Here is a 57671-nt window from a genome sequence, read left to right as displayed (position 1 = left end):
ACAAACATCATGAACGACAGCTTAACTGTAGTTTTCATCTTTAAATCCTTCATGACAGGTAAGGTACGCATTGATAGTACCATCTGATAATACCTTTAAAATACCTTTGCGGTCTAAATTTGACCGCCTTAACATTATTTCTTCCTGAATCGAGCCAGCAGAAGTTGCTGAAAAGTGCGCTAAAGATGGAAAAAATACGCAGTCGGTACCAGGCTTAATGCTGCCCGCAAAAAGGCGGGTCAGGACAATCCACATTCCGGTTTCAAATCGGAAATTACGGGAGCATAGCTATGACTGATATTGCGCAGTTGCTTGGCAAAGACGCCGACAACCTTTTACAGCATCGTTGTATGACCATTCCTTCTGATCAACTTTACCTGCCTGGACATGATTACGTCGACCGTGTGATGGTGGATAACAATCGGCCGCCTGCCGTGCTGCGTAACATGCAGACGCTGTATAACACGGGTCGACTGGCCGGGACAGGGTATCTGTCGATTCTACCGGTGGACCAGGGGGTAGAGCACTCCGCTGGCGCATCGTTTGCGGCTAACCCGCTGTACTTTGATCCGAAGAATATTGTGGAGCTGGCTATCGAAGCAGGGTGTAACTGCGTGGCATCGACCTATGGCGTGCTGGCTTCTGTCTCCCGTCGCTACGCGCACCGCATTCCGTTCCTCGTTAAAATTAACCACAACGAAACGCTGAGTTATCCGAATACGTTCGACCAGACGCTGTATGCCAGCGTAGAGCAGGCGTTCAATATGGGCGCGGTTGCGGTAGGGGCAACCATCTATTTCGGTTCTGAGGAGTCTCGCCGCCAGATTGAGGAGATTTCGGCCGCGTTTGAGCGCGCCCATGAGCTGGGTATGGTTACCGTGTTGTGGGCGTATCTGCGTAACTCCGCGTTTAAAAAAGATGGCGTGGATTACCATGTTTCTGCCGATCTTACCGGACAGGCTAACCATCTGGCTGCCACTATCGGAGCGGATATCGTTAAGCAGAAAATGGCGGAAAATAACGGTGGGTATAAAGCGGTTAATTTTGGCTACACCGACGATCGCGTCTACACCAAGTTGACCAGCGAGAATCCAATTGACCTGGTACGTTATCAACTGGCGAACTGTTATATGGGGCGCGCCGGGTTAATTAACTCCGGCGGCGCGGCTGGCGGCGAAACCGATCTCAGTGATGCGGTACGTACGGCGGTGATTAACAAACGAGCAGGCGGCATGGGGCTGATTCTTGGACGCAAAGCATTCAAGAAAACCATGGCCGACGGCGTTAAGCTGATTAACGCCGTGCAGGATGTTTATCTGGACAGCAAAGTTACCATCGCCTGATTACAGCCGGGGTGTCGTTGTGTTAGCGCAACAGTGGACAACCCGGCGGCAGTCTGCAACGTAACGCCTCAGGCAGGATTTCAATATGAAACTCCTGTCCGCTGAGCGGTTCGCCGTCAAGATTAAAGGTAATTTCGTGTGGGGCGCGGATATCAAACCACGATGATGCGCCCTCGATGATGTTAGGGTTGTCTTCGGATTGCGTTAACGCCGAAAGCAGCCCTGGCAACAGTTCTTCGCCGGTAAAAATGCGCAGTTGCAACAGACCATCGTTGATCAGCGCCGTTGGGCAAAGCTGTTGCCCGCCACCAGCCTGACGACCATTACCGATACCAATCACCAGCGCCTTACCCTGCCAGTGAAAATCTTCCCCACGAATATCGCAGACGTCGGGTTTGAGCGTATCCATGCGCATTAATCCGTGGATAAAGTATGATACGCCACCCAACGCAGCTTTGAGTTTTTCCGGCGTTTCGGTAGTGATACGTGTGCCGAAGCCGCCGGTCGCCATGTTGATAAAACAGGTTTTATCATTGACCTGCACCATATCGATCGCTGTCGCATTTGCGGCGATAGCCAGCTTTAACGCCTTATCAAGGTCGTCGGGTATCCCCACGCTGGTGGCAAAATCATTTGCCGTTCCCAACGGTAAAATACCCAGCGCCGGAATATTGTCGCCCTGCGACTGGATCAGCGCCGTCGAAACTTCGTTGATGGTGCCGTCGCCGCCGCCGGCAATCACCGTTTCAACGCCTAGCTGACGAGCTTCATCAACGTAGCGTTGGGCATCGCCTTTTTCCCAGGTCACGCGAACATGGATTTCCACGCCTTCATCGCGAAGCTTCGCAATGGCATCACGCAGGGGGAGATTATCAGCACTTTTTCCATTGAGGATCAGTAAACTGGCAGGGAACGCTATCATCCGTTTGCCTCACTTTTTTTCGTTTTAACAAGTGTATGCCAGGAAAGTGTTTATGGCGTAAGAACTGACTGAAAGCGCAGGCGAAGAGATAAAAAAAGCCGCAGAGCGCGGCTTTTCAGATTGGGCAGACGTTACTGCGGGAACCACTGATCGCTGATTTTCTGGTACGTGCCGTCAGCTTTGATTGCCGCCAGCGCGCTGTTCAGTTTTTCCAGCAGGGCTTTGTTATCCGGGCGAACCGCGATGCCAAGGCCAGTACCGAAGTATTGCGGGTCGGTTACTTTGTCAGTGGCTACGCCTAACTGCGGGTTGGTTTTCAGCCACTCGTTAACCACAGCAGTATCGCCAAATACGCCATCAATACGGCCATTTTTCAGGTCGATAATCGCATTCTGATAGCTATCGTAGGCCACGGTTTTCACCTCAGGATGTTTATCCTGCAGGTATTTCTGATGGGTGGTGCCGTTTTCCATACCGATGCGCTTACCTTTCAGGTCGGCAAAGGTTTTATAGGTGTCTTTTTTCGCAATCACCAGCGCGGAGTTGGCATAGTAAGGCTGAGTAAATGCAACCTGCTTGCTACGCTCAGGTGTGATATCCATTCCGGAAATAACCGCATCATATTTCTTGAATTTCAGCGCGGGGATCAGGCTATCGAAAGCGTGATTGGTGAAAGTACATTCTGCCTGCATTTGTTTGCACAGCGCCGTTGCCAGGTCGATGTCAAAACCGACAATCTTATTGCTGGCGTCCAGTGATTCAAATGGCGGATACGTGGCTGATACACCGAAACTAATTTTATCAGCAGCTGAGGCGCCAGCGGCGAAAGTAGCAAGTAATGCGGCCAGTACTAACTTTTTCATGGTGGAACTCCCGTCTGTCAATCTTATGATTATTTACCGTGTCTGCGGCGTGGATTAACAATGCCATTTAATGAATTTATATGCAATAAAAATGATTAGATATTTTTAATGACATAAAAAAAGACGGACAATTTAGGTTGTTGTCCGTCTTTATTATTTTAATTTATGCATATTTGCCGGATGGTGGTGCTAGCACCTTATCCGGCCTACAAAAGGTGCATGAACCGTAGGCCTGATAAGCGTAGCGCCATCAGGCATATGCTTAATTCCGATGTTCAAACGCCAGCGCTTTACGCTCTATTAAGCGCATCATCAGCGTCAGCAAGCCGTTGACGATCAGGTAAATCACACCCGCAGCACCGAATACCATAACGTCATAAGTACGGCCGTACAGCAGCTGGCTATAACCCATGACTTCCATCAGGGTGATGGTGTAAGCCAGTGAGGTACTTTTAAATACCAGCACCACTTCGTTGGAATATGAGGAGAGGGCGCGTTTAAAGGCGTACGGCAACAGAATAGCCAGCGTATCCTTTTTGCTCATCCCCAATGCACCGCAGGACTGCCACTGGCCTTCCGGGATTGCACGGATAGCGCCGTAGAACAGTTGCGTGGTGTAGGCCGCACTGTTTAACGACAGCGCAATTAAGGCGCATAACCAGGGTTCAGAGAGCAGATGCCACAGTACCGGATATTCTTGCAATGCCGGAAACTGTCCTGGTCCGTAGTAGATCAGGAAGATTTGCACCAGCAGCGGTGTACCGGTGAACAGCGTGATATAAGCGCGAACCAGCCACACCAGTACCGGCGTTTTCAGCGTCAGGATGACGGTGAAGATCAGCGCCAGTACCAGAGCAACCACGATGGAGGCGACCGTCAGCGTCAGGCTGGTATGCAGCCCTTTCAACAATTCAGGTAAATACTCAAGCATCATCCTGGTCTCCGCTCAAAACGTGTCGCGCGCAGGTCAATGCGTTTGAGAATGTACTGACTCACCAGCGTAATCACCAGGTAAATAGCGGCCGCCACAATGTACCAGGTAAACGGCTCCTGGGTACGGGTAGCGATGCTCTTGGTTTGCAACATCAGATCGTTCACGCTGATAAGGCTGACCAGCGCGGTATCTTTCAGCAATACCAGCCACTGGTTACCCAGTCCCGGTAAGGCATGACGCCACATCTGCGGCATCACCAGACGAAAGAAGATCGCGGCTTTAGACAAACCTAACGCCTGACCTGACTCCCATTGCCCGAGTGGCACGGCCTTCAGCGCGCCACGCAGCGTTTGCGACGCGTAAGCGGCATACAGCAATGACAGTGCAATGACACCGCACAGGAACGGGCTGACGTCGAAGTTTTCGATCTGCATCTGAACCGGGATTTGTACAAACCCGAGATTGATCGTAAAGCCATCGGCCAGCGTCAGCAGCAGTTGTGAGGAGCCGAAATAGATAAACAGAACCACCAGAATTTCTGGCAGACCGCGCAGGATGGTGACCAGGGCCGAGCCCGCCCATGCCACCGGGCGCCATTTTACTGACTCCCAGACGGCAAAAAACATGGCGAGCGCAAGGCCAATGATCAGCGCACAAACGGCAAGGCCGACGGTCATCCCGGCGGCGCTTGCTAAAGGAAAAAATTCATTCATCAAATATTACTTCTGGAACCATTTGTTGTAGATGGTCTCGTAAGTCCCATCTTTCTTCACTTTTTCCAGCGCAGCGTTAAATTTCTGCTGCAGCTCGGTATTGCCCTGGCGCACAGCGATGCCCAGACCAGTACCGAAGTAATCTTTATCCGTGACTTTGTCGCCAACCGCGGCCAGTTTTGGATTGTCTTTCAGCCACTCTGTTACTACTGCGGTATCACCAAAGACGCCGTCAATACGACCGTTTTGCAGATCGAGTTTGGCATTCTGATAGCTGTCATACGGCACGGTAGTCACTTCCGGATGTTTATCCATGATGAATTTCTGGTGCGTCGTCCCGTTTTGAACGCCGACTTTTTTGCCTTTCAGCTGATCAATGCTGGTGTATTTACCCTGTTGGCCAACAAACAGCGCAGAGTTGTCGTAGTAAGGGGTGGTGAACAGAACCTGTTTTTCACGCTCAGGCGTGATGTCCATACCGGCCATCACCGCGTCAAAACGACGGAATTTCAGGCTCGGGATCAGGCTGTCGAAGGCCTGATTGGTGAAGGTACAGGTAGCGTCAATCTCTTTACACAGCGCATTCGCCAGATCAACGTCAAACCCTACGATCTTGTTGTTAGCATCGATCGATTCAAACGGAGGATAAGACGCTTCGGTGGCGAAACGAATGGTTTGGGCTGCGGTAGCGGAAAGGCTAAAACCTGCGATTAGCGCGGCAATCAGAACTTTTTTCATTGTATTGTCCCGAATCTTAGTGAGAAAGATAGTTTTTAAACGCTTCGGTTTGCGGGTTGGCAAAGCAGCTCGCATCCCCAAACTCGACGATATGACCGTTTTCCATGTACACCACGCGACTGGCCGTTTTACGAGCAACTTCCACTTCGTGGGTGACGATCACCTGAGTAATATTGGTTTCCGCCAGCTCACGAATGATGCTGACGATTTGGGCGGTGATTTCCGGGTCAAGCGCTGCGGTAGGCTCATCAAACAGCAGCACCTGTGGTTCCATCATCAACGCGCGGGCAATGGCCACACGCTGCTGCTGGCCGCCGGACAGATGCAGTGGATAGCGATCGCTGTACGGCTTCAGACGCAGTCGTTCCAGCAGTTTCTCGGCACGCGCCATCGCTTGCTCTTTTGTCAGACCTAGTACGCGGCAGGGCGCTTCAATCAGGTTCTGCACCACCGTGAGATGCGGCCAAAGATTATATTGCTGGAAGACCATGCCCACGTTTTGACGCAGATCCCGAATGGCTTTATCTGACGGGGTTTTCGTGAAGTCGAAACGGTTACCCGCAATAGAGAGCGTGCCCGAGCGCGGCATCTCAAGCAGGTTGAGTACGCGCAGTAGCGAGCTTTTCCCGGCTCCACTTGGGCCAAGTAACACCAGTGTTTCACCCTGAGGGCAATCCAGCGTGATATCGAACAGCGCCTGATGTGCGCCGTAGAAGCAGTTAATGCCGTTTAATTGAATACTCATTGACACTCGATACTGGCAGTCTGATAGCTATTGAAGCCGCAGATACTACCTTTGACAGAATAGTTATGCAATATTTATGCGTTAAAAGTTAAATGCAAACCGCATTCTTCTCTAAACATAGCACAAAATAGCGGGGCCACCAGTGGGCAAGAATAATTGTCGGCATTCTATGCAGAATGCCAGACAATTAATGGGGGTTATGATTTGGGCGAGTAAATGGCGCGATTAACGGTTTTCGACAGACTGGCGCAACGTCCCGGCTGGCGCGTGTACGCTGCCGCCCAGATAGCGTACATCATCAACGACCCAGCACTGGCCTTCGCGGATCATCAGCACTTCATCACGCCAGCTCTGGTCACCCTGTTTCAGCTCTACGCGTAGCGGAATGTTGCGTGCATCACTATTCGGAATAGTCGATGCGCTGGCGACGCTGGCACTGTCCGGTAACGTAGCCCGACTGGAGAACGGATCGCTGTTAAACAGGTCGCGGTGTGCATTATCGCGGCTGGCGTCGGTCAGCAGTTTAGCCAGGTTGTCGCTAAGGTATGGACGAAGTGGGGTAAGATCATTGTTTCGATGCTGAATACGGTAATCATAGAATTGTTGAGCCACGCTGTCTGGCCCGCCTTCTACGCATGAACCGCTACGCGTGCCGTTATCTTTATAGACCGGCGTCACGGTCGTACAGGCGCTGAGAAGTAGTGCAAATGGAACCAGCAGAGAGAGTTTCGAGTAGCGCATAATGATTTCCTTATTAGCTTTCTACTATTAGTGTTCTACGTTGATAGAATATATCCTTTCAATGATAGTGGATCGGTTCGATAATGCTTTTGAGATCGTGCTCTTAGCGCAAAAAGGAGATTAACCATGCAGTTTTCGACTACCCCTACGCTGGAAGGGCAGAGCATCGTGGAATACTGCGGTGTTGTGACTGGCGAAGCCATTTTAGGTGCGAATATTTTCCGCGATTTTTTCGCTGGCATTCGCGATATTGTCGGCGGTCGCTCCGGCGCGTATGAAAAAGAGCTGCGTAAAGCGCGTGAAATTGCTTTCCAGGAGCTGGGCGAACAGGCCAAAGCGCTGGGTGCTGATGCGGTGGTCGGTATTGATATTGATTACGAAACCGTGGGCAAAGACGGCAGTATGCTGATGGTGAGCGTCAGCGGTACCGCGGTGAAAACTCGCCGATGAAGCGTCTGTTGTGTCTGCTGGCATTTACGCTGTTGCTGGTGGGATGTGCTGGCGAAAAAGGGATTGTCGACAAAGACGGGTATCAGTTAGATACCCGCCGTCAGGCACAGGCTGCTTATCCACGCATTAAAGTGCTGGTTATCCATTACACGGCCGATGATTTTGACTCTTCTCTGGCTACGCTGACCGATAAAAACGTCAGCTCGCACTATTTGATCCCGGCTGTGCCGCCGCTCTACCACGGCAAACCGCGTATCTGGCAACTGGTGCCGGAAAAAGATCTGGCCTGGCATGCGGGGATTAGCTTCTGGCGTGGCGCTACGCGTATTAACGATACCTCAATTGGCATTGAGCTGGAAAACCGCGGCTGGCAAAAATCGGCAGGGATAAAATATTTTGCGCCGTTTGAGCCCGCGCAGATTCAGGCGCTGATCCCATTGGCGAAAGATATTATCGCCCGCTACGACATAAAACCGCAGAACGTGGTAGCCCATGCGGACATCGCGCCGCAACGTAAGGACGATCCTGGACCGCTTTTCCCATGGAAAGTGCTGGCCGAACAGGGAATTGGCGCGTGGCCGGACACTCAGCGCGTAGCGTTTTATCTTGCCGGGCGAGCGCCTCATACGCCGGTAGCAACCGAATCTTTACTCGATCTGCTGTCGCGTTACGGCTATGAGATAAAATCTGATATGACGCCGCGCGAACAGCAGCGGGTGATTATGGCCTTCCAGATGCACTTCCGCCCGACGCTGTGGAACGGCGTGGCGGATGCAGAAACTCAGGCGATTGCCGAAGCGTTACTGGAAAAATACGGGCAGGGTTAACGCAGAATACCAATGCCTGATGGTGCTTCGCTTATCAGGCCTACGGCTAATTTAGGCTGGATTTTGTAGGCCGGATAAGGCGCTTGCGCCGCCATCCGGCAATGGTTAACGCGGCAGCTTACCGTGGTCGCGCAGCCAGGCCGCGGTACGTTCAATCCCTGCATCCAGCGTCACAATGGGCTGATAACCCAACTCTTCCTGAGCGCGGGTAGTATCCAGCGTAAAATCAAAATTTAGCTTCGAGACGCCGTAATGCGTCAGCTTTGGCTCTTTTGCCGATTTATTGCCTAAACGCTCCATGCTGCGGGCAATCATGTCCAGCATCGGGTAAGGAACGGAGCGGATCCGACAATCAATATTCAGCTCGTCGATGAGCTTCTGCACAATGCTGCGCAGAGTGCGATGCTCGCCGTTGGTAATGTTGTACGCGCGACCTGACGGCAGCTTATCGCAGGCTTGCTGACTTGCCAGCCACATCGCGTGCACTGCATTTTCGTAGTAGGTCATATCTACCAGCGCACTTCCGCCGTGCGGCAACAGGATGCTGCCATAGTGGTACATCATATGGGCCAGGCGCGGGATAAAGACCTTATCGTGTGGTCCGAACAGGCTTTGCGGACGCAATACCGTAAAACGCGTCTGCGGGTTGGCCTGCGCCAGCAACGCAATCACGTCTTCGCCAGCTGCTTTGCTGCGGGCAAATTCATTGGCGAAGCGGTGCGGGCGAAAGTCCTCTTTGATATCGCGATGGTGGTGATAATCAAAATAGAGCGACGGCGAGGAGATATGAATGAAGTTGCGAACACCCCAGGCCACGGCCCACTCGCCCAGACGACGAGTTGCGCGAACGTTGGCCAGATCGAAGGCTTCCTGAGTTCCCCACGGTGAGGTAAAACTGGAGCAGTGCCACAGCGTGTCGATGCCGGCAAGCATCACTTTTGCTTGCGAAGAAACCAGCTCGGTCAAATCCGCATGCACAAACTCTGCGCCCATTTTCTCCAGCAGCTTGCCCATCGCTTCGTTGCGACCGGTGGCTCTGACGCTGACGCCTTTGCTGCATAAAAATTCAACCGCGTTTCGGCCCAAGCCGCTGGTGGCTCCGGTAACCAGTACCTTCATATCAATCCACTGTGTTTAAAAAACGTCGTGCGCATTCTTCCGTGAAATACGCCTGTATGCAATGGGAAACATGAAAGAATACAGGCTCTTTTTATCATTAGTCTGTGATTTGTTCTGCAAGTTTGGCTATACGCTTCGCCATCCCCCTGAAAATGAACAGGTGGGCGGGGATCATCAACAGCCAGTAGAAGAGGCCAGGCATACCGTGTGGATGCCACCAGGCGCGTACATCAATGCGTCGATGATCGCCTTTATCTTCCAGTGTGAAGCTCAGGCGACCCAATCCCGGTGCTTTCATCCCAAACAGCAGCGTCAGCTGTTTCTCCGGCTCAACGATGATGACTTTCCAGCTATCAACGGTGTCGCCAACTTGCAATAGTGGGTGTTCGGGACGACCTTTTGCCAGCTTATGGCCGACCAGCAGGTCCAAGGCCGCGCGCGTCTTCCATAGAATATTGCCAAAGAAATAGCCTTCTTTGCCGCCGAGTCGATTCACTACCTGCCACAGTGCTTTTTTGCTGGCGGCGGTTTCAACGCTAAAGCCAGCTTGTTTGGCGAAATAGCCATATTCTGGACGCCAGCGGGCAAACGCCTGTGCGTCGTAACCCCAGTCGCTGGAGTTGACCAGCTTTTCTTCTTCCTTCAACGTACTGCGCACCGCATCATCAAAGGCAATCAGCTTTTGCGGGATCAGCGCACGTAGTTTGGTGTCATCGGCCAGCAGGTCGTGTTTTAAGCCCTGGATCAGCGCCTTGGCCGTGGTTGGCGGCACTGACGTAATGACGTTTAAAAACCAGACCGAAATCCAGCGGGTAGGGAAGGGGATGGGGATGAGCAGGCGATGTTTACCGCTGACCGCCATAAAATGCTCGAACTGTTCCTGATAGCTCAACACCTGCGGGCCGGCTGCTTCGAGTACGCGGTGATGTTGCGTGGGATGATCCAACAACGCCACCAGGTAGTACATCAAATTCTCCAGCGCGATGGGTGTGGTACGTGAGCGCACCCAGCGCGGAGGGGTGAGTACCGGCAGGTTGTAGACCATGTCGCGCATCACTTCAAAGGCAGCGGAACCTGCCCCCACGATAATGCCCGCGCGCAATTCCGTCATTGGCACGCCTGATTCACGCAGAGTATCTGCGGTTATCTGTCGCGCACGCAGATGATCGGATTGTTCATGCCGGGGAGCCTGTAATGAGCTCAGGAAAATAAGCTGTTTGACCGCTGTATTACGCAGTGCATCGCGGACGTTCATCGCCACCTGACGTTCGTGGGCGATAAAATCACCGCCTTCACCCATGCCATGGACCAGGTAATAAACCGTATCAACACCCACCAGTAGCGGGGTGAGGTTATCTGGCCAATTCAAATCGACCTTATGGCAACTGACGTTGGCCAGTTGCTGCTTTTCCAGTCGTTCAATGCGACGTGCCGCAGCCAACACCTGATGCCCTTGCTGACTGAGCGCCTGTACCAAATGCTGACCAATGTAGCCACTGGCGCCAAGAACCAAAATCCGTTGCGGCACGCCCATCTCCTTATTGGGTTAAAAAAGTGCGCCAGTGGGCGACGACTTCAGCAAGTTGTTCACGTGATACGTCAAGATGCATCACCAGGCGCACAATCGGGGAGGCGTTAATCAGCACACCCTGCGCTTTCATATATTCACCCAGCGCGGCCGCGTGCTCTTCGCCAACGCGCACAAACAGCATGTTGGTGTCGTGGCGCATGACGTCCGCCCCTGCTTCGCGCAGTTGCTCCGCCATCCAGGCGGCGTTGTCATGGTCTTCCTGCAAACGCGCCACGTTATTTTTCAGCGCATACAGTCCGGCCGCCGCCAAAATACCCGCCTGGCGCATTCCGCCGCCGGTCATTTTGCGCCAGCGAATGGCACGCTTGATGTACTCGTGGCTGCCGACCAGCAGCGAGCCTACCGGCGTTCCCAGACCTTTGGAAAGACAAATGGTGAACGAGTCGCAGTATTGCGTGACATCTTTAAGCTCACAGCCATAGGCGACGACGGCGTTAAAAATACGCGCGCCGTCGACGTGCAGGGCAAGATTGCGCTCCCGGGTGAATTCCCAGGCCTCTTTCAGATACTCGCGCGGCAGCACTTTTCCGTTATGCGTGTTTTCCAGACTGAGCAGACGGGTGCGGGCAAAATGGATATCGTCTGCTTTGATTTTTGCTGCCACTTTGTCCAGCGGCAGGGAGCCATCCGGCGCGGCATCGATGGGTTGCGGTTGAATGCTGCCGAGCACCGCTGCGCCACCCGCTTCGTAGAGATAGTTATGCGCGCCCTGACCGGCGATATACTCTTCGCCGCGCTGACAATGGCTGAGCAGTGCAACCAGGTTCGCCTGAGTGCCGGTAGGTAAGAAAATGGCGGCTTCTTTGCCAGAAAGCTCGGCCGCGTATTGCTGGAGGGCATTAACGGTAGGATCATCACCGTAGACGTCGTCCCCGACCGGGGCGGCCATCATCTCTTCGAGCATGGCGCGACTGGGTCGGGTGACAGTATCACTGCGTAAATCAATCACGGGCATTCCTTTTTAAGTGAGGTAATGCCCTCTGTTTTACCTGAGCCAGTTAGTTTTCGCCAGTTCGATCACTTCATCACCGCGTCCGCTGATGATTGCGCGCAGCATATACAGGCTAAAACCTTTGGCTTGTTCGAGCTTGATCTGCGGCGGGATCGCCAGCTCTTCTTTCGCCACCACCACATCGACCAGCACCGGACCGTCAATTGACATCGCCCTTTGCAGCGCCTCATCAACCTCTGAAGATTTCTCCACGCGAATGCCCGTGATGCCACAGGCCTCGGCAATCCGCGCGAAATTCGTGTCGTGCAGTTCGGTGCCGTCAGTCAGATAACCACCAGCTTTCATCTCCATCGCCACAAATCCCAGCACGCTGTTGTTGAAGACAATAATCTTCACCGGTAACTTCATTTGTACCACCGACAGAAAATCGCCCATCAGCATGCTAAAGCCGCCGTCACCGCACATTGCCACAACCTGACGTCCTGGTTCGGTCGCTTGTGCGCCGAGTGCCTGCGGCATGGCATTAGCCATCGACCCGTGGTTAAACGATCCGAGCAGGCGACGTTTGCCGTTCATTTTCAGATAGCGTGCTGCCCACACCGTTGGCGTGCCAACGTCGCAGGTAAAGATGGCATCGTCAGCGGCAAAGTGGCTGATCTGTTGCGCCAGATATTGCGGGTGAATGGCTTTATCGCTGGGTTTGGCTAAATCATCCAGCCCTTTGCGCGCCTCGCGGTAGTGCTCCAGTGCTTTGTCCAGGAACTGCCGCTCGGTTTTCTCTTCCACCAGAGGTAGTAGGGCACGTAACGTGGATTTAATATCGCCTACCAGCGCCATATCAACTTTACTGTGCGCGCCAATACTCGCCGGATTGATATCAATCTGAATAATTTTGGCGTCGGTGGGGTAGAACGGGCGATAGGGGAACTGGGTGCCGAGCAGGATCAGCGTGTCGGCATTCATCATGGTATGGAAGCCGGATGAAAAGCCAATCAGCCCGGTCATACCCACGTCATAGGGGTTATCGTACTCAACATGCTCTTTCCCGCGCAGAGCGTGCACGATCGGGGCTTTGATTTTAGCCGCAAACTCAACCAGCTCTTTATGCGCACCGGCGCAGCCGCTGCCGCACATCAGGGCGATGTTGCTGGAGTAGCGCAGCAGTTGCGCCAGTTTTCTCAGCTCTTCCTCTTCCGGGGTGACTACCGGGAGCGGCGCATGATACCAGTGCGTGGTGGCGCTTTCAGGGGCGGGCTTCAGCGCCACGTCGCCGGGTAATACCACCACGGAGACGCCACGGTTGAGCACCGCTTTACGCATAGCTATAGCCAGCACCTGGGGGATCTGCTCAGGGCTGGAGACCAGCTCGCAATAGTGGCTACATTCACGGAACAACTCTTGCGGGTGGGTCTCCTGAAAATAACCGCTGCCTATTTCACTGGATGGAATATGCGCGGCGATTGCCAGCACCGGAACGTGGTTGCGGTGGCAATCAAACAGGCCGTTAATCAGGTGCAGGTTGCCAGGCCCACACGAGCCTGCGCAGACGGCCAGCTCGCCCGTCAACTGCGCTTCAGCGCCCGCGGCGAAGGCCGCAACCTCTTCATGACGGGTTGGCATCCAGTCAATTGTTCCCATACGATTCAGACTATCACTCAGACCATTTAGCGAGTCACCCGTTACACCCCAAATGCGTTTTACGCCAGCCTGTTCGAGTGTTTTAGCAATAAAAGCGGCAACCGTTTGTTTCATGGTTTTCCTTCTCCTCTAATGTGATACCGGTTACAAGTTTAGATGAAGATAATCGTTATGCTTCTCATTTCCCCCTTATTTCCGGCAGGTTTCATTTAACCTGTATTAAGCGTAGTTTGTTATTGGACATGGTGAAACAAGGAATAAATTCAAATGGTTATAAAACTATTAAATTCAGTTAACCGGGTACTGACTCACGAAGATTTTGGCAAGTTTTTGTTACGCCTTGCCGTCGGTGGGCTGATGCTGTTTCATGGGCTGCATAAACTGTTTGCTGGTATTGATGGCATCAGCGGCATGTTGATAGCGAAAGGTTTCCCGGGCTTTATTGCGTACGGCGTTCTGCTGGGAGAGGTTGTAGCGCCGTGTCTGATTATTCTAGGCATCCTGACGCGTCCTGCGGCGTTGGGGCTGGCGTTTACGATGGTTGTGGCATGGCTGATGGTCGGGATGGGCGAAACCTGGACACTGGATAAAACCGGTGCATGGGCGATTGAAAGTCTGGTGTATTTCTTCATCGGCGCGCTGGCCGTGGCGTTTTTGGGGGCGGGGCGTTACTCCGTTGCAGGAAATTCTGCCTGGCGATAGTTACCATTTGAGAGTCAATACCGAGGCGGGGGTGCGCTGACGGTTTGCCCGCCTCGTCGTTCAATCTGTCGCTAATCTATATGTCATCACTGTTCCATAGTTTGTGCCGACGTCTCAGCGCTCGCTGCGTCAATGCCCTTGCCATCGCGGCGCCTATTTCAGCGCTGACAACCAGTCCCTGAATAAACGGACGATCGTGCATCAACCACGGCAGCCCGCCAAAAGCGATGCGATTGCGGGCGTTTTCCGGCGCTTGCAGCGTGTAATCTTCGCCGATATCCGGGATCTCATCGCCACAGGCCAGCAGTTGATCGCGTAGCGTTGGGAAAGGGATATCTTTGCTCTGCAATGCCCGTTGCCCTCGGGCGTCAATAAACACATCGAATTCGCTGCGTCGACCGTGGTGGTAAATTACCGTCATTTCCTGCTCATTCGTACGCTCATAATCCGCACCAAGTGTGAGGATCTCAATCAGCCCGGCGTCGTGCAGCGCCAGCAGTCGGCGGACTGATTCAGACGGGATTGCCGCATAATTGTCGATAAACACGCGCGCCAGTCCTCGCTTAAAGCGCTTTTCATCAGACGGATCAAGATGTGGGACGATCTCTTCGATTACCTCGTGTAGCCGCAGCAGTGTATAGCGCCACGCGACGGTACGCTGTTCCTGTTTGTTGCGTTCAACTTCAATCAGGTTGCGCTTCGCCCATTCAAAAGGATCGTGCTCAAGCCTGTCGGCAAAGTAGGCCTCGGGGAATGTATCGGCGTTGAGCGTCTCAAGTGCTATCTCTTGGCTCCATTGCGGGGCTGCATCTTGCAGTTGTTGTACAATAATCCGGAAAATGCGGTCCAGTAATCCTTTTTGCCCATGGACAATGACGTCTTCAATTGCTTCAGGCGTTGCGATGTTCAACGATTCACAGGGCAGAGGGCAGTAAAAATCCGCTTCAGGCAGCACACCGCTGCGCGACATTAGGGTCAGCTTCAGGCTTTGGCTGTCGGATTTACAGATAAACTGGAGTGCGTTATCAGCCCCGGTGGTGAAGGCACCGTGTTGGCAGGCCACGGCCATCGCTGCGTCAATCGCGCTGAGTGAGGTGCCGAGAATTCCTACCCGGCAAGCGCTAATCTGGACGTCCATTAGACCTGTCCACGGGCTGGGAAAAAACTTCCGTGTCTGTACATCCGTTTCAGGCCACAGATGGCCGGTGGCGATAGCGGCGAAGTCCACCTCGACAGGCTGTGAAGCATGATTGATCCACAGAGAGACCCCATTCGGGTTTGCGCGCAGGTCGGTGACTTCGCTTGATTCGTTTATGCTAATCGCGAAGCCTGAGCCTCGCGCTTTCTCGACGATAGCGAATAAACGATCGCGATAATAGTCACCGAGGATCACGCGGGGCAAAAATTGCCGTTCATGCAAAGAATTACGTTCAATCCGAAACTGCGCCAGATAGTCATCACTTTGATTCTGTAGCCACGTCAGATAACTGATATAAATCGGTGGGATCTCTATGCTGGCTATATTTGCCAGCATGAAGTCTGCGTTGTTGTCGCTGTTATAAGGCATGCCAACGCCCGCCTGTTCAGCTTGCTCATAAAGCTCTATTTCCAGCGGTTCACCGCGCTCAACCAGGGCATGAAACGTATAAATGCCGGTGGGACCGACGCCGACAATGGCCACTTTTTTCATGGGGATCCTTGTAGAAAGTTCGACGTGGTAGTCCTGGATTATGCTTAATCTGCGAAGTGTAAGTGTGGTCGATAATTTACGGGGGAAGGAGGTATTTTGCCGGGGAGAGTGAAAATATCAGAATTTTGCAGCGCCTGAGAGCATAAAAAAAGGCCACCCGGTACAGCCAGGCAGCCTTTTGCACATCAGATACCGGCCAATTACGCCAGCACTAAATCACCCTGCGGATGGCAGGAACAGGCCAGCACATAACCTTCAGCGATTTCTGCGTCGGTCAGCGTCATGGTGCTGCTGACCGTGTAGTTACCGTCAACCACTTTGGTTTTGCAGCAGCCGCAAACGCCTGCACGGCATGCGGCGACAACCGGAACCTTGTTGCTTTCCAGCGCTTCCAGCAGCGTACTGCCCACCGGCGCATAGAACTCTTTCGCCGGCTGTAGCTTAGTAAACTTCAGACCACTGGTGGCGGCTTCGGCAACAGGTGTGAAGAACTGCTCTTTAAAGAAGCGCGTCACACCCAGTGCTTTGACTTCTTTCTCGACCAGATCCATATACGGTGCCGGGCCACAGGTCATCACGGTACGCGAGGTCAGATCCGGTACGCTTTTCAGCAGTTCGGTAGTCAGTCGGCCGGAAACAAAACCTTCGGTGGCATTGTTTTCAGCAACTAATGTCACCGGATATTCACGCCACTCGTCGGCAAAAATGACATCTTGCGGCGAGCGAACGTTAAAGATTACCTGTACATCCGCTTGCGGGCGGTACTTTGCCAACCAGCGACGCATTGACATGATTGGCGTAACACCACAGCCTGCGGCCAGCATCAGGAACTTGTCTTCCGCTTTATCTTCACAGGTGAACTCACCCATGGCATCGGACAGCCAGATATAGTCGCCGCGCTTCACGTCGCGGGTTAGCCACTGTGAACCTGCACCATCGTCAATCCGGCGGATGGTCAACGTAATGTACTCGCTAACGCCCGGCGTTGAGGAAATGGTGTAAGCACGCAGCGTATCCGCTGAATTACGTACGCTGACCAGTGCATACTGCCCGGCGCGGTAAGGATAATAATCGTGGCACAGCAACGAAATTGTCCATACATCCGGCGTTTCCTGATGGATGTGGTGAACCTGCATCCGCCATGGGCACTGATGAGTTGGCATTGTCATTCTTTACTCCTTACGCGCTCAGCAGTTGCTTCATGTCTTCTTCAACGGTGGTCACGGAACGCAGACCAAATTTCTCGTTGAGAACTGCCAGCAGATCCGGTGTGAAGAAACCAGGCGCAGTCGGGCCAGTTACGATGTTTTTCACGCCCAGAGACAGCAGGGTCAGCAGAATAACAATCGCTTTCTGTTCGAACCAGGAGAGTACCAGAGACAGCGGCAGATCGTTCACGCCACAGCCCAGTTTCTCAGCCAGGGTTACCGCCAGGATAATGGCAGAGTAGGCATCGTTACACTGACCGGCATCGACCAGACGCGGCAGACCTTCGATATCGCCGAATTCCAGTTTGTTGAAACGGTATTTACCGCAAGCAAGGGTCAAGATCAGGCAGTCATCCGGCACGCTGGTGGCGAAGTCGGTGAAGTAGTTACGTTCACCACGTGCGCCGTCACAACCGCCAACCAGGAAGATGTGACGCAGTTTTTCACGGCTCACCAGGTCGATCAGGGTATCAGCAGCGCCCAGCAGGGTCTGACGACCGAAACCTACGGTGATCAGGTGCGGAATTTCACTGTACGGGAAGCCAGCCATCTGCTGCGCCTGTGCGATAACCGGACCGAAATCGTCACCTTCAAGGTGGCTCACGCCCGGCCAGCCGACGATGCTACGGGTCCAGATACGGTCGTCGTAGGCGCCAACGGTTGGGTCGATGATGCAGTTAGAGGTCATCACGATTGGGCCAGGGAAGCGGGCGAATTCAACCTGCTGGTTCTGCCAGCCGCTGCCGTAGTTACCGATTAGGTGTTTGAACTTACGCAGTTCCGGATAGCCGTGTGCTGGCAGCATTTCGCCGTGGGTATAAACGTTAACACCGGTGCCTTCAGTCTGCTCAAGCAGGTTGTAGAGATCTTTCAGGTCGTGACCGGAGATCAGGATGCACTTACCTTCGGTTGCTTTTACGTTGACCTGAGTCGGGGTCGGGTGACCGTATTTAGTGGTTTCACCGGCGTCCAGAATGCTCATCACTTTGAAGTTCATCTGGCCGATTTCCATTGAACACTCCAGCAGAGCGTTCATATCGGAAGGCCAGGTACCCAGCCACGCCATGATTTTGTGGTACTGAGCATAGATATCGTTGTCGTACTGACCAAGAACGTGGGCGTGCTCCATGTAAGCTGCCGCACCTTTCAGGCCGTACAGACACAGCAGACGCAGGCCGAGGATATTATCGCCGATGGTCGCTTTGTCTTTATTCGGGGTGAATTCAGCGGCCTGACGTTGCAGGTCGCCCAGATCGTCGCTGACCAGTTGCAGATCGGCCATCGGGTTATCGACGGTGGCGTTAGCGTCTTTAGCTAGGCATTGTGCTTTCAGGGCGTCGCGCATGGCGATAGCTTCACGGGCATAGCCAACAATACGCGGGGAATCGAAGTTTACGTTAGTCAGCGTGGAGAAGAACGCACGCGGCGCAAAGTTATCAACCTCATGGTCGATGATGCCGTATTCACGTGCTTTAACAGCCCATGCAGACAGACCTTGTAGGGAAGCAATCAGCAGATCCTGCAAATCGGAGGTTTCAGCCGTTTTACCGCACATACCCTGCGCGTAAGAGCAGCCGTTTCCTGCCGGAGTACGGATGGTTTGTTCACATTGCACACAAAACATGGTCACACCTTTTAAAGTTATATTTAATATACATGTTTAAGATTATGCCTGTGCGCGTAGGGATAAAAGGGATTTCTGCTACTACTTGCAGGGAGATTGATTTAGCGCAATTTTGGCGGTAGCTGACTACCGCCAGAGAGGTATTTGCCCGAGCGTCAGGCGGAGAAAAACGCCATCAGCAGAGGCACTAACAGACTCAAAATAAAGCCGTGGACGATGGCTGCCGGGACCATTTCCAAGCCGCCGCTGCGTTGTAAAACGGGCAGGGTGAAATCCATTGATGTCGCGCCGCATAATCCCAGCGCGGTAGAGCGGCTGCGGCCCACCATTCCTGGAATCAACATAATGGCGATCAGTTCACGGGCCAGGTCGTTAAAGAAGGCGGCGCTACCAATTACGGGTCCGAACGATTCGGTCAACAGAATACCGGACAGGGAATACCAGCCAAAACCTGATGCCATCGCCAGCGCGGTTTTCAGCGGCAGACCGAGGATAAATGCATTGATAACCCCCGCCAGCATCGAACTGGCGACGACGACGACGGCTACGATCATCCCCCGACGGTTCAGTACAATTTGCTTTAAGGTCATACCGCTGTTGCGCAGTTGGATCCCCACCAGGAACAGTAAAAAGATTAACGTATATTCGCTGGCTTCGGTGGCATGCTGCAGAATGGGAAGCCCAGTGAGGCCGAGCAGGAAACCGATGACGACGACGCCGCAAAGCTGGAGCGACTCAAGCGCCATTGCAATTCGCGAGGGGAGTTTTTCTTGCTTGTGGTTGTGTCTCCAGGGCAGCGAACGCTCCAGCCAGAACAGCGCCGCAATATTACACAGTATAATGACCGTCACGCTGACCGCAGAATAATGAAGAATAGCTAACAGGTTGCTGGCGAGATTATCCAGAAACGCCAGGCTAATACCCATAAAAAAGAGAATAAGGTAGACGATCCAGCTCAACAGGCGATTGATAAGTTGTAATGCAGTCCTGTGCCGGAGCGGAATAAGGTAGCCCACAATAAGGGGAACCAGAATGATTAACAGCCCTGAAAACATGAAAACCAGATCCTTGCTGAGAAGTAAGACGAAATGCGCTAGCACACACTACTCAAAGCAAAGAGGGGAGTAAAGTTGCAAATAAAAGGAAATATAGAGAGGATAAAAAAGACCTGACTTGCGCCAGGCCTTTTTTGTTAGCGATTAATCGCGTTTTTCCAGCAGAGTGCGGTAAATAAGGCCGCCGAGTACCCCACCGATAATCGGCATAACCCAGAAGAACCACAATTGTTGCAATGCCCAGCCGCCCTGGAAAATGGCTACTGCGGTACTACGTGCCGGGTTTACGGAGGTGTTGGTGACTGGAATACTAATCAAGTGGATCAGAGTTAACGCCAGACCAATTGCGATAGGTGCAAAACCTGCCGGAGCATGTTTATCGGTCGCGCCGTGGATCACTAATAAGAAGCCTGCGGTCAGAATAATTTCAATGACGACGGCAGAAAGCATGGAATAACCGCCTGGTGAATGTTCACCAAAGCCGTTTGATGCAAAACCACTGGCCGTTGCATCAAAACCCGCTTTACCGCTGGCAATAAGATACAGTGCCGCTGCTGCAACAATACCGCCTACAACCTGAGCAATAACGTAACCAATAACATCTTTTGCCGGGAAACGACCGCCAGCCCATAAACCGAAGGTTACCGCCGGGTTAAAATGCCCACCTGAAATATGACCCACGGCGAATGCCATGGTTAATACGGTCAGGCCGAATGCCAGCGCGACACCGGCAAATCCAATTCCCAATTCCGGGAATGCGGCTGCCAGCACTGCACTACCGCACCCACCAAAAACGAGCCAAAACGTACCGAAGAATTCAGCTGCTAATTTCCTGAACATAACCACCTCAATTAAAAGTTCCGGGTTCGTATTCCTTGCCCGGTAATTCATCGCTAAAAGGGACGATGATGAAAGAGCGGGTATTTTAGAAAAAAATATCATCCCTTCGCCAGTTAAATTGATGAAAAAATTTGATTTAAGGCAATATGTTGCGATTCCTTTTTGAATCTTGGGTGAATGAAGCATAGTCCAATTAGCGAAAGGACGATGATTAAGTTCTGAAATTATATTCAGGAGAAAACATAAGAAGAATATTCTTATTTTTTTTGCTTTTGCGATTCACGCCAGATTGATATCGGGTGTCCTGAGAACCCGCTTGCCGTTATACTCCTGATAACTTGAAGGAAAAAGTTAGCATTTCCGGAGGCTATATGATTCTCGAACGCGTTGAGATTGTTGGATTTCGTGGTATTAACCGTCTGTCGTTGATGCTGGAGCAGAGCAACGTGCTGATTGGGGAGAACGCGTGGGGTAAATCCAGTCTGCTGGATGCCTTAACCCTGCTGCTGTCGCCGGAGCCAGACTTGTATCATTTTGTCCGCGAGGATTTCTGGTTCCCGCCGGGCGACATACAGGGCCGGGAACACCACCTGCACATTATCCTGACGTTTCGTGAATCCCAGCCGGGGCGTCACCGGGTACGTCGCTATCGCCCTCTGGAAGCCAGCTGGACGCCGTGCCAGGATGGCTATCACCGCATTTTTTATCGTCTGGAAGGCGAGTGTGCGGATGACGGTAGCGTTCTGACCTTGCGCAGTTTTCTTGACGGCGACGGCCATCCATTACCTCTCGATGACATTAACGATCAGGCGCGGCATCTTGTGCGCCTGATGCCGGTACTGCGTCTGCGCGACGCGCGATTTATGCGCCGGATCCGCAACGGTACCGTGCCGGATTCGGCGGACGTCGAAGTCACCGCCCGCCAACTGGATTTTCTGGCGCGTGAGCTGGCTACCCGACCGCAAAACCTGACCGACGGACAGATCCGCCAGGGGTTATCGGCCATGGTGCAGTTGTTGGAGCACTATTTTTCCGAGCAAGGGGCTGGCCAGTCCCGCTACCGTCTGATGCGCCGTCGCTCCAATAACGAACAACGGAGCTGGCGCTATCTGGACATTATTAACCGCATGATTGATAAACCCGGCGGACGTACGCACCGGGTTATTCTGTTGGGCCTGTTTTCGACCCTGTTGCAGGCCAAAGGCACGCTGAGGCTGGATAAAGACGCCCGACCTTTATTGCTGGTGGAAGATCCGGAAACGCGTTTACATCCCATCATGCTGTCGGTGGCCTGGCACTTGTTGAATTTACTGCCTCTGCAGCGAGTGGCGACAACCAATTCCGGTGAGCTGTTGTCCCTTACGCCCGTGGAACATGTTGTTCGTCTGGTTCGTGAATCATCCCGCGTCGCCGCCTGGCGGCTGGGGCCGGGTGGGATCAGTGCAGAAGATGGTCGGCGAATCGCATTTCATATTCGTTTTAATCGTGCGTCATCGTTGTTTGCCCGCTGCTGGTTGCTGGTAGAAGGCGAAACGGAAACCTGGGTTATTAACGAACTGGCCCGTCAGTGCGGACATCACTTTGATGCAGAAGGGATTAAAGTTATTGAATTCGCCCAGTCCGGCCTTAAGCCGCTGGTTAAATTCGCCCGCCGGATGGGTATCGAGTGGCATGTGCTGGTCGATGGTGATGAAGCCGGGAAAAAGTATGCGGCCACGGTACGTAGCTTATTGAATGACGACAGAGAGGAAGAGCGTGAGCATTTGACCATGCTCCCCGCGCTGGATATGGAACACTTTATGTATCGCCAGGGGTTTGCTGACGTCTTTCACCGGGTGGCGCAAATCCCGGAGAACGTGCCCATGAATATGCGCAAAATTATCTCCAAGGCGATACATCGTTCGTCAAAACCGGATTTAGCCATTGAGGTAGCGATGGAAGCCGGGCGGCGCGGCGTTGACGCAGTGCCAACGCTGCTGCGAAAAATGTTTTCCCGCGTGCTGTGGCTGGCACGCGGCAGAGCGGATTAGTGGTGAAACATCGACGACAGCTGCGAATGGATGCTGTCCAGTAGCTGATAGCGGCGGCGGTATTCTGCGCGTTTTTTGCTGGCAATATCCGCCTCGCTTTTTCGCGCCAGCGTGCGCGGAATATGATAGTACCCGTGTCTGTCGCACTCGCCGCCAACCGATTCCCAAAATGCGTTGTAGTCGGAATGAATTACCTTATTTTTATCGTGGTAGCGTTGGCTGCGAAAGATATGCTGTTCATTGCTGACTGCCATAACATTATCGATATTCAATCGCTCTGCTAACCGGCAAATGGCTTCCATTACAATACGTTTTGGGAATATCCCGTGACAGGACTTGGTCGCTTTTTGGATTGCTTCGTGAGGAAGTTGCGCATTGCCCTGCACACCGCCAATAAATAATGTACTTTTGCCATTATATTCGCAGAACGTAAACGTCATTTTAGTCAGTACGTCGCCGTCGCCATTTTGCACCTGAATAGTGCTCTCTCCCTCTTTATCCAGCACCGGGAACATCATCATGGTTACGGTAAATATATCGCCATCTTTGCCTTCAATTTGCGCCAGTTGTAAGCCGTCATTGCTTAATAAGGCGTTAAATTCTGCGGGTAAAAATGCATGGCGGATAACATTATAATGAAAACGCACCGCGTCTAAACGCATTTTACGGGTGAAGTTTGCGGCAAGGTAAGGACGATGCAAACGCACCGGCAATCGGGGTTGGTGGGATAGCAGGTTTTCAAGATCCGGCCATTGGGACAGTTCTGTCATCCATTCCTGGGTGAGGCGAGGTATCAAGAGTGAGCGCCAGATAAACTTACGACGAAAGCTCCGCTTATCCCAGCAATGTGCGGGACGTAAATGACCGCTGCTCAGGCTGTAAAAAAGACCAAAGCTGGTGACGGGTTTGGTGGAAAGAAAAGTGCTTTCAGTTAGTTGACTCATAATATAAATCCGATTGATACCCTGGTACTAATTTCAGCACAGCGGATCTTAACCATTCATCAATAACTCTGTTATTCTTGCGCTTTTCAACGGCGATTTATTTAACGTTGATGTTTAGCACTCCACTCTGGTGGACGTATTGGGGGAATTGGGACATTTATGAAGCTCAAGGGAAAAATCAAAAAACGCTATTTTCTGTTCGCCATCATCCTTATTGTGGCGGTAATTGCACTTTGGCGAACGCTTAATGCGCCTTTACCTCAGTATCAAACATTAATTGTTCGTCCGGGCGATCTGCAGCAAAGCGTGCTGGCTACAGGTAAACTGGATGCGCTGCGTAAAGTTGACGTCGGGGCGCAGGTCAGCGGGCAGTTAAAAACGCTGTCGGTCGCGATTGGCGATAAAGTCAAAAAAGATCAGTTGCTCGGCGTAATCGATCCTGAACAGGCGCAAAACCAAATCAAAGAGGTTGAAGCGACGCTAATGGAATTGCGCGCCCAGCGTTTACAGGCAGAAGCTGAGTGGAAACTGGCGCGGGTGACGCTTTCCCGTCAGCAACAGCTGGCAAAAACCCAGGCCGTTTCACAGCAGGATCTCGACACGGCGGCCACCGAAATGGCGGTCAAACAGGCGCAAATTGGCGCAATTGACGCGCAAATTAAACGTAATCAGGCTTCTCTCGATACGGCAAAAACCAACCTTGATTACACCCGCATTGTCGCGCCAATGGCAGGCGAAGTAACGCAAATTACTACCCTACAAGGGCAAACCGTTATTGCCGCTCAGCAGGCACCTAATATTCTGACGCTGGCGGATATGAGCACCATGCTGGTAAAAGCGCAGGTTTCTGAGGCTGATGTAATTCACCTGCAACCTGGGCAAAAAGCCTGGTTTACCGTACTGGGCGATCCGCAGACACGCTACGAAGGCACGCTGAAAGATGTTCTTCCGACGCCAGAGAAAGTGAATGATGCGATTTTCTACTATGCCCGCTTCGAAGTTCCCAATCCGAAAGGGATCCTGCGTCTGGATATGACCGCGCAGGTCCATATCCAGCTCACTGATGTCAAAAATGTTCTGACGATCCCGCTGTCGGCACTGGGCGATCCTATTGGTAACAACCGCTATAACGTCAGGCTACTGCGTAACGGCGAAACCCGCGAACGTGAAGTGGTTATCGGCGCTCGGAATGACACCGATGTGGAGATCGTGAAAGGGCTGGAAGAGGGTGATGAAGTCATTACCGGCGAGGGCAACGCTGGAGCTGCAAAATGACAGCATTGCTTGAACTGAGCCATATCCGCCGCAGCTATCCCTCAGGTGAAGGCCAGGTTGAGGTGTTGAAGGACGTATCCTTGAGCATTCAGGCCGGGGAAATGGTGGCGATTGTCGGGGCGTCGGGTTCGGGTAAATCGACGCTGATGAACATTCTCGGCTGTCTGGACAAACCTACCAGCGGTACGTATCGGGTTGCCGGACGGGATGTCTCCACGCTGGATAGCGATGCGCTGGCACAGCTGCGCCGTGAGCATTTCGGCTTTATCTTCCAGCGCTATCATTTGCTGTCACATTTAACCGCGGCGCAAAATGTCGAGGTGCCTGCGGTCTACGCTGGCACCGAGCGTAAGCAGCGCCTGGCGCGTGCGCAGGAATTACTCCAGCGGCTGGGTCTGGGCGACAGGGTTGATTATCAACCTTCTCAACTTTCCGGTGGTCAGCAGCAGCGGGTCAGTATCGCACGTGCACTGATGAACGGGGGACAGGTTATTCTTGCCGACGAACCCACCGGTGCACTGGATAGCCATTCCGGCGAAGAGGTGATGGCGATTTTGCATCAGCTGCGCGATCGCGGACACACGGTAATTATCGTCACGCACGACCCGCAGGTTGCCGCACAGGCCGAGCGGGTCATTGAAATTCGTGACGGCGAGATTGTGCGCAATCCGCCGCCACAGAAACCCTCTGGTGGACGCGATATCGCGGAGCCAACGGTGAAAACGGCATCCGGCTGGAGCCAGTTTGTCAGCGGATTTCGTGAAGCGCTTACCATGGCCTGGCTGGCAATGGCTGCGAATAAGATGCGAACGCTACTCACCATGCTTGGGATCATCATCGGTATTGCTTCTGTGGTGTCGATCGTGGTGGTAGGCGATGCGGCTAAACAACTGGTACTGGCAGATATTCGCGCTATTGGTACTAACACCATTGATATCTATCCTGGCAAAGATTTCGGCGACGACGATCCGCAATATCAACAGGCATTGAAGTATGACGATTTGACGGCGCTACAGAAGCAGCCCTGGGTCAGTTCGGTAACACCTGCAGTGTCGAAGAACCTGCGGTTACGCTATGGCAATATCGACGTTGCTGCCAGTGCTAACGGCGTTAGCGGCGACTATTTCAACGTCTACGGCATGACATTTAGCGAAGGGACCACCTTTAACGCCGAGCAACTGGCGGGGCGCGCTCAGGTGGTGGTGCTCGACAGTAATACCCGGCGCCAGTTGTTCCCCAATAAAGCGAAAGTTGTCGGCGAAGTCGTGCTGGTGGGAAATATGCCGGCCACGGTAATTGGCGTTGCAGAAGAGAAACAGTCGATGTTCGGCAGTAGCAAGATCCTGCGGGTCTGGCTGCCCTACAGCACCATGTCCGGACGAATTATGGGGCAGTCGTGGCTGAACTCGATCACCGTGCGAGTAAAGGATGGTTTTGACAGTGCCCAGGCCGAACAGCAACTGACCCGACTGTTGACGTTGCGACACGGTAAGAAGGATTTCTTCACCTGGAATATGGACGGTGTCTTGAAAACCGCTGAAAAGACCACACGTACATTACAACTCTTCCTGACGCTGGTGGCGGTGATTTCGCTGGTGGTTGGTGGGATTGGCGTGATGAATATTATGCTGGTTTCGGTAACCGAACGAACGCGTGAGATTGGCATTCGTATGGCGGTTGGCGCGCGCGCCAGTGATGTGCTGCAACAGTTCTTAATTGAAGCGGTGTTAGTGTGTCTGGTTGGCGGCGCGTTGGGCATTAGCCTGTCGATGCTGATCGCCTTTACACTTCAGCTATTCCTGCCGGGCTGGGAAATTGGATTCTCACCCGTCGCGCTGTTGACGGCGTTCCTGTGTTCGACTGCAACCGGGGTGTTGTTTGGCTGGCTACCGGCGCGGAATGCGGCACGTCTGGATCCAGTAGATGCTCTGGCGCGGGAATAATGCCACAGAGATAAAAATGCCAGCCGCAAAGGCTGGCATTTTGACTGCAGGATGTACACAATGAGACAGAAGAGCTATGCGACAGCTTCTGCTTCAATGACAGGCACGATGACACTGGCATGATTGCCTTTTGGCCCCTGGTGGACATCAAACTGGACAGACTGTCCGGCTTTTAGCGTTCTGTAACCATCCATCTGAATGGTGGAATAATGGGCGAAAATATCTTCGCCGCCGCCTTCGGGGCAAATGAAACCAAACCCTTTGGCGTTGTTGAACCACTTAACAGTACCCGTTTCCATACTTCGACATCCTTCGTAAATCTTATATAAGTAAGATGGAATGAACCGGTGGCGGAGTGGGGGCTGTTCAAAACCTCGCCAACTCTCGAAACTACAATTTAGAGAAATCAGGCGGGGCGTCAAGCGCCAGGCAGACAGAATAGGGTAAAAATGCATCAAAATTTGAAGCAGTTAACGCTATTGTCGGTTATGTGACAGATGTCGCGGATGGCACTAATAGATGATAGTTATCTAATACTTGAGGTAGATTGATTGTGCGCATAGGCTGCTTGTCAGCGGCAAGATTTTCTGCCGGAAACCGTAACTGAAGATGACGACTGACAATGGGTAAGACGAACGACTGGCTGGATTTCGATCTGCTGGCGGAAGACAAATTGCGCGACGCGCTAAAACCGCCATCTATGTATAAAGTGATATTAGTCAATGATGATTACACTCCGATGGAGTTTGTTATTGACGTGTTACAAAAATTCTTTTCTTATGATGTAGAACGTGCAACGCAACTGATGCTTGCAGTTCACTATCAAGGCAAAGCGATTTGCGGCGTGTTTACTGCCGAAGTGGCTGAAACCAAAGTAGCGATGGTGAACAAATATGCAAGGGAGAACGAGCATCCGTTGCTGTGTACGCTGGAAAAAGCCTGAATGCAGGCATAAACATTGGGGGAGGTGCCTATGCTCAATCAAGAACTGGAACTCAGTTTAAACATGGCTTTCGCCAGAGCGCGCGAGCACCGACATGAGTTTATGACCGTCGAGCACTTGTTACTGGCGTTGCTCAGTAACCCGTCGGCCCGCGAAGCGCTGGAAGCGTGTTCTGTGGATCTGGTGGCGCTCCGTCAGGAACTCGAAGCCTTCATTGAACAGACCACACCTGTATTGCCTGCCAGTGAGGAAGAGCGCGACACGCAGCCGACGTTGAGTTTTCAGCGTGTACTGCAACGTGCGGTCTTTCATGTTCAGTCCTCCGGACGCAATGAAGTTACCGGCGCAAATGTGCTGGTTGCTATCTTCAGCGAGCAGGAATCTCAGGCGGCTTATCTGCTGCGTAAGCATGAAGTAAGTCGTCTTGATGTGGTGAATTTTATCTCTCATGGCACGCGTAAAGATGAACCCAGCCAGTCTTCTGACTCTGGGAATCAGCCAAATAACGAAGAGCAAGCTGGCGGGGAGGACCGTATGGAGAACTTCACGACTAACCTTAACCAGCTTGCCCGAGTGGGCGGAATTGATCCGCTCATTGGCCGGGACAAAGAGCTGGAGCGCGCCATTCAGGTACTGTGCCGTCGCAGAAAAAACAACCCGCTGCTGGTGGGAGAGTCTGGTGTCGGTAAAACCGCCATTGCCGAAGGCCTCGCCTGGCGTATCGTCCAGGGTGATGTGCCTGAAATCATGGCTGATTGCACCCTTTACTCCCTGGATATCGGCTCGCTGCTGGCAGGCACTAAATATCGCGGTGATTTTGAGAAACGCTTTAAGGCGCTGCTGAAACAGCTGGAACAGGATACTAACAGCATTCTGTTTATCGATGAGATCCACACCATTATCGGTGCGGGTGCGGCATCGGGCGGCCAGGTGGATGCGGCTAACCTGATCAAGCCGCTGCTCTCCAGCGGTAAGATCCGTGTTATAGGCTCCACAACCTATCAGGAATTCAGCAATATCTTTGAAAAGGACCGTGCGTTAGCGCGCCGTTTCCAGAAAATCGATGTCACTGAACCATCGGTAGAAGAGACCGTGCAGATAATCAATGGTCTGAAGCCGAAATACGAAGCGCACCATGACGTCCGCTATACCGCCAAAGCGGTGCGTGCAGCGGTCGAACTGGCGGTGAAATACATTAACGATCGTCATCTGCCGGATAAAGCGATTGACGTGATTGATGAGGCGGGCGCGCGTGCGCGTCTGATGCCGGTCAGTAAGCGCAAGAAAACCGTCAACGTGGCGGATATTGAGTCCGTGGTGGCCCGCATTGCGAGGATCCCGGAGAAGAGCGTATCGCAGAGCGATCGCGACACGCTGAAAAACTTGGGCAACCGTCTGAAAATGCTGGTATTCGGACAGGATAAAGCCATTGAGGCGCTGACTGAAGCGATCAAAATGAGCCGTGCCGGGCTGGGACACGAGCATAAGCCGGTCGGTTCGTTCCTGTTTGCCGGACCAACTGGCGTCGGTAAGACCGAAGTCACGGTGCAGCTCTCCAAAGCCCTCGGCATTGAACTGCTGCGTTTTGATATGTCCGAGTATATGGAACGCCACACGGTCAGCCGTCTGATTGGTGCGCCTCCAGGATATGTCGGTTTTGACCAGGGCGGTTTGCTGACTGATGCTGTTATTAAGCATCCGCATGCGGTACTGCTGCTGGATGAAATCGAAAAAGCGCACCCGGATGTCTTTAACCTGTTGCTGCAGGTGATGGATAACGGCACGCTGACCGACAATAACGGGCGTAAAGCGGATTTCCGCAACGTGGTGCTGGTCATGACCACCAACGCTGGTGTACGTGAAACTGAGCGTAAATCGATTGGGTTGATTCATCAGGACAACAGTACTGATGCGATGGGCGAAATCAAAAAAGTGTTTACGCCGGAATTCCGTAACCGTCTCGACAACATTATCTGGTTCGATCATCTCTCTACCGAGGTGATTCATCAGGTTGTTGATAAGTTTATCGTCGAGCTTCAGGTTCAGCTGGATCAGAAAGGTGTCTCTCTTGAAGTGAGTCAGGAAGCACGTGACTGGCTGGCAGAGAAAGGCTATGACCGCGCAATGGGCGCACGTCCAATGACGCGTGTTGTCCAGGATAACCTGAAAAAACCATTGGCTAACGAACTGCTGTTCGGTTCGCTTGTAGATGGCGGTCAGGTGACTGTTGCGCTGGATAAAGAGAAAAATGAGCTGACCTATGGTTTCCAGAGTGCACAAAAGCACAAGCCAGAAGCGGCACATTAATCTTTAATCACCTAATGAGCCGGGCGTAATGCCCGGTTTTTTTTCGCCTGAAAGTAAAGATTTGAATTGGGGAGATTCGGAGAGTTTAAACGGCAGGCAAAAAATAAGCCTGCGTAAGGGAGATTACGCAGGCTAAGGAGGTGGTTCCTGGTACAGCTAGCATTTATGGGTTATGTTTTTCAGCGGAGTGGATAATACCCTTAATGAACGAAACGGTATGTGATCGATTTCTAAGAATCTTCCGAACGCTGAAAAATAACCGTAATTAACTACTTAGCATGCGGGTTACGTGTGGACTCGCTGGCAAAATTACGCATCAACAATGCATAATTCAGATCGATATCCTCTGGTACAGGCATCCACACGGTGTAACCATCGCCCGGCGCAACTGGCATGGCTTCGCCTTTCGCGTTTTCCATCTGCTCGAGAGTAAAGTTGATGTTGCCCTGTGGGGTCATCAGCTCCAGGCTGTCGCCGACGGTGAATTTGTTTTTTACCAGCACGGCCGCCAGTTCACCTTTACGTTCGCCGGTGAATTCGCCGACAAACTGCTGACGCTCGGAAACAGAGAAGCCGTATTCGTAGTTCTGATAGTCGTCATGTGTATGGCGGCGCAGGAACCCTTCGGTGTAACCACGATGCGCCAGGCCTTCCAGCGTTTCCAGCAGTTGTGGGTCGAACGGTTTACCGGCTGCAGCATCATCAATGGCTTTACGATAGACCTGCGCGGTACGTGCACAGTAATAGTACGACTTGGTGCGGCCTTCGATCTTCAGGGAATGCACGCCCATCTGCGTCAGGCGCTCAACGTGGGCAATGGCACGTAAATCCTTCGAGTTCATGATGTAAGTGCCGTGTTCGTCTTCGAATGCGGTCATGTACTCACCCGGGCGCTGGGCTTCCTCAATCATAAAGACTTTGTCTGTTGGTGCGCCAATACCCAGCGTGGGTTCGACGTTTTGTACCGGGATAGGCTCGTACTTATGCACGATATTGCCCACTACATCTTCTTTCCCCTCCTGCACGTTGTATTCCCAGCGGCAGGCATTGGTACAGGTACCCTGGTTTGGGTCACGCTTGTTGATGTAGCCAGAGAGCAGGCAACGGCCGGAGTAGGCCATGCACAGCGCGCCGTGAACGAAGATCTCAAGCTCCATATCCGGCACCTGGGTGCGGATCTCTTCAATCTCTTCCAGCGACAGCTCACGGGAGAGGATCACGCGGGTCAGCCCCATCTGCTTCCAGAACTTCACCGTCGCCCAGTTTACGGCGTTAGCCTGTACCGAAAGGTGAATGTCCATGTCAGGGAAGTTTTCGCGCACCAGCATAATCAGACCAGGGTCTGACATGATCAGTGCATCCGGCCCCATTTCCACCACCGGTTTCAGATCACGAATGAAGGTCTTCAGCTTGGCATTATGTGGGGCAATGTTAACCACCACATAGAATTTTTTACCCAGTTCATGGGCTTCATTAATACCGAGCTGCAGGTTTTCGTGGTTGAATTCGTTGTTGCGTACGCGCAGTGAGTAACGCGGTTGGCCCGCATACACAGCGTCTGCGCCATAGGCGAAAGCGTAACGCATGTTTTTCAGCGTTCCCGCCGGGGAAAGGAGTTCCGGTTTAAACATAATTTTCTCATTCTGATGACAGGTCAGACTCGCCCCACTCAATGAGGCGGTTAGGGGAGTGCCCCCATATTAAGGGCGGGCATTGTAGCGCTGCAGGGAAGGCAGGTAAAGAAAAACGCCGGGCGACAGCGTTGCGTTACCCGGCTGAGCGAGTAATTATCAGGTCTTATCTTTTATCGTCTGACTGACACCATTGGTCTTAACCGAAGTAATACCGGTCTCGCGTGACTGTTCATTCGCATACAGTTGACTGCTACCAATAATCTGGTGGTTTGCAGCTTTCAGGTTGAAATGTAATTTTCCATTAGCCGCTGTTTTTTTCTCATAACGCTCATCCAGAGGGCTGTTAGCCTGGACAGATGCGATCCCTTTTTCCGCAGCGCCTTTGGTAGTGTAAAGCTCGCTGGTAAGGATTATTTCCCCGTTCCCAGCTTTAAGAACAAAGCGGTACTGATCATCGCTACTTTTACTTAATTCAAACCAACCAGCCATATGAACTCCTTGATTAAAAGTTTTAGATCAAACAGTTATTGACGACAGTGTTGTCAGAAAGAGTATGAGCGATATTTGGAGAGTTGCTAGTCACCAGGGCCCCATGGAGCAGCGGGCCCTGAAGGGCAGGAGTGTTTAAGCAATTCGGCAGGCGTCGGCTTCCCAGCGATACCCCACGCCATAGACCGCGCGGATAAACGACTGCTCAGCATCCAGCGACTCCAGCTTGCGTCGCAGGTTCTTAATGTGGCTGTCGATGGTGCGGTCGGTAACGACGCGATAATCGTCATAGAGATGGTTAAGTAATTGTTCTCGGGAGAATACTTTTCCCGGCTCATGTGACAACGTTTTAAGTAAGCGGAATTCGGCGGGCGTTAAATCGAGCATCTTCCCACGCCAGGAGGCCTGAAAACGGCCTTCATCAACGATAAGCGGGCTTTCTGCATCCATTTGTTGTAGTTCGCGCTGCGGTTTGCATCGGCGCAGGATCGTTTTAACACGCGCGACGACTTCGCGCGGGCTGTACGGTTTACAAATATAATCATCTGCACCGATCTCCAGCCCCAGCAGGCGATCAATCTCTTCGATTTTAGCGGTTACCATCATGATGGGGACTTCTGAGAAGCGGCGGATTTCCCGACACAGGGTCAGACCATCGGTACCGGGCAGCATCAGATCCAACAAGATCAGATCGGGCGGTGTTTGGCGCACGTAAGGCAGAACCAGGTCGCCGTGGCTGATGAGCGTAGGAGCGTAGCTCGCTGCCCGCAGGTAGTCGATGAGCAGTTGCCCCAGCTTGGGTTCGTCTTCCACGATCAGAATACGCGGCGTGTTTTCATCAATGGGTAACTCAGTCATACATCTCTCTGTAAATCGCGTTCCAGCGGTAACTCTACTGTAATGCTAACCCCACCAAAAGGCGAATGGGCGGCGCGGATCAGACCATTATGCGCTTGTACGATATTGACGCAAATCGCCAGCCCCAGTCCGGAACCTCCGCTGGCGCGGTTACGCGAGCCTTCGGTGCGATAAAATCGTTCAAACAGCTTCTGTAACTGCTCGTCACTTACGCCGGGAGCGGAATCTGCGAAGGTTAATAACACCATACGTTCGCGTTGTTCGGCGCTGATGTGCAGCCCGCCACCGCTGTCGGTATAACGCAGACTGTTTTCCAGCAGATTGTTGAACAACTGCATCAGACGATCCCTGTCGCCAAATACCGTCATGCTGTCCGGGAGCGAGAGCTGAAGCGTTAGTCCACGACTGGCAAAGCGTTCACGAAATGCGCCGCTTGCCACCTCAAGCAGCGGGATAAGATCCAGCGATGATTTCTGATAGGCCAGCGCGCCTTCATCTGACATGGAGAGCTGATGAAGGTCGTCAACCAGTTTGGTGAGCGTACCCACTTCAGCCTGCAAAGAGGCAACGGAGTCGGGCGTGAACTGGCGGACACCATCCTGAATGGCCTCCAGTTCACCGCGCAACACCGCCAACGGCGTGCGCAGTTCGTGAGAAATGTCGGCCATAAAGTCACGACGCATCTGCTGGTTTTTTTCCAACGTACTGGCGAGCTGGTTGAAGTCCTGCGCCAGCTTGCCTAGCTCATCCGTACTGGTTGGCGTAACGCGAGTGGTGAAATCGCCCGCCGCCAGTTTGTGCGTGCCTTCCACCAACCGTTTAACCGGGGCCAGCAGGCTGCGCGCCAGCGTAAACGTTGCCAGCGCAGCCAGGATCGTGGAGAGTGCGACGATAAGCCAGCTGGAACGTCTTTGCTGCATGTCGAAATTGATATCGGTATTACGCGTTAAACGCTCCACCGGAGAGGCAATCACAGCACCCACTTCGCTACCGTTGACGCGGATGGGATGGCGCATACCGTCGCGGGGGACAGGAGCCCGCGGACCGACCAGTACGTGGGCATTTTGATCGACAACCCAAAACTGTGTACGCCAGCCGTGTGGCGGCATGCCTGGACCCGGTTTATCATCGTCATTGTCGTGTTCAAAAGAGCGCAGGATCTGGAAAACGAAACGATCGTTATTGCGTAAGAATCGCCAGTTGCCGTGCTGCGCGTACTGCTCGCTTAACGCGTCGCTGAGCATTTGCAGCCGCTGTTCGTTACCGTGCTTAATATAGTCGATAAAACCGCGTTCGAAGCTTATGCGTACGGCCCAGTGCATGCTGATCAGCAACACAATGCAGGTGGCGAAAATCGCCAGAAACAGTTTGCCGGTGATACCGGGCCGCCAGAACTTCATCAGGTGCTCCTTTTGCGTCGTGAAATCACCGCATTGGTTTGCGTGTCGTTCGGCACGCGGGCAAAAATAATGGCGGGCAGCGCAATAATGAATGCAATGCACAACCAGGTATACATAAAGACGCTATGCGTACTACCGCTGTCGATGGCGATATGCTGCTGGCCAAACATGCCTAACAGCAGGCCCGCGATGGTCACCCCGATACTCATCGACAGCTGCATGATCATCGACAGCAAGCTGTTGCCGCTGCTGGCGAGATCGTCAGGCAGATCTTTTAACGTCAGGGTATTCATGGATGAAAAGCGCGTTGAGTTGACCATTCCCTGTAAAAACAGCACGAAGGGCAGGGCGTAATACCAGCCCAGCAGTGCCGTGGTCATTAGCAACAGACTGACCAGCGACAGGCCAAGCGTGGTGGTAATCAGTACGCGACGGTAACCAAAGCGGTTAACGACCTGCACCACAATGCGCTTCATGCCCATACTGCCCAGCACCATCGGGATCATCATCAGTCCGGCATGAAACGGTGAAAAACCGAGGCCAATCTGTAAAAACACCGGCGTCATAAACGGCAGCATACCGCTGCCGATGCGTCCGGCAAAACTGCCGAACAGACCTAGCGAGAAGGTCGATGTGCGAAACAGATTCAGGCTAAACAACGCACGGGGATTTCGATGGGCGTGTTTCAGATACAGCGCAATAGCCAACACCCCGCAGATAACCAACGCCGCCAGCGTGATACTGGAAAGACCGGTTCCTTTGCTGCCATCGAGCGCCAGCGTCAGAACCGCCATACCGACCGCCAGCATCGCGAATCCGGAGAGGTCGAAGCGTCGGGTTTGCATGGTGTAGTTGGGCATCAGCATTAACGTCGCTATCGCGCCGACAATGCCTACCGGAATGTTAATCAAAAATATCCAGTGCCAGGAGGCGTATTCAACCAGAATTCCGCCTAACGCTGGGCCCAGCAGCGGGCCGATTTGACCGGGTAAAGTGACAAACGTCATCGCCGCCATATATTGCTCACGCGGGACGATTTTCATCACCGTCAGCCTGCCGACTGGCACCATCATCGCACCGCCAACGCCTTGTAAGACGCGCGCCATCACCAGCTCGTTGAGCGTGCTGGACCCGGCGCAAAACAGCGAACCAAGCGTAAACAGGATGATGGCGGTGAAGAAGATATTACGCACGCCAACTTTGTCCGCCAGCCATCCGCTGGCGGGCAGCATCACGGCAACGGTTAAAACATATGACACTATGACCATATGCATGTGTAACGGGCTTTCCCCGAGGCTTGCCGCCATCGAGGGAAGCGCGGTATTAACGATGGTGGTATCCAGCGACTGCATAAAAAAACCAAATGCCACAATCCAAAGTTGCCAGCGGGTGCTGTCGGGAAGTTCTGTCATAACTCTGCTACCGGTTTGCTGTTTTTACGCGAAAAACGCAGACGCAGACGGTCGAAAAAGAGATAGACCACAGGCGTGGTGTACAGCGTCAGGAGCTGGCTCACGACCAGTCCACCGACAATGGTTATCCCCAACGGCTGGCGCAGCTCGGAGCCATCCCCTGCGGATAACACCAACGGCAGTGCGCCAAACAACGCCGCCAGCGTGGTCATCATTATTGGGCGAAAGCGCAACAGGCAGGCCTGGAAAATAGCTTCTTCCGGCTGCAGCTTACCGTTTCTCTGCGCTTCCAGCGCAAAATCGACCATCATGATGGCGTTTTTCTTCACAATTCCAATTAATAGCATGATCCCTATCAGGGCGATTAGGCTGAACGGGGCATTGAACAGCTCCAGCGCCAGCAAAGCCCCGACCCCTGCCGAAGGTAGCGTGGAGAGAATGGTCAGCGGATGTACATAGCTTTCATACAGCATACCCAGCACAATGTAGACTGTGGCGATGGCGGCGATTATTAGGATCACCTGCGAGTTCATCGTGTCCTGAAATACCTGGGCGGTACCGGCAAAGCTGCCACGAACCGTGGAGGGGACGCCGAGCTGGGTCATGGTTCTGTTGATGGCCTCTGTCGCTTCTGACAGTGAAGAACCTGTCGGCAGGTTAAAAGAAACGGTTGAGGCGGCGGACAAGCCCTGATGGTTCACAGACAGTGGGGCATTCGCTGGCTGCCATTTGGCAAAGTACGATAACGGGATCGCTTTACCGTCATTGTTGATGACGAACATTTTGTCCAGTGCGCTGATGTCCTGGGTGTAACGTCGATCGACCTCCATCACCACTTTGTACTGGTTCATCGGCTGATAGATGGTTGAAATTTGTCGCTGACCAAAGGCGTTATTCAGCAGGCTGTTGGCGGCTGCCACGTCGATCCCAAGACGAGACATGGTGTCGCGATCGTAAATCAGATTCATCTCCGCGCCATTGTCCTGCTGATCGGAGTTGACGTCCGCCAGTTGGGGCAGGGCGGCAAGCGCCTTACGGATCTTCGGTTCCCACTCACGCAGCGCCGCCAGATCGTCGGACAGCAATGTGTATTGATAGCTGGCGTTGGCCTGCCGTCCGCCAACGCGGATGTCCTGCACCGCCATCAGAAACAGATTCGCACCTGGTTCTTTTGAAAGCGCAACGCGTAGGCGGTCGATCACCTGCTGAGCGGTTTCACGGCGCTCATCGCGTGGCTTGAGGGTAATAAACATCATCCCGCTGTTAACCCGTGACCCACCGGTAAAGCCGGTGACATTGTTCACCGCGGGATCGTCGCGGATGATCTTCATAAAATCCTGCAGTTTACCGCGCATCGCCTGGAAAGAGATGCTCTGGTCAGCCTGGATCCCTCCCATCAATACGCCCGTATCCTGCTCCGGGAAGAAGGTTTTGGGGATGGAAATATAAAGCCAGATATTCAGCGCAATGGTGCCGAGTAATACCACGCCCACCAGTCGCGTGTGGCGCAGTACCCATTTAAGTGAAGTGCCGTAGCTTTGCTGCAGCGCTACCAGCATGCGACCAAATCCCCGTTTACGCGACTGTTCACGCGGGGCGCTGGATTTAAGCATCCAGCCGCACATCATTGGCGTTAATGTCAGCGACACCAGCAGCGAGATACCGATGGCAACCGACAGCGTGACGGCAAATTCGCGCAGCAGGCGTCCAGGCAATCCGCCCATTAACAGCAGCGGCAGGAATACCGCCACCAGCGACAGGCTCATGGAAAGCACGGTGAATCCCACTTCGCGCGTACCCTGTAACGCCGCCTGGAGTGGCTTCATTCCCGCTTCCAGGTGGCGGGCAATATTTTCCAGCACCACGATGGCGTCATCTACGACAAATCCCGTGGCAATGGTTAACGCCATCAACGACAGGTTGTTCAGGCTGAATCCGCACAGATACATGGCGGCAAAGGTACCGATCAGCGAGACCGGAACCGCTACCGCGGGGATCAGAGTCGCACGCCCGGATCGCAGGAAAACAAAGACCACCAGGATAACCAGCGCCACGGAGATAATCAGCGTCTGTTCGACTTCCTCTAGTGAAGCGCGAATGGTCGGTGAACGGTCCTGGGCGATTTGCAGATCGATGGCGGCCGGGACCAGCGTTTGTAACTCCGGTAATTTGGCGCGAATGCTATCTACCGTCTGAATAATATTGGCTTCCGGTAGCTTGCGGATCATCAGCAGAATGGCCGGTTTGGCGTTGGTCATCCCCGCGTTACGAACGTCCTGTACAGAGTCGGTTATAGACGCAACATCACCCAGTCGTACCGCTGCGCCGTTGTTATAGTGGATGATAATAGGTTGATATTCGGCGGCGGTTTTCAGCTCATCGTTATTTTGTACCTGCCAGCGATGGGTATCATTCTCGATAGCACCCTGCGGCTTACGCACGTTGGCATTGTCGATCGCGCTACGCACGTCGTCCAGCGACACGCCCTGGTTAAACAGCGCCTGCGGGTTGAGTCCTACCCGCACGGCAGGCAGAGAACTGCCTCCAACGTCCACGTCGCCCACACCGTCGATTTGCGCGATGGTCTGCGCCAGTTGTGTTGATGCGAAATCGTACAGTTCACCCTGCGAGTAAGTGTCCGACGTCAGCGTCAGGATCATGATTGGCGCATCGGAAGGGTTAGCTTTGCGATACGTTGGTCGGCTCGGCATCCCGCTGGGCAGCAGGCTTTGCGCGGCGTTAATCGCGGCCTGAACGTCCCGCGCCGCGCCATTGATGTCACGGTCGAATTTGAATTCGAGAATAATACGCGTACTGCCAAGCGAACTACTCGAAGTCATTTCGTTTACGCCCGCGATGCGGCCCAGCGAGCGCTCCAGCGGAGTTGCGACCGAAGACGCCATCGTTTCAGGGGAGGCACCGGGTAATGATGCGCTGACCATAATCACCGGAAAATCCACCTGCGGCAGCGGAGCGACCGGCAGCAGACGAAAGCCCAGAATACCGCACAGGGTGATAGCCACCGAAATGAGAATGGTCGCCACCGGCCGATGAATGAAAAGCGCGAAAAATTTCATTTACGCTTCCTCTTCCTGACGCGGGAAACGGCTTTTCACATACAGCGACAGACGGTCAAACAGCAGATAAATTACCGGAGTGGTAAACAGGGTTAATACCTGACTCACAAGCAGTCCACCGACCATGCCAATGCCTAACGGACGGCGTAACTCTGCGCCCACACCGGTACTTAACATCAGCGGCAACGCGCCGAGCAGTGCCGCCAGCGTAGTCATCAGAATTGGGCGGAAACGCAGCAGACAGGCCTGGAAAATAGCATCGCGCGGTGCCATGCCTTGTTCGCGCTCCGCGGCAAGGGCAAAGTCGATCATCATGATGGCGTTTTTCTTGACGATACCGATGAGCAAAATAATGCCAATAATCGCGATGACGTCCAGTTCGCTGCCGGCTATCATTAACGCCAGCAGTGCCCCGACGCCCGCCGTCGGCAGCGTGGAGAGAATAGTAATTGGGTGAATAAAGCTCTCATACAGCACGCCGAGGACGATATACATCGCCACAACCGCAGCCACAATCAACCAGATGGTATTTCCCAGCGCGGCCTGGAAGGCGAGCGTGCTACCCTGGAACTGGGTCGTAATATTTGCGGGCAGGTTAAGAGTTTTTTCGGCATCCAGAATCGCCTGTACCGCATCACCCAGCGAATGTTCGTCTGGCACGTTGAACGAGATGGTGGTGACCGGGAACTGATCGAGGTGGTTAATCGACAGCGGGGCAAAACGCTGTTCAATACTGGCGATCGCGCTGAGCGGTACTATGCCACCGTCGCTACTGGTCAGACGTATTGTATCCAGTGCCGCAAGCCCCGGCGCATTGTTGGTGTTATGTTCTAACACCACGCGATATTGATTTGCCTGGGTGTAAATAGTCGAAATCAAACGCTGGCCGAAGGCGTTGTACAGGGCGTTGTCGACATCTGACATGCTGATGCCCAAACGGCTTGCGCTGTCGCGATTGACGTTCACATACGCTACCAGCCCTTTGTCCTGCCAGTCGCTGCTGACGTCGGACAGTTGCGGTAGCTGATTTAGTTTTTCTATCAGCTGTGGAACCCAGGTGCTGAGGGCATCAAGGGATGTCGCTTGCAGCGTGAACTGATATTGCGTCCGGCTCACCTGAGTATCAATCGTCAGATCCTGAGTAGGCTGAAGATAAAGGTCAACTCCGGGAACCCTGTCAACCGCGTCCTGTAAGCGCGCAATCACTTTCTGCACCCGATCGTCACGTTCATCCAGCGGTTTAAGGTTGATTTGCAAACGTGCGCTGTTCAATGCCGGATTAGTACCATCCACGCCGACAAAAGCGGTCAGGCTCTCTACCGCCGGATCTTTAAGGATGACATCTGAAACCTGACGCTGGCGCTCGGCCATGCTGGCGAATGAGCTGGACTGCGGTGCCTGTAGCGTACCCTGGATAATGCCGTTGTCCTGGATTGGGAAGAAACCTTTGGGGATAAAAACCCATAGCATGACGCTCAATGCCAACGTGCCGAGCGCTACGCTCAGCGTCAGCCACGGGTGGTTAAGTACTTTTGCCAGCCAATGACCGTACCCGGCGATGACGCGATCAAACACTCGCTCTGAGGCGCGGGAGAAGCGATTCTGCTTACGCAATGAGGCCTGATTCAGCATACGCGCGCACATCATCGGCGTAAGAGTGAGCGAGACAACGGCGGAAATCAGAATCGCCACCGCCAGCGTAACGGCGAATTCACGGAACAAGCGCCCGACGATATCGCCCATGAATAGCAGTGGGATCAATACCGCAATCAATGAAAACGTCAGAGAGATGATGGTAAAACCAATCTCGCCTGCGCCCTTCAGGGCAGCAGTCAGCGGTTTTTCGCCTTTTTCGATATAGCGTGAAATATTCTCGATAACCACGATAGCGTCATCCACAACAAAGCCTGTCGCGATGGTTAGCGCCATTAAGGTCAGGTTGTTGATGGAGAAATCAAGAAATACCATCACCGCGAAGGTGCCGATTAACGACAACGGTACGGCGACTGCAGGAATAATCGTCGCCGGAACATTGCGCAGAAACAGGTAGATAATCATCACCACCAGCGCTATCGCCAGCATCAACTCGAACTGGGTGTCTGCAACAGAGGCACGAATATTGGTGGTGCGATCGGAAAGTACGCTGACCTTAACCGATTTGGGCAGGCTTTCGGTGAGCTGTGGCAGCATCTGGCGGATACTGTCTGCCGTGGCGATGATGTTCGCCCCAGGCTGGCGCTGCACATTCATCACTATAGCTTGTTGCTTATTTGCCCATGCACCCAGCCAGCTGTTTTCTGCTCCTTGTTCGACGGTAGCAACATCGCCCAGACGAACCGGCGCACCGTTTTTATAGGCAATAATGAGCTGACGATATTCATCTGCGGACTGCATCTGGTCGTTAGCTGAAAGGGTAACGGCGCGCGTTGGGCCATCAAGACTCCCTTTTGCTGAATTGACGTTGGCACCGGTAATGGCCGTACGGATGGTTTCGCTGGTCAGACCGAGTGCGGCAATGGCCTGAGCGTTAAGTTTCACGCGGACCGCCGGACGTTGCCCACCGGAAAGTGTTACCAGACCCACGCCGGATACCTGAGAGATTTTCTGCGCGACGCGGGTTTCGACCATATCTTCCACCTGCGTCATCGGCATGGCGCTGGAAGTGACCGCCAGCGTCATGATCGGCGGATCTGCCGGATTTACCTTGCTGTAGACCGGAGGGTTAGGTAGATCGCTGGGTAATAAATTGGTGGCGGCGTTAATCGCGGCCTGAACTTCCTGCTCGGCAACATCCAGCGGGAGCGTCAGTTGAAACTGTAACGTAACGACCGATGCGCCACCGGAGCTTTGTGATGACATCTGTTTTAAGCCAGACATCTGGCCAAACTGACGTTCAAGCGGCGCGGTTACCGCCGAGGTCATAACGTCCGGGCTGGCGCCAGGGTAGAGCGTCACGACCTGAATCGTGGGGTAATCCACTTCAGGTAAGGCGGCGATTGGCAGAAAGCGATAACCGATAATACCGGCAAGCAAAATCGCGACCATCAGCAGCGTAGTGGCGACGGGGCGCAGAATGAACAGGCGCGATGGTCCGCCTGTGTTGTCCGGAGGTAACACCTGCATCAGGAGTTGGCTCCTTTTTTGCCGTATCCGCGTGGCGCTGTTTTCTCATCGGAAACAGAGGCGTCGTGCGCCTCAACGACTTCGACTTTTGCGCCTTCCGTCAGACGGTCAATACCGTCAGTCACGACCCGATCGCCTGCGGACAACCCAGCGGCGATCACCACTTTTTGGCTGTCCTGAATACCCGGTTTAACCAGATGCTTACTCACTTTGTTGTCGCTATTCAGTACCCAGACAAAGTGCCCTTCGTTGCCCATCTGCAGGGCTGCTGTTGGGATCACAACGGCATTTTGCTGTGTGTCGACCAGCATGCGGGCGTTGACGAACTGGTTAGGGAATAACGCATCATCCTGATTGTTAAAACGGGCTTTAACTTTGATGGTTCCTGTAGTGGCATCAATCTGATTGTCGAGACTGAGCAGGACGCCTTCACTCAGTTTTTGTGAATTGGTTCGGTCCCAGGCTTCGACCTTCAGCTGGCTCCCCGATTTTTGTGCCTGCAACACGGTAGCAATGTCGTTTTCAGGCAAAGTAAATATCAGGTCGATGGGATGAGTTTGCGTAATGACGACGATCCCGGTGGTATCGCCGCTGGAAATTTGGTTACCGACATCGACCTGCTTCAGGCCGACACGACCATCGACAGGTGCGGTTATCCGACTCCAGTCGAGCTGCAACTGAGCGCTGGCGACACTGGCTTCATCCGCTTTGATTGTGCCTAACGTCTCATTGACCAGCGCCTGCTGGGCATCCAGCTCCTGGCGGGAGACCAGATTGGTTTTAACCAACTGTTGATAGCGGGCAAGATCGCGACGGGCATTCGCCAGCGTGGCTTTATCTTTTGCCAGTTGTCCCTGCGCCTGAGCCAGAGCGACTTTGAACTGGCTGGGATCTATCTCTGCCAGCAGGTCGCCGGCTTTTACCTGTTGTCCTTCCTCAAAGTGTAAGGCAATGAGCTGACCGTCCACCCGGCTACGTACCGTGGCGGTATTGGCGGCAGTAATGGTACCCAGCCCTGTCAGATAACGTGGAACGGCTTCCTCGGTGGCGGTGGCAGCCTGCACGGGAGCCAACGGTCCGGAGCGCATTCCACGGCGTGCCGACCCAGGCGTGTGCTGCGCTGGTTTGGTAGCGCCCGGTGCGGTTTCCTGGGAAGCGCTGCGGCTTTGCCAGAACCAGATGGCGGCCACGACGATCACGATTGCTATCACCCAGCGGGATTTATTACTGCCTTTCATTGTTATGAGTTTCTCATCCTGAAACGATTCGCGGAATGATACTAGTTTAGCCAGCGAACAAGGGAGAAAAATGGAGGAATTATGAAACACTGTCGGGATTCGTCTGAATGCTGACGCGGCTTTGCGAGGCGTTACGCAACAATTTGCGGCGAAAATAGCGAATGCGTCATTGTGCGTTAGAGTGCGGTCAAGGCAAAAGGAGGTAAGCCAGAGATTTCAGCGGGACGCTGGAACGGGAAAGCCCCTCCCGAGGAAGGGGCCAAAATAAGGAAAGGGTTATGATGAAGTACGTCATCATACTGGTGATACTCTTAGTCATTAGCTTACCGGCTTACTAAGACACCAGGGGGAGGGGAAACCTTCCCTAACCCTCACTCCTGAAAATAAGCCACAGCAACGGTGATGTCAATACGCACACCTTTCAGCTTGCGAGCGGCTTAGCGGAAAACAACGTCAGCCCAGCGGGCCAGACCGGCGGTGACAGAACCGAAGTCATCGCCACCCGCGATAGGGATCCCAGGAAGCTGCTGGGCGAGGGCTTTTTTAATCAGCGGTGAACGCGCGCTGCCGCCGGTCAGATAAATCACGTCCGGTTTTTCCTGCGCGTTGTCCAGCGCCAGTTTGACCTGCTCCAGAATGCGCGCCAGGGGCTGATTGAGCGCGGCCTCCAATCCATGTTGACTAATATCGGTTGCCAGAGTGTCGCTGATAAACGGTATCGCCGCCGTTACAATGGTCTGGTCGGAAAGCGCGATCTTGCTCTCTTCTGCGCTGCGCACCAGGCGATAGCTCAGACGCTCGCGCCAGACTTTAAGCAGCAAGGCTACTTTATCGGCTTCTTTCGCGTCGCGGACAAGATCGTTCAGTAAACGACCGTTGGCGCTGCTGTAGAAATCACTTTGCGCGGGAACATCGTTGATCGCGACCGCGTTCCACCAGGGGAGAATCGGTAAGGCGATCCCTTTTTCAGTCTCACCGCCCATACCTAGCAGCGGCATCAGGTGTTTAAACGCCAGCGCGATATCCAGATCGTTCCCGCCTACACGGCAGCCACTGTGTCCCAGCAGGCTGTTTTCGCGATCGGCGCGCTGATGCCATTGCGGCCCCATCAGCAGCAGTGAACAGTCGGTCGTACCCCCGCCAATATCTACCACCAGCACGCGTTTCTCATCCTGCAGTGTGGCTTCGTAATCCAGCCCCGCTGCTACCGGCTCGTACTGGAAGACGACATCCTGAAAACCGGCACGTTTGGCCGCACGTTCAAGAATCCCCTGCGCCTGGATGTTGGCGTCATCGCCACCTAATCCCTGGAAGTTGATGGGGCGACCAATTACGGCCTGAGTGATAGCTTCCGGCAATTGGCTTTGCGCCTGGTTGCGAATGTGCAGCATCATTGCACAGACCAGATCTTCAAAAAGCGCAACTTGCTGCGGCTTCAGACCGCTGGCACCCAAAAATGATTTTGGCGATTTAACGAAGTACACCTCTTCCGGGTCTTCAATATACTGACCCAGCGATGTCAGACCGAACTGCACGCTGTTGGCGTTAACGTCGATGTCCTCTTCGCGATTGTAGCGCATCGCACGGCGAAGCAGCGCCTGTGTTTCATCGTCCGTGGTTGGAACGTCGTGATGGCGATACAGCCACTCGCTAACCGCTTCGCGCGTTGGTGCGCACAGCATTGAGGGTAGCAGCGTGCTGTTATTTTCCATTTTGAGCAGGTGGGGCTGCCCATCACGCATAACGGCCACTGAACAGTTTGCCGTACCGTAGTCAAAACCAATAAACACCGTAAAAATCCCCATGCCAGTGAAGAAGGGGCGTGACTTTAACGAATAGTTGACGCCCCGACAACTGGAATATGAAAGCAAGGCGTACTGATTGAATACCGTTTATGCTGTAAGTTTGCTTTAAAAGGAAAACCGAATGTTCACGCTGAGCTGGCAACCGCCTTATGACTGGCCCTGGATGCTGGGATTTCTTGCCGCCCGTGCGGTTGAAGGTGTCGAAACCGTAGAAGAACTGAGTTATGTCCGAAGTCTGTCCGTAGGGGAGCATCGTGGTCTGGTGAGCGTTGTCCCGGATCTGCACGCCAACGTGCTACACGTGACGTTGAGCTCAGGGTTACAGCCTGTAGCCTCTGAGTGCCTGGCAAAAATAACGCGCTTGTTCGATCTTTCCTGTTGCCCGCAGCAAATTGTCGGCGCGCTGGGTAACCTCGGCGCGGCGCGTCCGGGATTGCGCCTGCCGGGATGTGTCGATGCTTTTGAGCAAGGGGTACGGGCGATTTTAGGACAGTTAGTCAGCGTGGCGATGGCCGCAAAACTGACAGCGAAAGTAGCGCACGCTTATGGCAATACGCTGGAGGATGCGCCCGAGTATGTGTGTTTTCCCTCTCCAGAAGAGCTTGCCAACGCCGATCCGCTGCACCTGAAAACGTTAGGAATGCCGCTCAAACGCGCTGAAGCGTTGATTCACCTTGCTCATGCAACCCTTGAAGGAACGCTCGCGACAACAGCCCCTGCCGATATCGAACAAGGCGTTAAGCAGCTACAAACATTTCCCGGGATAGGGCGCTGGACCGCCAACTACTTTGCGCTGCGCGGCTGGCAGGCGAAGGACGTTTTTCTGCCGGATGATTATCTGATTAAGCAGCGTTTTCCCGGCATGACACCAGCCCAGATCCGGCGGTATGCAGAGCGCTGGAAACCCTGGCGCTCCTATGCGCTGTTGCATATCTGGTATACGGATGGTTGGCAACCGTCAGTTGATGGCGAAATTGCTGGTATTCAGTAGCAGATCCAGCGGTTGGGCGTCGGCAATAATATCGCCATAAATCATATCAATACCGATGCCAGAAAGCGTATCCATGATGAGTGGCAGTTGCACCGGACCGGCGATGGTTTTTATGTCCAGGCGCTGAGCATGACCCTGGATAATGGACACCCACATTTCGTCGATCAGGTTGCCGGGAGCGCTGGCACTTAGCTCGCTGTCGAGCAACAGGTAATCGACAATGTGATATTTCAGGTTGTCAAAAAGCTCTAAGTCGCGACCAACCTGACTTAACACAATTCGACAACCGTACTGGCGCAGTCGATGCAGTGCGGATACCGCCTGCGTTGGGTTTGTTTTGATGACGCTTGATGGAACGGTCAGATGCAGCAATCGTGGCGGTAGCGGGCTGCGTTGCAAGTGCTCCAGCAGCTCATCTACCAGCTCTGTGTTGAGCAGGCCGGCGGCGGAAAGGGGCAGGGCAATACTGAGGCCCTTGTTGGCGACAGCCGGGGCAGCACTCTGGAAGAACTCGCCGAACACCCGACGATCGAGCGCTTGACTCAACGTGGGATCGACCAACCCGGCATGGAAGGCTTGATCTTCAATGACTTCGCCCTCAGCGGTGCCTAAGCGAAGTGAGATAATCCAGAAGCTAAAAGTCTCCGGTATACGCGGAGAAGCAACACCTCTGGCGATCATCAGCATAGGGTTGTGTGTAATAGTGTGTCTTTGTTCATCCAATGACAGTTGGCTACGCGCGGCATGGGCCTGGCTTTGCTGAGGTTCATAGACACAGACTCGCCCACGGCCGCTGTTTTTCGCCGCGTAGCAGGCGATATCGGCCTGAGACATAACGTCAGTCGCGACATGGTTTTTCTCATCAATCAGCGTAATTCCCGCACTGGCGCCAATACGGTGCAAACGGCCTTCCCACATAAATTGGTAATTGTTAATAGCACTGATGATGCGTCCTGAGATAAAGCGGGCGCTTTCGATATTACAATCCGGCAGCAACAGACCAAACTCGTCGCCGCCAAGGCGCGCCAGCATATCGCTGGATCGCAACATGCTGAGCATAAGCGCAGAGAGTTCACGCAGCAGGGCATCGCCGGCGGCATGACCCGCGCTGTCGTTCACCGCTTTAAAACGATCCAAATCGATAAAAACCAGTACATGGCACTGGCGCGTGTCGTGTACTGAATGCAGCAATTGTTTTAGATGGTTTTCGAAGCTGACCCGGTTTGCCAACTGCGTCAGGTCATCATGTGAGGCACTGTAGCTAAGCTGGCGGAGCATCTTCCGTGACTCTGTGACGTCCTGAATGACTAACACCGAACCAATGCTGCCGCCGTCAAGGGTGCTGAGGGGCGTGATGCTGTACTGGATGTCATAACTGTTGCCGTTACGACAATGCAGGACCACTTCCTGCTCGATTGCCGTACGCGACATGTCAGCACTGTAGATATTTTCCATCAGCGGACCGTTCTCGCCAAAAGTAATATGTAGTACCGTCAATAGCGGAATGCCGATGGCACTGTCCTGCTGCCAGCCGCTCATTTTCTCAGCGACCGGATTCATAAAGGTCACGTTCATATAGACATCAATACAAATTACCGCTTCGCCGATTGAGTCCAGCGTAATGTGCAGGCGCTCTTTTTCCTGATACAGCGCTTCGTTAAGCTGCTTCACTTCGGTCATATCCATATTGATACCAAGTAAGCGTTCAACTTCACCGTCTTTATTCAGCACCCGGTTGGCCAACGAGCGGATATGGCGTATGCCATCTTTTACTGCGATACGAAACTCAAGCTTAAACGGAACCCGCGCGGCCAGCGAATCACGAATCACATTTTCGGCGTACTCGCGATCTTCGGGTACAACGCACTCATACCAGACTTGCCAGCTGGGCTTTATATGCGCAGGAACTTCATACAGATCGAACATCCGTTTATCCCAACTGATCACGTCAGGCTGCAGTTCCCATTCCCAAATCCCAATACCCCCGGCTTCATTGGCGAGGGTAATGCGTTCCATCAACCGTTTGTTAATCCACTCGGTATGCTTCAGGTCGTTAATGTCCTCAACCTGCGCGATAAAGTAGAGTGGAGTGTTGTCGCTATGACGCACCAGCGAAACGGCCAGCAACGCCCAGACGACGTCGCCCGCGCGGGTGTAATAGCGTTTTTCCATGGAATAGCTATTAATCTCTCCGCGTGCCAGCATGCTGAGTTGTTCAAGGTCGTTGTTCAGATCTTCCGGCCAGGTTAACTGCTGGAAGGTCAGCGAACGTAGCTCCTCCTGGCTATAGCCCAGAAACTGGCACAAGGCTTTATTGGCCTGTAGCCATTGCCCCTCGGTGCCAACCAGTGCCATGCCAATCGCGGAATATTCCATGGCGTTGCGAAAGCGCGACTCGCTTTCTGAAATGTTCTTGCGTTCGGCTCGAAACGCGTACATCACCATGGTCATCATATTGGCGGGCAACAGGATCATCAAAAACGGCAACCAGGGGATGTCCGTCATCATGTTCTGTTTCGGGGTGTAAAGCAGTGAAGGGTCGGCGGCCAGCATCAGCGAAACCATCATCACGGTGCTGAGGAATATTAAAAACGCCTCCATACGCGGCAGACGGACAGCGCTCCACATCAGCAGGACAATAACGCAGGTAAATGGCCATGGAATGTACATCATGGATAGCCAACTGAACGTTAAGGTCACCAGAAGCGTAATCAGGGTCTCAAGCAATAATCGCGGGTCGCGATGGCGCAGCAGGTAATGTGGTTTAAACAGCAAACCTAACGGCACCAACGCCAGTGCGCCAATGGATTCTGACAGTACCCAAATGAGAAAGGTATTTAACGTAGTTTCCTTCGGCAGCAACATCCACATCAATACGCCGCCCAGCAGTGGCGGAACAACCGCGCTGCCAAATGCCAGACGCGCCCAGTCGTTAAGATTTTGTAAGGGATTGTACCAGGGCAGCAGTTTACGCAATAACATTGCGCCAACAACAGCCTCAATAATGTTAATGACCGTATAGGAGAAATTAAGCGACTGTCCGGGGAAGAAGAGTAAAGAGGCGCCGATGCTACCGAATGAGCAAGCCAGCGCGATCCCAGGCCACATCTTTCCAGCGTGACGGTAAAAAGCCACCATCATGATAGAGGTTGGAAACCACAGCGGTGCAAGCTGTGCGCCGTAACGTGACAGTTCCAGCGAAAACAACGTAAAGATGAAAGCCACCAGACCTAAACTGGCCAGGCGCAGTAGAGGATGGGGTAAGGTAACTAAAACATGTTGGGATTGTTTACTCATTACCACTCTACCCAAATAGCCGTTGTCGCCCAGCAGAGATGCCGGACGCATCACATTTAATCTGGGATTATGCTAGTACAAACAATTTACAATTTATACGCCAGCTGCTCATAAATTAACACTCCCAAGCTATTAATTCCTAAGGCAGGTGAATAAATATAGCGGCTGTTCTAAATCTGACCATTTTAATTTGCGACAGGGACAGCATTGGTGCAGCCTGGGGTGGCATCGCGCCGCTGAAATCCCTATAATTGCCGCGTTTGGCGTTTCGGCGCCGCCCTTCCTTACATCCAGGTTAATCAGGTCGCTAAATTTATGACTGATCAGTCCCATCAGTGCGTCATTATCGGCATTGCCGGCGCATCGGCTTCCGGCAAGAGCCTTATTGCCAGTACTCTTTATCGCGAATTGCGTGAACAAGTCGGTGACGAACATATTGGCGTTATTCCCGAAGACAGCTATTACAAAGATCAAAGCCATCTGTCGATGGAAGAACGTGTAAAAACCAACTACGACCATCCGAACGCGATGGACCACAGCCTGCTGTTTCAACATCTGCAAGCGCTGAAACGCGGCTCCGCCATTGAGCTGCCGGTATATAGCTATGTTGAGCACACGCGTACGCAAGACACTATTCATATCGAACCCAAGAAAGTCATCATCCTGGAAGGCATTTTGCTGCTGACGGATGCGCGTTTGCGTGACGAGATGAACTTCTCTATTTTTGTTGATACACCGTTGGATATTTGCCTGATGCGCCGTATCAAGCGGGATGTGAACGAACGTGGTCGTTCAATGGATTCGGTGATGGCGCAATACCAGAAAACCGTCCGCCCAATGTTCCTGCAATTTATTGAGCCTTCAAAACAATACGCCGACATCATTGTGCCGCGCGGGGGTAAAAACCGCATCGCCATCGATATTCTGAAGGCTAAAATCAGTCAGTTCTTTGAATAAGTTCAGCGAATTGTGTACCGTTCAGTGATAACCTGGTTCACCCTTAACGCACCTGGCATTAAGGGTTTGAAGCACGAAAGGAGAAAGTGCCATGCGTTTATGTGACCGAGATATTGAAGCCTGGTTGGATGAAGGTCGCCTGTCGATCAATCCACGCCCTCCTGTCGAGCGAATCAATGGCGCCACGGTAGATGTGCGCCTTGGCAACAAATTCCGTACGTTCCGCGGTCATACGGCGGCGTATATCGATTTAAGCGGACCGAAAGATGAAGTCAGCGCCGCGCTGGATCGCGTGATGAGTGATGAAATCGTCCTTAAGGACGGCGAAGCCTTTTTCCTGCATCCGGGGGAACTTGCACTGGCGGTAACATTCGAATCCGTGACACTGCCTTCCGATCTCGTCGGTTGGTTAGATGGCCGTTCTTCGCTGGCTCGTCTGGGACTGATGGTACACGTCACCGCTCACCGTATCGATCCGGGCTGGTCTGGCTGTATCGTACTGGAGTTTTACAACTCCGGAAAATTACCGCTGGCTCTGCGTCCGGGGATGCCGATTGGCGCGTTAAGTTTCGAACCGCTTTCCGGTCCGGCAGCGCGACCCTACAACCGTCGTCAGGATGCGAAATATCGCGACCAGCAGGGCGCCGTTGCCAGCCGGATCGATAAAGACTGAGTGTTTATCAGTCTATTGGGGATAGCATGAGACGATTTCTGACGACGCTGATGATTCTTCTGGTCGTGCTGGTGGCCGGTTTTTCTGCGTTAGTACTGTTGGTGAATCCGAATGATTTCCGCGCGTATATGGTCAAGCAGGTTGCCGTACGCAGCGGGTATCAGCTGCAGTTGGATGGCCCCCTGCGTTGGCACGTATGGCCGCAACTGAGTATCCTCTCAGGGCGAGTGATGTTAACGGCTGAAGGCGCCAGCGAACCCCTGGTTCGTGCTGATAATATGCGTCTCGACGTTGCATTGTGGCCGCTGTTGAGCCACCAGCTCAGCGTGAAGCAGGTGATGCTCAAAGGCGCAGTGATTCAATTGACCCCGCAAACTGAGGCGGTACGCGGCAAAGATGCACCCGTTGCCCCAAAAGACAATATGTTGCCCGATCTGGCGGAAGACAAAGGATGGTCGTTTGATATCGCCCGTCTGCGTGTTGCCGACAGTGTTCTGGTGTTCCAACATGAAGACGATGAACAGGTTACCGTTCGCGATATTCGTCTGGAGATGGAACAAGATAGCCAGCACCGCGGCACGTTTGATTTCTCCGGGCGTGTGAACCGCGATCAGCGCGATCTCGCGTTATCCTTTAACGGTACGGTCGATGCCTCCGATTACCCGCACAACTTATCTGCGAATATTGAACAGTTAAGCTGGCAACTGCAGGGGGCCGATCTGCCGCCGCAGGGGATCAACGGTCAGGGACATCTTCAGGCGCAATGGCTGGAAGAGAAAAAACAGCTTTCATTTAGCCAGATAAATTTGACCGCTAATGACTCTTCTTTCTCCGGGCAAGCGCATGTGGCCTTGTTGGAAAAACCGGAATGGGCCGTTGACCTAAAATTTGGTCAGCTCAATCTGGATAACCTGCTCGTACAACATGACGCAGCTGTGACAGCAAAAGGTGAAGTTCAGCAAGGTCAGAGTCAGTCAACGCTGGCGCGCCCCGTTATTGCTTCCCAGGTTGATGCTGTTTCGTATCAGGGACTCAAGGGTTTTTCGGCAGACATCGCTTTGCAGGCTGACAAGGTGCTGTGGCGGAAAATGGCGTTTGAGAATGTCTCGGCAAAAATAGACAACCGGTTCGGCTTACTGAACATTGCACAGTTGCAGGGAAAAAGTGATGGCGGGCTGATCTCATTGCCCGGTACGCTGGATGCCAGAAAGGGAGAACCGCGAGCGGTATTTCATCCGCGCCTGGAAGGTGTTGAAATTGGCACTATTCTGAAGGCCTTTGATTACCCCATCGCACTCACCGGCAAGCTGTCGTTGGCGGGAGATTTTTCCGGCTCGGATATTGACGCCCAGGCGTTTCGTCACAGCTGGCAAGGGCAGGCCCATGTCGAAATGAACGATACGCGAATGGAAGGGATGAACTTCCAGCAGATGATACAGCAGGCCGTCGAGCGTAGCGGTGGAGATGCTAAAGCCCAGCAAAATATGGAGAACGTGACCCGTCTGGATCGTTTTGTAACCGATATGACGCTGGATAACGGTGAGGTGACGCTGGATAACATGGTAGGGGAGTCCGCTATGTTGGCACTGACCGGCAAAGGAACGTTAGATCTGGTGAAGCAGAATTGCGACACGCTGTTTAACATTCGCGTGCTGGGCGGTTGGGATGGCGAAAGTAAGTTGATTAATTTCCTGAAGGCCACCCCGGTTCCTCTCAGAGTCTATGGTCAATGGCAATCACTGAACTACAGTCTGCAAGTTGATCAGCTTTTGCGTAAACATCTGCAGGATGAAGCAAAACGTCGCCTGAATGACTGGGCCGATCGCAATAAAGATTCCCGCAACGGCAAAGATGTTAAAAAGTTGCTGGATAAGCTCTGATTTATATTGCCGGATGGTGGCTAATGCCCCATCCGGCTCGTGACTTACACCTCGTAATCCATCTCTTCTTCACTGTGTAGCGGTATCAGCTGGACTTTTTGCACGCGATGATTTTCCACCTGCAGGGTTTTTAGCCGATAGTCGCCAACCTGGACTTCCTCCCCGGTTTTTGGGATGCGCTGCAAATATTCCATTAAAAGCCCGGCAATGGTGTGATACTCACGTTTTTCATCTAATGGGATAGGGACGTACTGCACAAGGTCTTCCAGCGGCATATGCCCGTTAGCGGTCCATGAACCATCGGCGTTTTTCTGAATATCATGGCGGGCGTCGATTTCCTCTACCTCGTTTGGCAGATTGCCGGCGATGGTTTCCATCACATCACTCAGCGTCACAATCCCTTCGACGGAACCAAATTCATCGGCTACAAACGCGAAGTGCGTCCGGGCGTTTCGGAACTGCTCAAGCGCCGGAAGTAGCGGCAGAGTTTCCGGGAACACCAGCGGCTGGCGAATCAGGACGCGCAGGTCGAGCGGCTCGCCGCGCAGAGACTGTTGCAGCAAATCGATGACATGCACCACGCCAAGCAGTTCTTCCTGCCCGTCTTCGCCAGTGACCACCAGACGCGTATGCTGGTTTTTTTCCAGTAAGGCGCGGATTTCTGCTTCGGGAGCATTGAGGTCGATGTGTTCAATATCGTGACGCGAGGTCATGATACTGCTGACGGTACGCTGATTAAGGTTCAGCACACGTTCAATCATCCTCCGCTCCTGAGGCGCGAAAATCTGACCTTCATGATGGTCCGCCAGCATTGCCGCGGTTTCGGCATCCAGTTCGGCATCTTCTTTTTGCCCGCTCAGCAGCCGCATTACCGCTTCGGCGGTGCGCTGGCGCAGAGTATGGTTGGCTGAGAGGAAGCGACGACGGTTAAAAATAGCCAACTGGTTCAATGCTTCGATCATCACCGAGAAGCCGATGGCCGCGTACAGGTAACCTTTCGGGATATGGAAACCAAACCCTTCGGCCACCAGGCTAAAACCAATCATCAGCAAGAAGCTCAGGCACAGAATAACGATAGTTGGATGACTGTTGACAAAGCGCGTCAGCGACTTGCTCGCCAGCACCATCAGGCTGATGGCAATAATCACCGCAGCCATCATCACGGCCAGGTGATCGACCATCCCAACAGCGGTAATGACGGAATCGAGAGAGAATATGGCGTCCAGCACCACGATCTGCGCGACCACACCCCAGAACTTAGCGCCTTTACGCTGGGTGGGATTGTCGCTGTCTTTTCCTTCCAGCCGTTCGTTGAGCTCCATAGTGGCTTTAAACAGCAGGAAGAAACCGCCGAACAGCATGATCAGATCGCGGGCGCTGAAGCTGAGATCGCGAATGCTGAACAGCGGCGTGGTCAGTGTTACCAGCCAGGATATTGATGCCAGCAGCAGCAGGCGCATAACCATCGCCAGCAGTAGCCCGGTAATACGCGCCTTATCCCGCTGGGCTGGAGGTAGTTTCTCCGCGAGGATGGCAATAAAAACAAGATTATCAATGCCAAGAACAAGTTCGATCACGATTAACGTGACCAGTCCGGCCCAGATTGACGGATCGGCAATCCATTCCATAGTAAATGCTATACCCATAGTTGTATGACAATTGTCACAATTCGATCATGGGTAAAACTGGCGAAAAATGCAATGGCGAGAGGGGATTTCTCTGTCGGTTATATCAGAACAGATGCAGGATAATAGCCTTAATGTCACTACAGGAAATTATTTTACTAATCTAAATATATTTAGGAAATATCGCAGGTGGGATGTTTTTATATCAATATTGTCAACATCAATAAAATCCTAAAAATATACAAATCCAACGCTTAATATTAATCTTAAAAGCTTGGTATTGGTGGTTTGTTATCTTGCCTGATATTCGCTTAGCTGCAACAATTCTTGCGGTAATAATCAAAAGATAAATATTTCCTCATTAACCAGTGGCACGTATTCCCGATGCGTTGCCGCTGTAAATGTGATGAAAATAAAGGAGAAGATAAAAATTTAAATTAATCAGTGCATTGGTAGCTAGTGAAGCCAGGGGCGGTAGCGTGTCTGGTCGCCTGAAACAAGCCTAAATTATTCTGTCAAGAGACCGCAGATGAATTCATTTTTTTTAGGACTGATGCCAGTTAAATTCCATTTCAATTAACGGCAAGGTAAATACGTACAGGCGAAGTCGCTATTTAGATTGCATGTGATAATTACTCTGCCAAAGTGATAAATAATCAATGATGAAATCCAAACTTAAATTGATACCAGTATTGGTATCGGTAATCTTGATAAACGGTTGTACCGTGCTTCCGGGCAGCAATATGTCTACGATGGGCAAAGATGTGATTAAACAGCAGGACGCTGATTTTGATATCGATCGCATGGTGAATGTTTATCCACTCACCCCACGACTGGTAGAACAATTACGTCCTCGACCAAATGTTGCACAACCTAATATGTCGCTGGACCAGGAGATTGCCGGGTATCAGTACCGAGTCGGTCCGGGGGATGTCCTGAATGTGACCGTCTGGGACCATCCTGAACTCACCACGCCAGCCGGGCAGTACCGTAGCTCAAGCGATACCGGCAACTGGGTACAACCTGATGGCACGATGTTTTACCCCTACATCGGCAAAGTCAGCGTGGTAGGGAAAACGTTGGCAGAGATTCGTAGTGATATTACCGGGCGCTTAGCGAAGTACATTGCTGACCCGCAGGTGGACGTTAATATCGCCGCTTTCCGCTCGCAGAAGGCCTATGTCTCCGGACAGGTGAACAAATCTGGTCAGCAGGCCATCACCAACGTGCCACTTACCGTTCTCGATGCCATTAACGCCGCAGGCGGTCTCACCGAAGCGGCAGACTGGCGCAACGTTGTGCTGACTCATAAAGGGCAGGAGCAACGCATTTCACTGCAAGCACTGATGCAAAATGGCGACCTGAGCCAGAACCGACTGCTCTATCCTGGCGACATTCTGTTTGTCCCGCGTAATGACGATCTGAAAGTCTTTGTAATGGGGGAAGTGAAAAAACAGAGCACCCTCAAAATGGACTTCAGTGGCATGACGCTTACCGAAGCGCTGGGCAATGCCGAAGGTATTGACCTGACCACCTCCAATGCCAGCGGTATTTTCGTTATTCGACCATTGAAAGGCGAGGGCGGGAACAACGGCAAGATCGCCAATATCTATCAGCTTGATATGTCCGATGCGACGTCGCTGGTGATGGCAACATCATTCCGACTCCAGCCATACGATGTGGTGTACGTCACTACTGCGCCGGTTGCTCGCTGGAACCGTTTGATCAATCAGTTGCTGCCGACTATTAGCGGTGTTCGCTATATGACGGACACGGCCAGCGACCTTCACAACTGGTAATCGTCATGTTTAACAAAATCTTAGTTGTCTGTGTGGGGAACATTTGCCGTTCTCCGACGGCAGAGCGCTTGTTAAGGCAATTTCACCCGGCGTTGACGGTCTCTTCTGCCGGTCTTGGGGCGCTGGTGGGGAAAGGCGCGGATCCGTGCGCCATTAGCGTGGCGCAGGCGCACAACCTGTCACTGGATAATCATTGTGCCCGGCAGATCTCGGGACGAATGTGCCGGGAGTATGACCTGATCCTGGCCATGGAAAAGCGCCATATCTCTGCCCTGTGTGAAATGGTGCCGGAGATGCGCGGCAAAGTGATGCTTTTTGGTCACTGGGACAGCGAGCGCGAAATTCCCGATCCATATCGTAAAAGCCGTGATGCGTTTGACGCGGTGTACACATTACTTGAACGGTCTGCCCGCCAATGGGCTCAGGCACTGAACGCAGAGCAGGGAAAACGATGACAGAAAAAGTAAAACAGTCTGCTGCGCCGGTAACGGGCAATGATGAAATCGATATTGGTCGTCTGGTCGCAACGGTGGTGGAAGCCCGCTGGTGGGTACTTGGCATTACCGCGGCTTTTGCATTGTGTGCCGCGGTCTACACACTGTTCGCCACCCCCATCTATAGTGCGGACGCGCTGGTGCAAATTGAGCAAAATACTGGAAATTCATTGGTGCAGGATATTGGCTCGGCGTTGTCGAACAAACCCCCGGCCTCGGAAGCGGAAATTCAGCTCATTCAGTCACGACTGGTATTAGGGAAAACGGTAGACGATCTCAACCTCGATATCGGCGTTACCAAAGATACGTTCCCTATTTTTGGCGCGGGCTGGGACCGGCTGATGGGCCGTCAGAACGAAACGGTTAATGTGACTACCTTCACGCTGCCAAAGGCAATGAATGAACAGACCTTCACGCTCAATGTGCTGAATGACAAAAGTTATCAACTGGTGAGTGACGGGGGTTTTAGCGTTCGGGGGCAAGTCGGCAAGGTGTTGGAACACGATGGCGTGACGATGCTGGTTGAGGCGATTCATGCCAGCCCGGAGAGCCAATTTACCGTCCGTAAATTCTCCACGCTGGGCATGATAAACACCCTGCAAAATAACCTGATGGTGACGGAAACAGGCAAAGATACCGGTGTATTGAGCCTGACTTTTACCGGTGAAGACCGCGAGCAAATCCGCCAGATCCTCGACAGTATTACCCGTAACTATCTGCAACAAAACGTGGAACGTAAATCCGAAGAGGCCGCCAAAAGTCTGGCGTTTCTGGCTAGACAG

47 protein-coding genes (2 of these 47 cut by a window edge) are annotated in these 57671 nt (G+C 53.0%); 17 read left to right on the top strand and 30 right to left on the bottom strand.

The features are described 5' to 3' along the window. Positions 1 to 38: the 5' portion of a nucleoside permease gene (locus SK34_RS03300; RefSeq protein ID WP_003027315.1), read on the bottom strand. It extends 1240 nt beyond the left edge of the window; only the first 38 of its 1278 coding nucleotides appear in the window; its start codon is at positions 36 to 38; the stop codon falls past the left edge of the window. 252 nt (positions 39 to 290) lie between these two features. Between SK34_RS03300 and fbaB the strand changes: the two genes are divergently transcribed. Next, entirely contained in the window at positions 291 to 1343 is a 1053-nt protein-coding gene (gene fbaB / locus SK34_RS03295; protein ID WP_003027312.1) for a class I fructose-bisphosphate aldolase, read from the top strand. A 22-nt stretch (positions 1344 to 1365) separates the two neighbouring features. On the opposite strand, the gene yegS is transcribed toward fbaB, so the two are convergent. The 7 genes from yegS to SK34_RS03260 all read right to left on the bottom strand — a co-directional run bounded on the left by yegS (position 1366) and on the right by SK34_RS03260 (position 6999). Beyond that, positions 1366 to 2265 (bottom strand): lipid kinase YegS, encoded by a 900-nt coding sequence (gene yegS, locus SK34_RS03290; RefSeq protein WP_003027310.1) that lies wholly within the window; start codon positions 2263 to 2265, stop codon positions 1366 to 1368. Between the two features lie 131 nt (positions 2266 to 2396). Then, positions 2397 to 3128, bottom strand: a complete 732-nt coding sequence (artJ, locus tag SK34_RS03285; protein ID WP_003027308.1) for an arginine ABC transporter substrate-binding protein ArtJ — start codon at positions 3126 to 3128, stop codon at positions 2397 to 2399. 262 nt (positions 3129 to 3390) lie between these two features. Continuing rightward, positions 3391 to 4059 carry an arginine ABC transporter permease ArtM gene (gene artM / locus SK34_RS03280; RefSeq protein ID WP_003840185.1) on the bottom strand — a complete coding sequence of 223 codons (669 nt, stop codon included), beginning with the start codon at positions 4057 to 4059 and terminating at the stop codon, positions 3391 to 3393. Next, on the bottom strand, positions 4059 to 4775 hold the full coding sequence (artQ, locus tag SK34_RS03275; protein WP_003027301.1) for an arginine ABC transporter permease ArtQ: 717 nt from the start codon (positions 4773 to 4775) through the stop codon (positions 4059 to 4061). Before artQ ends, artM begins: the two co-directional genes overlap by 1 nt. A gap of 6 nt (positions 4776 to 4781) precedes the next feature. Continuing rightward, positions 4782 to 5513: an arginine ABC transporter substrate-binding protein ArtI gene (gene artI / locus SK34_RS03270; protein ID WP_003027298.1), complete on the bottom strand. Its 732-nt coding sequence runs from the start codon at positions 5511 to 5513 to the stop codon at positions 4782 to 4784. 16 nt (positions 5514 to 5529) lie between these two features. After that, entirely contained in the window at positions 5530 to 6258 is a 729-nt protein-coding gene (gene artP, locus SK34_RS03265; protein WP_003027295.1) for an arginine ABC transporter ATP-binding protein ArtP, read from the bottom strand. Positions 6259 to 6483: 225 nt separating this feature from the next. Next, a complete protein-coding gene (locus SK34_RS03260) occupies positions 6484 to 6999 on the bottom strand; it encodes a lipoprotein (protein WP_003027292.1) in 516 nt (171 codons plus the stop codon). 126 nt (positions 7000 to 7125) lie between these two features. On the opposite strand from SK34_RS03260, the gene SK34_RS03255 reads away from it, so the two are divergent. Together SK34_RS03255 and SK34_RS03250 are read left to right on the top strand one after the other, a co-directional pair. Next, on the top strand, positions 7126 to 7449 hold the full coding sequence (locus SK34_RS03255) for a heavy metal-binding domain-containing protein (RefSeq protein WP_001160725.1): 324 nt from the start codon (positions 7126 to 7128) through the stop codon (positions 7447 to 7449). Then, complete coding sequence (locus SK34_RS03250; protein WP_003027275.1) at positions 7446 to 8276, top strand: N-acetylmuramoyl-L-alanine amidase; 831 nt, start codon at positions 7446 to 7448, stop codon at positions 8274 to 8276. The genes SK34_RS03255 and SK34_RS03250 overlap by 4 nt, the downstream gene beginning before the upstream one ends. Before the next feature lie 105 nt (positions 8277 to 8381). Here the strand turns inward: SK34_RS03250 and SK34_RS03245 are convergent, their stop codons facing one another. The 4 genes from SK34_RS03245 to poxB all read right to left on the bottom strand — a co-directional run bounded on the left by SK34_RS03245 (position 8382) and on the right by poxB (position 13690). Then, the gene (locus SK34_RS03245) at positions 8382 to 9395 is read right to left on the bottom strand and encodes an NAD-dependent epimerase/dehydratase family protein (RefSeq protein ID WP_003840192.1); all 1014 of its coding nucleotides are present in this window, start codon (positions 9393 to 9395) and stop codon (positions 8382 to 8384) included. A 97-nt stretch (positions 9396 to 9492) separates the two neighbouring features. Then, entirely contained in the window at positions 9493 to 10923 is a 1431-nt protein-coding gene (locus SK34_RS03240) for an SDR family oxidoreductase (protein WP_048217429.1), read from the bottom strand. A gap of 10 nt (positions 10924 to 10933) precedes the next feature. Then, a complete protein-coding gene (gene ltaE, locus SK34_RS03235) occupies positions 10934 to 11935 on the bottom strand; it encodes a low-specificity L-threonine aldolase (RefSeq protein WP_044711367.1) in 1002 nt (333 codons plus the stop codon). Positions 11936 to 11971: 36 nt separating this feature from the next. Continuing rightward, positions 11972 to 13690 carry a ubiquinone-dependent pyruvate dehydrogenase gene (poxB, locus tag SK34_RS03230; protein ID WP_003027264.1) on the bottom strand — a complete coding sequence of 573 codons (1719 nt, stop codon included), beginning with the start codon at positions 13688 to 13690 and terminating at the stop codon, positions 11972 to 11974. A gap of 153 nt (positions 13691 to 13843) precedes the next feature. Here poxB and SK34_RS03225 point away from each other — a divergent pair, with 153 nt between their 5' ends. Next, positions 13844 to 14278, top strand: coding sequence for a DoxX family protein (locus SK34_RS03225; RefSeq protein WP_003840198.1), 435 nt, complete (start codon positions 13844 to 13846; stop codon positions 14276 to 14278). Positions 14279 to 14354: 76 nt separating this feature from the next. Here the strand turns inward: SK34_RS03225 and SK34_RS03220 are convergent, their stop codons facing one another. From SK34_RS03220 to aqpZ, 5 genes are all read right to left on the bottom strand, one after another. Then, positions 14355 to 15968: an FAD-NAD(P)-binding protein gene (locus SK34_RS03220; protein ID WP_048232353.1), complete on the bottom strand. Its 1614-nt coding sequence runs from the start codon at positions 15966 to 15968 to the stop codon at positions 14355 to 14357. Between the two features lie 200 nt (positions 15969 to 16168). Then, positions 16169 to 17137 carry an NADH oxidoreductase gene (hcr, locus tag SK34_RS03215; protein ID WP_003027256.1) on the bottom strand — a complete coding sequence of 323 codons (969 nt, stop codon included), beginning with the start codon at positions 17135 to 17137 and terminating at the stop codon, positions 16169 to 16171. A gap of 10 nt (positions 17138 to 17147) precedes the next feature. Then, the gene (gene hcp / locus SK34_RS03210) at positions 17148 to 18800 is read right to left on the bottom strand and encodes a hydroxylamine reductase (protein ID WP_044701892.1); all 1653 of its coding nucleotides are present in this window, start codon (positions 18798 to 18800) and stop codon (positions 17148 to 17150) included. 155 nt (positions 18801 to 18955) lie between these two features. After that, positions 18956 to 19855 (bottom strand): LysO family transporter, encoded by a 900-nt coding sequence (locus SK34_RS03205; RefSeq protein WP_044701893.1) that lies wholly within the window; start codon positions 19853 to 19855, stop codon positions 18956 to 18958. A 144-nt stretch (positions 19856 to 19999) separates the two neighbouring features. Continuing rightward, positions 20000 to 20695, bottom strand: a complete 696-nt coding sequence (gene aqpZ, locus SK34_RS03200) for an aquaporin Z (RefSeq protein WP_003840208.1) — start codon at positions 20693 to 20695, stop codon at positions 20000 to 20002. Positions 20696 to 21066: 371 nt separating this feature from the next. Between aqpZ and SK34_RS03195 the strand changes: the two genes are divergently transcribed. Continuing rightward, positions 21067 to 22725, top strand: coding sequence for an ATP-dependent endonuclease (locus SK34_RS03195; RefSeq protein ID WP_003036822.1), 1659 nt, complete (start codon positions 21067 to 21069; stop codon positions 22723 to 22725). On the opposite strand, the gene SK34_RS03190 is transcribed toward SK34_RS03195, so the two are convergent. Continuing rightward, positions 22722 to 23669, bottom strand: a complete 948-nt coding sequence (locus SK34_RS03190) for a VirK/YbjX family protein (protein WP_016150622.1) — start codon at positions 23667 to 23669, stop codon at positions 22722 to 22724. The genes SK34_RS03195 and SK34_RS03190 overlap by 4 nt on opposite strands. Positions 23670 to 23828: 159 nt before the next feature. Here SK34_RS03190 and macA point away from each other — a divergent pair, with 159 nt between their 5' ends. After that, on the top strand, positions 23829 to 24944 hold the full coding sequence (gene macA / locus SK34_RS03185; protein WP_016150621.1) for a macrolide transporter subunit MacA: 1116 nt from the start codon (positions 23829 to 23831) through the stop codon (positions 24942 to 24944). Next, positions 24941 to 26887 (top strand): macrolide ABC transporter ATP-binding protein/permease MacB, encoded by a 1947-nt coding sequence (macB, locus tag SK34_RS03180; RefSeq protein WP_003840216.1) that lies wholly within the window; start codon positions 24941 to 24943, stop codon positions 26885 to 26887. Before macA ends, macB begins: the two co-directional genes overlap by 4 nt. 74 nt (positions 26888 to 26961) lie before the next feature. Here the strand turns inward: macB and cspD are convergent, their stop codons facing one another. Then, a complete protein-coding gene (gene cspD / locus SK34_RS03175; protein ID WP_003036813.1) occupies positions 26962 to 27186 on the bottom strand; it encodes a cold shock-like protein CspD in 225 nt (74 codons plus the stop codon). A 323-nt stretch (positions 27187 to 27509) separates the two neighbouring features. Between cspD and clpS the strand changes: the two genes are divergently transcribed. Next, a complete protein-coding gene (gene clpS, locus SK34_RS03170) occupies positions 27510 to 27830 on the top strand; it encodes an ATP-dependent Clp protease adapter ClpS (protein ID WP_003036810.1) in 321 nt (106 codons plus the stop codon). A gap of 30 nt (positions 27831 to 27860) precedes the next feature. Continuing rightward, positions 27861 to 30137 carry an ATP-dependent Clp protease ATP-binding subunit ClpA gene (gene clpA, locus SK34_RS03165; RefSeq protein ID WP_003036804.1) on the top strand — a complete coding sequence of 759 codons (2277 nt, stop codon included), beginning with the start codon at positions 27861 to 27863 and terminating at the stop codon, positions 30135 to 30137. Between the two features lie 269 nt (positions 30138 to 30406). On the opposite strand, the gene trhP is transcribed toward clpA, so the two are convergent. The 8 genes from trhP to SK34_RS03125 form a co-directional block, all read right to left on the bottom strand. Further along, the gene (trhP, locus tag SK34_RS03160) at positions 30407 to 31768 is read right to left on the bottom strand and encodes a prephenate-dependent tRNA uridine(34) hydroxylase TrhP (RefSeq protein ID WP_003844346.1); all 1362 of its coding nucleotides are present in this window, start codon (positions 31766 to 31768) and stop codon (positions 30407 to 30409) included. A gap of 159 nt (positions 31769 to 31927) precedes the next feature. Continuing rightward, positions 31928 to 32260 (bottom strand): YegP family protein, encoded by a 333-nt coding sequence (locus tag SK34_RS03155; protein ID WP_003841759.1) that lies wholly within the window; start codon positions 32258 to 32260, stop codon positions 31928 to 31930. Between the two features lie 135 nt (positions 32261 to 32395). Next, the gene (gene baeR, locus SK34_RS03150) at positions 32396 to 33118 is read right to left on the bottom strand and encodes an envelope stress response regulator BaeR (protein ID WP_003036797.1); all 723 of its coding nucleotides are present in this window, start codon (positions 33116 to 33118) and stop codon (positions 32396 to 32398) included. Further along, positions 33115 to 34518 (bottom strand): envelope stress sensor histidine kinase BaeS, encoded by a 1404-nt coding sequence (baeS, locus tag SK34_RS03145; RefSeq protein WP_003841761.1) that lies wholly within the window; start codon positions 34516 to 34518, stop codon positions 33115 to 33117. Before baeS ends, baeR begins: the two co-directional genes overlap by 4 nt. Beyond that, positions 34518 to 35930, bottom strand: coding sequence for an MFS transporter (locus SK34_RS03140; protein ID WP_003036790.1), 1413 nt, complete (start codon positions 35928 to 35930; stop codon positions 34518 to 34520). Before SK34_RS03140 ends, baeS begins: the two co-directional genes overlap by 1 nt. After that, positions 35927 to 39007 (bottom strand): multidrug efflux RND transporter permease subunit MdtC, encoded by a 3081-nt coding sequence (gene mdtC, locus SK34_RS03135; protein WP_048232350.1) that lies wholly within the window; start codon positions 39005 to 39007, stop codon positions 35927 to 35929. The genes SK34_RS03140 and mdtC overlap by 4 nt, the downstream gene beginning before the upstream one ends. Then, positions 39008 to 42130, bottom strand: a complete 3123-nt coding sequence (locus SK34_RS03130) for an MdtB/MuxB family multidrug efflux RND transporter permease subunit (RefSeq protein ID WP_048232348.1) — start codon at positions 42128 to 42130, stop codon at positions 39008 to 39010. Continuing rightward, positions 42130 to 43368, bottom strand: coding sequence for an MdtA/MuxA family multidrug efflux RND transporter periplasmic adaptor subunit (locus tag SK34_RS03125; protein ID WP_048232347.1), 1239 nt, complete (start codon positions 43366 to 43368; stop codon positions 42130 to 42132). The genes SK34_RS03130 and SK34_RS03125 overlap by 1 nt, the downstream gene beginning before the upstream one ends. A gap of 278 nt (positions 43369 to 43646) precedes the next feature. Between SK34_RS03125 and SK34_RS24615 the strand changes: the two genes are divergently transcribed. Beyond that, a complete protein-coding gene (locus tag SK34_RS24615) occupies positions 43647 to 43706 on the top strand; it encodes a type I toxin-antitoxin system Ibs family toxin (protein WP_106672390.1) in 60 nt (19 codons plus the stop codon). 99 nt (positions 43707 to 43805) lie between these two features. Here SK34_RS24615 and yegD read toward each other — a convergent pair whose 3' ends face one another. After that, positions 43806 to 45158 carry a molecular chaperone gene (gene yegD, locus SK34_RS03120; protein ID WP_048232345.1) on the bottom strand — a complete coding sequence of 451 codons (1353 nt, stop codon included), beginning with the start codon at positions 45156 to 45158 and terminating at the stop codon, positions 43806 to 43808. Between the two features lie 136 nt (positions 45159 to 45294). Here yegD and alkA point away from each other — a divergent pair, with 136 nt between their 5' ends. After that, positions 45295 to 46164 carry a DNA-3-methyladenine glycosylase 2 gene (gene alkA / locus SK34_RS03115; RefSeq protein ID WP_003841772.1) on the top strand — a complete coding sequence of 290 codons (870 nt, stop codon included), beginning with the start codon at positions 45295 to 45297 and terminating at the stop codon, positions 46162 to 46164. On the opposite strand, the gene SK34_RS03110 is transcribed toward alkA, so the two are convergent. After that, on the bottom strand, positions 46132 to 49461 hold the full coding sequence (locus tag SK34_RS03110; protein WP_048233760.1) for a diguanylate cyclase: 3330 nt from the start codon (positions 49459 to 49461) through the stop codon (positions 46132 to 46134). The two genes, alkA and SK34_RS03110, sit on opposite strands and share 33 nt — an antisense overlap. Positions 49462 to 49776: 315 nt before the next feature. On the opposite strand from SK34_RS03110, the gene udk reads away from it, so the two are divergent. The 3 genes from udk (at position 49777) to asmA (ending at position 52971) form a co-directional block, all read left to right on the top strand. Further along, positions 49777 to 50418, top strand: coding sequence for a uridine kinase (gene udk, locus SK34_RS03105; RefSeq protein ID WP_003841777.1), 642 nt, complete (start codon positions 49777 to 49779; stop codon positions 50416 to 50418). 91 nt (positions 50419 to 50509) lie between these two features. Next, entirely contained in the window at positions 50510 to 51091 is a 582-nt protein-coding gene (gene dcd, locus SK34_RS03100) for a dCTP deaminase (RefSeq protein WP_003036774.1), read from the top strand. Between the two features lie 26 nt (positions 51092 to 51117). Next, on the top strand, positions 51118 to 52971 hold the full coding sequence (asmA, locus tag SK34_RS03095) for an outer membrane assembly protein AsmA (protein ID WP_003844331.1): 1854 nt from the start codon (positions 51118 to 51120) through the stop codon (positions 52969 to 52971). A 44-nt stretch (positions 52972 to 53015) separates the two neighbouring features. Here asmA and SK34_RS03090 read toward each other — a convergent pair whose 3' ends face one another. Further along, positions 53016 to 54599, bottom strand: coding sequence for a TerC family protein (locus SK34_RS03090; protein WP_003841782.1), 1584 nt, complete (start codon positions 54597 to 54599; stop codon positions 53016 to 53018). 656 nt (positions 54600 to 55255) lie between these two features. On the opposite strand from SK34_RS03090, the gene SK34_RS03085 reads away from it, so the two are divergent. The 3 genes in view from SK34_RS03085 to wzc are tightly spaced (at most 5 nt apart) and all read left to right on the top strand, a layout consistent with a single transcriptional unit that may run on beyond the window. Next, on the top strand, positions 55256 to 56395 hold the full coding sequence (locus tag SK34_RS03085) for a polysaccharide export protein (RefSeq protein WP_003036765.1): 1140 nt from the start codon (positions 55256 to 55258) through the stop codon (positions 56393 to 56395). Between the two features lie 5 nt (positions 56396 to 56400). Next, on the top strand, positions 56401 to 56850 hold the full coding sequence (wzb, locus tag SK34_RS03080; protein ID WP_003036763.1) for a low molecular weight protein-tyrosine-phosphatase Wzb: 450 nt from the start codon (positions 56401 to 56403) through the stop codon (positions 56848 to 56850). Then, positions 56847 to 57671, top strand: partial view of a tyrosine-protein kinase Wzc gene (gene wzc, locus SK34_RS03075; RefSeq protein WP_048232343.1) — the 5' portion only. The gene runs 1338 nt beyond the window's last position; 825 of the gene's 2163 nt are visible here — the first part of the coding sequence; the start codon lies at positions 56847 to 56849; the stop codon falls past the right edge of the window. The genes wzb and wzc overlap by 4 nt, the downstream gene beginning before the upstream one ends.

Origin of the sequence: Citrobacter sp. MGH104 (genome assembly GCF_001034485.1) — a bacterium.
Lineage (GTDB): Bacteria > Pseudomonadota > Gammaproteobacteria > Enterobacterales > Enterobacteriaceae > Citrobacter > Citrobacter freundii.
The sequence above is the reverse complement of the archived record's forward strand: the minus strand, read 5'-3'. Positions and strand labels throughout refer to the sequence as shown.

Bases quoted from the DNA above. Each gene is read 5' to 3' on its own strand.
- fbaB (WP_003027312.1), top strand. From the start codon at position 291: ATGACTGATATTGCGCAGTTGCTTGGCAAAGACGCCGACAACCTTTTA.
- SK34_RS03195 (WP_003036822.1), top strand. From the start codon at position 21,067: ATGATTCTCGAACGCGTTGAGATTGTTGGATTTCGTGGTATTAACCGT.
- SK34_RS03085 (WP_003036765.1), top strand. From the start codon at position 55,256: ATGATGAAATCCAAACTTAAATTGATACCAGTATTGGTATCGGTAATC.
- asmA (WP_003844331.1), top strand. From the start codon at position 51,118: ATGAGACGATTTCTGACGACGCTGATGATTCTTCTGGTCGTGCTGGTG.
- SK34_RS03140 (WP_003036790.1), bottom strand. From the start codon at position 35,930: ATGACAGAACTTCCCGACAGCACCCGCTGGCAACTTTGGATTGTGGCA.
- clpS (WP_003036810.1), top strand. From the start codon at position 27,510: ATGGGTAAGACGAACGACTGGCTGGATTTCGATCTGCTGGCGGAAGAC.
- macA (WP_016150621.1), top strand. From the start codon at position 23,829: ATGAAGCTCAAGGGAAAAATCAAAAAACGCTATTTTCTGTTCGCCATC.
- SK34_RS03110 (WP_048233760.1), bottom strand. From the start codon at position 49,461: ATGAGTAAACAATCCCAACATGTTTTAGTTACCTTACCCCATCCTCTA.
- artP (WP_003027295.1), bottom strand. From the start codon at position 6,258: ATGAGTATTCAATTAAACGGCATTAACTGCTTCTACGGCGCACATCAG.
- SK34_RS03250 (WP_003027275.1), top strand. From the start codon at position 7,446: ATGAAGCGTCTGTTGTGTCTGCTGGCATTTACGCTGTTGCTGGTGGGA.
- SK34_RS03090 (WP_003841782.1), bottom strand. From the start codon at position 54,599: ATGGAATGGATTGCCGATCCGTCAATCTGGGCCGGACTGGTCACGTTA.
- SK34_RS03130 (WP_048232348.1), bottom strand. From the start codon at position 42,130: ATGCAGGTGTTACCTCCGGACAACACAGGCGGACCATCGCGCCTGTTC.
- trhP (WP_003844346.1), bottom strand. From the start codon at position 31,768: ATGTTTAAACCGGAACTCCTTTCCCCGGCGGGAACGCTGAAAAACATG.
- baeS (WP_003841761.1), bottom strand. From the start codon at position 34,518: ATGAAGTTCTGGCGGCCCGGTATCACCGGCAAACTGTTTCTGGCGATT.
- clpA (WP_003036804.1), top strand. From the start codon at position 27,861: ATGCTCAATCAAGAACTGGAACTCAGTTTAAACATGGCTTTCGCCAGA.
- alkA (WP_003841772.1), top strand. From the start codon at position 45,295: ATGTTCACGCTGAGCTGGCAACCGCCTTATGACTGGCCCTGGATGCTG.
- udk (WP_003841777.1), top strand. From the start codon at position 49,777: ATGACTGATCAGTCCCATCAGTGCGTCATTATCGGCATTGCCGGCGCA.
- macB (WP_003840216.1), top strand. From the start codon at position 24,941: ATGACAGCATTGCTTGAACTGAGCCATATCCGCCGCAGCTATCCCTCA.
- SK34_RS03205 (WP_044701893.1), bottom strand. From the start codon at position 19,855: ATGTTTTCAGGGCTGTTAATCATTCTGGTTCCCCTTATTGTGGGCTAC.
- SK34_RS03220 (WP_048232353.1), bottom strand. From the start codon at position 15,968: ATGAAAAAAGTGGCCATTGTCGGCGTCGGTCCCACCGGCATTTATACG.
- cspD (WP_003036813.1), bottom strand. From the start codon at position 27,186: ATGGAAACGGGTACTGTTAAGTGGTTCAACAACGCCAAAGGGTTTGGT.
- poxB (WP_003027264.1), bottom strand. From the start codon at position 13,690: ATGAAACAAACGGTTGCCGCTTTTATTGCTAAAACACTCGAACAGGCT.
- SK34_RS03255 (WP_001160725.1), top strand. From the start codon at position 7,126: ATGCAGTTTTCGACTACCCCTACGCTGGAAGGGCAGAGCATCGTGGAA.
- artI (WP_003027298.1), bottom strand. From the start codon at position 5,513: ATGAAAAAAGTTCTGATTGCCGCGCTAATCGCAGGTTTTAGCCTTTCC.
- hcp (WP_044701892.1), bottom strand. From the start codon at position 18,800: ATGTTTTGTGTGCAATGTGAACAAACCATCCGTACTCCGGCAGGAAAC.
- SK34_RS03225 (WP_003840198.1), top strand. From the start codon at position 13,844: ATGGTTATAAAACTATTAAATTCAGTTAACCGGGTACTGACTCACGAA.
- artJ (WP_003027308.1), bottom strand. From the start codon at position 3,128: ATGAAAAAGTTAGTACTGGCCGCATTACTTGCTACTTTCGCCGCTGGC.
- SK34_RS03190 (WP_016150622.1), bottom strand. From the start codon at position 23,669: ATGAGTCAACTAACTGAAAGCACTTTTCTTTCCACCAAACCCGTCACC.
- aqpZ (WP_003840208.1), bottom strand. From the start codon at position 20,695: ATGTTCAGGAAATTAGCAGCTGAATTCTTCGGTACGTTTTGGCTCGTT.
- dcd (WP_003036774.1), top strand. From the start codon at position 50,510: ATGCGTTTATGTGACCGAGATATTGAAGCCTGGTTGGATGAAGGTCGC.
- yegS (WP_003027310.1), bottom strand. From the start codon at position 2,265: ATGATAGCGTTCCCTGCCAGTTTACTGATCCTCAATGGAAAAAGTGCT.
- baeR (WP_003036797.1), bottom strand. From the start codon at position 33,118: ATGACTGAGTTACCCATTGATGAAAACACGCCGCGTATTCTGATCGTG.
- SK34_RS03125 (WP_048232347.1), bottom strand. From the start codon at position 43,368: ATGAAAGGCAGTAATAAATCCCGCTGGGTGATAGCAATCGTGATCGTC.
- SK34_RS03155 (WP_003841759.1), bottom strand. From the start codon at position 32,260: ATGGCTGGTTGGTTTGAATTAAGTAAAAGTAGCGATGATCAGTACCGC.
- wzb (WP_003036763.1), top strand. From the start codon at position 56,401: ATGTTTAACAAAATCTTAGTTGTCTGTGTGGGGAACATTTGCCGTTCT.
- hcr (WP_003027256.1), bottom strand. From the start codon at position 17,137: ATGACAATGCCAACTCATCAGTGCCCATGGCGGATGCAGGTTCACCAC.
- SK34_RS03260 (WP_003027292.1), bottom strand. From the start codon at position 6,999: ATGCGCTACTCGAAACTCTCTCTGCTGGTTCCATTTGCACTACTTCTC.
- artM (WP_003840185.1), bottom strand. From the start codon at position 4,059: ATGCTTGAGTATTTACCTGAATTGTTGAAAGGGCTGCATACCAGCCTG.
- SK34_RS03245 (WP_003840192.1), bottom strand. From the start codon at position 9,395: ATGAAGGTACTGGTTACCGGAGCCACCAGCGGCTTGGGCCGAAACGCG.
- mdtC (WP_048232350.1), bottom strand. From the start codon at position 39,007: ATGAAATTTTTCGCGCTTTTCATTCATCGGCCGGTGGCGACCATTCTC.
- artQ (WP_003027301.1), bottom strand. From the start codon at position 4,775: ATGAATGAATTTTTTCCTTTAGCAAGCGCCGCCGGGATGACCGTCGGC.